Origin of the sequence: Serratia sp. YC16 (assembly GCF_009707615.1) — a bacterium.
Classification (GTDB): domain Bacteria; phylum Pseudomonadota; class Gammaproteobacteria; order Enterobacterales; family Enterobacteriaceae; genus Serratia; species Serratia surfactantfaciens.
This window is the reverse complement of record NZ_WLYN01000002.1, coordinates 395,178-451,366: the sequence shown is the minus strand read 5'-3', so window position 1 is coordinate 451,366 and position 56,189 is coordinate 395,178. Positions and strand designations below refer to the sequence as shown.

General features: G+C 59.2%; 57 protein-coding genes (2 of these 57 cut by a window edge). 27 read left to right on the top strand and 30 right to left on the bottom strand.

From position 1 onward, the window contains the following. The 5 genes from GKN89_RS09565 to ltaE all read left to right on the top strand — a co-directional run. Window positions 1–156, top strand: partial view of a lysine exporter LysO family protein gene (locus GKN89_RS09565; RefSeq protein WP_019454565.1) — the 3' end only. 741 nt of this gene lie to the left of the window's left edge; the window shows 156 of its 897 coding nt (coding positions 742–897); its start codon lies beyond the left edge, outside the window; it ends in the stop codon at window positions 154–156. Between the two features lie 180 nt (window positions 157–336). Further along, on the top strand, window positions 337–1,986 hold the full coding sequence (gene hcp / locus GKN89_RS09560; protein ID WP_154746858.1) for a hydroxylamine reductase: 1,650 nt from the start codon (window positions 337–339) through the stop codon (window positions 1,984–1,986). 55 nt (window positions 1,987–2,041) lie between these two features. Further along, window positions 2,042–3,043, top strand: a complete 1,002-nt coding sequence (gene hcr, locus GKN89_RS09555; protein WP_025159682.1) for an NADH oxidoreductase — start codon at window positions 2,042–2,044, stop codon at window positions 3,041–3,043. Window positions 3,044–3,242: 199 nt separating this feature from the next. Then, on the top strand, window positions 3,243–4,964 hold the full coding sequence (gene poxB, locus GKN89_RS09550) for a ubiquinone-dependent pyruvate dehydrogenase (protein ID WP_154746857.1): 1,722 nt from the start codon (window positions 3,243–3,245) through the stop codon (window positions 4,962–4,964). Window positions 4,965–5,039: 75 nt separating this feature from the next. Beyond that, a complete protein-coding gene (ltaE, locus tag GKN89_RS09545) occupies window positions 5,040–6,056 on the top strand; it encodes a low-specificity L-threonine aldolase (protein WP_154746856.1) in 1,017 nt (338 codons plus the stop codon). A 28-nt stretch (window positions 6,057–6,084) separates the two neighbouring features. On the opposite strand, the gene GKN89_RS09540 is transcribed toward ltaE, so the two are convergent. Further along, window positions 6,085–6,432 (bottom strand): DUF1294 domain-containing protein, encoded by a 348-nt coding sequence (locus GKN89_RS09540; protein ID WP_019454570.1) that lies wholly within the window; start codon window positions 6,430–6,432, stop codon window positions 6,085–6,087. 150 nt (window positions 6,433–6,582) lie between these two features. Between GKN89_RS09540 and GKN89_RS09535 the strand changes: the two genes are divergently transcribed. Then, window positions 6,583–8,022, top strand: a complete 1,440-nt coding sequence (locus GKN89_RS09535) for a DUF2867 domain-containing protein (RefSeq protein ID WP_154746855.1) — start codon at window positions 6,583–6,585, stop codon at window positions 8,020–8,022. 158 nt (window positions 8,023–8,180) lie between these two features. Beyond that, the gene (locus GKN89_RS09530; protein WP_004928393.1) at window positions 8,181–9,191 is read left to right on the top strand and encodes an NAD(P)-dependent oxidoreductase; all 1,011 of its coding nucleotides are present in this window, start codon (window positions 8,181–8,183) and stop codon (window positions 9,189–9,191) included. Here GKN89_RS09530 and GKN89_RS09525 read toward each other — a convergent pair whose 3' ends face one another. After that, window positions 9,192–10,028 (bottom strand): N-acetylmuramoyl-L-alanine amidase, encoded by an 837-nt coding sequence (locus GKN89_RS09525; RefSeq protein WP_211130024.1) that lies wholly within the window; start codon window positions 10,026–10,028, stop codon window positions 9,192–9,194. Window positions 10,029–10,215: 187 nt separating this feature from the next. Between GKN89_RS09525 and GKN89_RS09520 the strand changes: the two genes are divergently transcribed. Continuing rightward, window positions 10,216–11,742 carry a DUF3300 domain-containing protein gene (locus tag GKN89_RS09520; RefSeq protein WP_063919111.1) on the top strand — a complete coding sequence of 509 codons (1,527 nt, stop codon included), beginning with the start codon at window positions 10,216–10,218 and terminating at the stop codon, window positions 11,740–11,742. A 49-nt stretch (window positions 11,743–11,791) separates the two neighbouring features. On the opposite strand, the gene GKN89_RS09515 is transcribed toward GKN89_RS09520, so the two are convergent. Further along, the gene (locus GKN89_RS09515; protein ID WP_004928400.1) at window positions 11,792–12,115 is read right to left on the bottom strand and encodes a heavy metal-binding domain-containing protein; all 324 of its coding nucleotides are present in this window, start codon (window positions 12,113–12,115) and stop codon (window positions 11,792–11,794) included. Window positions 12,116–12,274: 159 nt separating this feature from the next. Here GKN89_RS09515 and GKN89_RS09510 point away from each other — a divergent pair, with 159 nt between their 5' ends. The 6 genes from GKN89_RS09510 to artJ (GKN89_RS09485) all read left to right on the top strand — a co-directional run bounded on the left by GKN89_RS09510 (window position 12,275) and on the right by artJ (GKN89_RS09485) (window position 16,901). Further along, window positions 12,275–12,817: a lipoprotein gene (locus GKN89_RS09510; RefSeq protein WP_019454574.1), complete on the top strand. Its 543-nt coding sequence runs from the start codon at window positions 12,275–12,277 to the stop codon at window positions 12,815–12,817. 263 nt (window positions 12,818–13,080) lie between these two features. Continuing rightward, entirely contained in the window at window positions 13,081–13,809 is a 729-nt protein-coding gene (artP, locus tag GKN89_RS09505; RefSeq protein ID WP_139285539.1) for an arginine ABC transporter ATP-binding protein ArtP, read from the top strand. A 32-nt stretch (window positions 13,810–13,841) separates the two neighbouring features. After that, window positions 13,842–14,573, top strand: coding sequence for an arginine ABC transporter substrate-binding protein (gene artJ, locus GKN89_RS09500; protein ID WP_004928409.1), 732 nt, complete (start codon window positions 13,842–13,844; stop codon window positions 14,571–14,573). 9 nt (window positions 14,574–14,582) lie between these two features. After that, the gene (gene artQ / locus GKN89_RS09495) at window positions 14,583–15,299 is read left to right on the top strand and encodes an arginine ABC transporter permease ArtQ (protein WP_025159684.1); all 717 of its coding nucleotides are present in this window, start codon (window positions 14,583–14,585) and stop codon (window positions 15,297–15,299) included. After that, window positions 15,299–15,967, top strand: a complete 669-nt coding sequence (gene artM / locus GKN89_RS09490) for an arginine ABC transporter permease ArtM (RefSeq protein WP_019454577.1) — start codon at window positions 15,299–15,301, stop codon at window positions 15,965–15,967. The genes artQ and artM overlap by 1 nt, the downstream gene beginning before the upstream one ends. A 199-nt stretch (window positions 15,968–16,166) precedes the next feature. Then, window positions 16,167–16,901, top strand: coding sequence for an arginine ABC transporter substrate-binding protein (artJ, locus tag GKN89_RS09485; protein ID WP_015377297.1), 735 nt, complete (start codon window positions 16,167–16,169; stop codon window positions 16,899–16,901). Window positions 16,902–16,932: 31 nt separating this feature from the next. Here artJ (GKN89_RS09485) and rlmC read toward each other — a convergent pair whose 3' ends face one another. The 9 genes from rlmC to GKN89_RS09440 all read right to left on the bottom strand — a co-directional run bounded on the left by rlmC (window position 16,933) and on the right by GKN89_RS09440 (window position 25,207). Beyond that, window positions 16,933–18,063 (bottom strand): 23S rRNA (uracil(747)-C(5))-methyltransferase RlmC, encoded by a 1,131-nt coding sequence (rlmC, locus tag GKN89_RS09480; RefSeq protein WP_154746854.1) that lies wholly within the window; start codon window positions 18,061–18,063, stop codon window positions 16,933–16,935. Window positions 18,064–18,132: 69 nt separating this feature from the next. After that, window positions 18,133–18,612, bottom strand: a complete 480-nt coding sequence (locus GKN89_RS09475; protein ID WP_025159686.1) for a YbjO family protein — start codon at window positions 18,610–18,612, stop codon at window positions 18,133–18,135. A gap of 104 nt (window positions 18,613–18,716) precedes the next feature. After that, complete coding sequence (gene potI, locus GKN89_RS09470) at window positions 18,717–19,562, bottom strand: putrescine ABC transporter permease PotI (protein WP_019454580.1); 846 nt, start codon at window positions 19,560–19,562, stop codon at window positions 18,717–18,719. Beyond that, window positions 19,559–20,521, bottom strand: coding sequence for a putrescine ABC transporter permease PotH (potH, locus tag GKN89_RS09465; protein WP_019454581.1), 963 nt, complete (start codon window positions 20,519–20,521; stop codon window positions 19,559–19,561). The genes potI and potH overlap by 4 nt, the downstream gene beginning before the upstream one ends. Before the next feature lie 24 nt (window positions 20,522–20,545). Then, window positions 20,546–21,679 (bottom strand): putrescine ABC transporter ATP-binding subunit PotG, encoded by a 1,134-nt coding sequence (gene potG / locus GKN89_RS09460; protein WP_019454582.1) that lies wholly within the window; start codon window positions 21,677–21,679, stop codon window positions 20,546–20,548. Window positions 21,680–21,801: 122 nt separating this feature from the next. Continuing rightward, the gene (potF, locus tag GKN89_RS09455) at window positions 21,802–22,911 is read right to left on the bottom strand and encodes a spermidine/putrescine ABC transporter substrate-binding protein PotF (protein WP_019454583.1); all 1,110 of its coding nucleotides are present in this window, start codon (window positions 22,909–22,911) and stop codon (window positions 21,802–21,804) included. A 407-nt stretch (window positions 22,912–23,318) separates the two neighbouring features. After that, entirely contained in the window at window positions 23,319–23,798 is a 480-nt protein-coding gene (locus tag GKN89_RS09450; protein ID WP_019454584.1) for a YbjN domain-containing protein, read from the bottom strand. Between the two features lie 135 nt (window positions 23,799–23,933). Continuing rightward, entirely contained in the window at window positions 23,934–24,836 is a 903-nt protein-coding gene (gene rimK, locus GKN89_RS09445; RefSeq protein ID WP_063919107.1) for a 30S ribosomal protein S6--L-glutamate ligase, read from the bottom strand. Between the two features lie 56 nt (window positions 24,837–24,892). Continuing rightward, on the bottom strand, window positions 24,893–25,207 hold the full coding sequence (locus GKN89_RS09440; protein WP_074054628.1) for a YbjC family protein: 315 nt from the start codon (window positions 25,205–25,207) through the stop codon (window positions 24,893–24,895). Between the two features lie 231 nt (window positions 25,208–25,438). Between GKN89_RS09440 and GKN89_RS09435 the strand changes: the two genes are divergently transcribed. Further along, the gene (locus tag GKN89_RS09435) at window positions 25,439–25,702 is read left to right on the top strand and encodes a GrxA family glutaredoxin (RefSeq protein WP_004938676.1); all 264 of its coding nucleotides are present in this window, start codon (window positions 25,439–25,441) and stop codon (window positions 25,700–25,702) included. Between the two features lie 39 nt (window positions 25,703–25,741). On the opposite strand, the gene GKN89_RS09430 is transcribed toward GKN89_RS09435, so the two are convergent. Continuing rightward, window positions 25,742–26,131, bottom strand: a complete 390-nt coding sequence (locus GKN89_RS09430) for an inner membrane protein YbjM (RefSeq protein WP_074054629.1) — start codon at window positions 26,129–26,131, stop codon at window positions 25,742–25,744. A gap of 294 nt (window positions 26,132–26,425) precedes the next feature. Between GKN89_RS09430 and GKN89_RS09425 the strand changes: the two genes are divergently transcribed. Continuing rightward, window positions 26,426–28,114 (top strand): aspartate:alanine antiporter, encoded by a 1,689-nt coding sequence (locus GKN89_RS09425; RefSeq protein WP_004938680.1) that lies wholly within the window; start codon window positions 26,426–26,428, stop codon window positions 28,112–28,114. Window positions 28,115–28,202: 88 nt separating this feature from the next. Here the strand turns inward: GKN89_RS09425 and GKN89_RS24465 are convergent, their stop codons facing one another. The 6 genes from GKN89_RS24465 to GKN89_RS09400 form a co-directional block, all read right to left on the bottom strand. Beyond that, window positions 28,203–28,337, bottom strand: coding sequence for a hypothetical protein (locus tag GKN89_RS24465; protein ID WP_255428167.1), 135 nt, complete (start codon window positions 28,335–28,337; stop codon window positions 28,203–28,205). A gap of 191 nt (window positions 28,338–28,528) precedes the next feature. Further along, complete coding sequence (locus tag GKN89_RS09420; protein ID WP_025159688.1) at window positions 28,529–29,302, bottom strand: ankyrin repeat domain-containing protein; 774 nt, start codon at window positions 29,300–29,302, stop codon at window positions 28,529–28,531. A gap of 52 nt (window positions 29,303–29,354) precedes the next feature. Then, a complete protein-coding gene (locus GKN89_RS09415) occupies window positions 29,355–30,098 on the bottom strand; it encodes an ankyrin repeat domain-containing protein (RefSeq protein ID WP_019454590.1) in 744 nt (247 codons plus the stop codon). Then, a complete protein-coding gene (locus tag GKN89_RS09410; protein ID WP_154746853.1) occupies window positions 30,095–31,570 on the bottom strand; it encodes a phospholipase in 1,476 nt (491 codons plus the stop codon). Before GKN89_RS09410 ends, GKN89_RS09415 begins: the two co-directional genes overlap by 4 nt. Window positions 31,571–31,993: 423 nt before the next feature. Next, window positions 31,994–32,506 carry a serine protease inhibitor ecotin gene (gene eco / locus GKN89_RS09405; protein ID WP_004938683.1) on the bottom strand — a complete coding sequence of 171 codons (513 nt, stop codon included), beginning with the start codon at window positions 32,504–32,506 and terminating at the stop codon, window positions 31,994–31,996. A 141-nt stretch (window positions 32,507–32,647) separates the two neighbouring features. Continuing rightward, window positions 32,648–33,493 (bottom strand): 5'-methylthioadenosine/S-adenosylhomocysteine nucleosidase, encoded by an 846-nt coding sequence (locus tag GKN89_RS09400; protein ID WP_154747060.1) that lies wholly within the window; start codon window positions 33,491–33,493, stop codon window positions 32,648–32,650. A 145-nt stretch (window positions 33,494–33,638) separates the two neighbouring features. Between GKN89_RS09400 and GKN89_RS09395 the strand changes: the two genes are divergently transcribed. Together GKN89_RS09395 and ybjG are read left to right on the top strand one after the other, a co-directional pair. Next, window positions 33,639–34,373, top strand: coding sequence for a phosphatase PAP2 family protein (locus GKN89_RS09395; protein ID WP_197667417.1), 735 nt, complete (start codon window positions 33,639–33,641; stop codon window positions 34,371–34,373). A 5-nt stretch (window positions 34,374–34,378) separates the two neighbouring features. After that, complete coding sequence (ybjG, locus tag GKN89_RS09390; protein WP_025159691.1) at window positions 34,379–34,984, top strand: undecaprenyl-diphosphate phosphatase; 606 nt, start codon at window positions 34,379–34,381, stop codon at window positions 34,982–34,984. Window positions 34,985–35,023: 39 nt separating this feature from the next. On the opposite strand, the gene GKN89_RS09385 is transcribed toward ybjG, so the two are convergent. Next, the gene (locus tag GKN89_RS09385) at window positions 35,024–35,860 is read right to left on the bottom strand and encodes a hypothetical protein (protein WP_019454595.1); all 837 of its coding nucleotides are present in this window, start codon (window positions 35,858–35,860) and stop codon (window positions 35,024–35,026) included. A 216-nt stretch (window positions 35,861–36,076) separates the two neighbouring features. Between GKN89_RS09385 and deoC the strand changes: the two genes are divergently transcribed. The 4 genes from deoC (at window position 36,077) to GKN89_RS09365 (ending at window position 41,414) form a co-directional block, all read left to right on the top strand. Beyond that, a complete protein-coding gene (gene deoC / locus GKN89_RS09380) occupies window positions 36,077–36,757 on the top strand; it encodes a deoxyribose-phosphate aldolase (RefSeq protein WP_019454596.1) in 681 nt (226 codons plus the stop codon). 152 nt (window positions 36,758–36,909) lie between these two features. Continuing rightward, window positions 36,910–37,674, top strand: a complete 765-nt coding sequence (gene deoR / locus GKN89_RS09375) for a DNA-binding transcriptional repressor DeoR (protein WP_019454597.1) — start codon at window positions 36,910–36,912, stop codon at window positions 37,672–37,674. Between the two features lie 980 nt (window positions 37,675–38,654). Then, a complete protein-coding gene (locus tag GKN89_RS09370; RefSeq protein ID WP_004938697.1) occupies window positions 38,655–39,953 on the top strand; it encodes an HAAAP family serine/threonine permease in 1,299 nt (432 codons plus the stop codon). Window positions 39,954–40,046: 93 nt separating this feature from the next. Continuing rightward, entirely contained in the window at window positions 40,047–41,414 is a 1,368-nt protein-coding gene (locus tag GKN89_RS09365; RefSeq protein ID WP_004938700.1) for an L-serine ammonia-lyase, read from the top strand. A 55-nt stretch (window positions 41,415–41,469) separates the two neighbouring features. Here the strand turns inward: GKN89_RS09365 and GKN89_RS09360 are convergent, their stop codons facing one another. From GKN89_RS09360 to GKN89_RS09320, 9 genes are all read right to left on the bottom strand, one after another. Then, window positions 41,470–42,135 carry a helix-turn-helix transcriptional regulator gene (locus GKN89_RS09360; protein ID WP_063919098.1) on the bottom strand — a complete coding sequence of 222 codons (666 nt, stop codon included), beginning with the start codon at window positions 42,133–42,135 and terminating at the stop codon, window positions 41,470–41,472. Beyond that, complete coding sequence (locus GKN89_RS09355) at window positions 42,132–43,523, bottom strand: FKBP-type peptidyl-prolyl cis-trans isomerase N-terminal domain-containing protein (protein ID WP_154746851.1); 1,392 nt, start codon at window positions 43,521–43,523, stop codon at window positions 42,132–42,134. Before GKN89_RS09355 ends, GKN89_RS09360 begins: the two co-directional genes overlap by 4 nt. Continuing rightward, complete coding sequence (locus tag GKN89_RS09350; RefSeq protein WP_019454600.1) at window positions 43,520–43,942, bottom strand: hypothetical protein; 423 nt, start codon at window positions 43,940–43,942, stop codon at window positions 43,520–43,522. Before GKN89_RS09350 ends, GKN89_RS09355 begins: the two co-directional genes overlap by 4 nt. A gap of 24 nt (window positions 43,943–43,966) precedes the next feature. Then, complete coding sequence (locus tag GKN89_RS09345) at window positions 43,967–44,521, bottom strand: fimbrial protein (RefSeq protein WP_154746850.1); 555 nt, start codon at window positions 44,519–44,521, stop codon at window positions 43,967–43,969. A 50-nt stretch (window positions 44,522–44,571) separates the two neighbouring features. Continuing rightward, window positions 44,572–45,210 carry a fimbrial protein gene (locus GKN89_RS09340; RefSeq protein ID WP_019454602.1) on the bottom strand — a complete coding sequence of 213 codons (639 nt, stop codon included), beginning with the start codon at window positions 45,208–45,210 and terminating at the stop codon, window positions 44,572–44,574. Window positions 45,211–45,284: 74 nt separating this feature from the next. Then, window positions 45,285–46,049: a fimbria/pilus periplasmic chaperone gene (locus GKN89_RS09335; protein WP_154746849.1), complete on the bottom strand. Its 765-nt coding sequence runs from the start codon at window positions 46,047–46,049 to the stop codon at window positions 45,285–45,287. Between the two features lie 81 nt (window positions 46,050–46,130). Next, window positions 46,131–48,665, bottom strand: a complete 2,535-nt coding sequence (locus GKN89_RS09330; protein WP_154746848.1) for an outer membrane usher protein — start codon at window positions 48,663–48,665, stop codon at window positions 46,131–46,133. A gap of 46 nt (window positions 48,666–48,711) precedes the next feature. Beyond that, window positions 48,712–49,248 carry a fimbrial protein gene (locus tag GKN89_RS09325; protein ID WP_019454605.1) on the bottom strand — a complete coding sequence of 179 codons (537 nt, stop codon included), beginning with the start codon at window positions 49,246–49,248 and terminating at the stop codon, window positions 48,712–48,714. 78 nt (window positions 49,249–49,326) lie between these two features. Beyond that, window positions 49,327–49,848 (bottom strand): fimbrial protein, encoded by a 522-nt coding sequence (locus GKN89_RS09320; RefSeq protein WP_019454606.1) that lies wholly within the window; start codon window positions 49,846–49,848, stop codon window positions 49,327–49,329. 665 nt (window positions 49,849–50,513) lie between these two features. Here GKN89_RS09320 and GKN89_RS09315 point away from each other — a divergent pair. From GKN89_RS09315 to GKN89_RS09305, 3 genes are all read left to right on the top strand, one after another. Continuing rightward, window positions 50,514–50,843, top strand: coding sequence for a hypothetical protein (locus GKN89_RS09315; protein WP_019454607.1), 330 nt, complete (start codon window positions 50,514–50,516; stop codon window positions 50,841–50,843). A 227-nt stretch (window positions 50,844–51,070) separates the two neighbouring features. Then, the gene (locus GKN89_RS09310) at window positions 51,071–51,895 is read left to right on the top strand and encodes a fimbrial protein (protein ID WP_019454608.1); all 825 of its coding nucleotides are present in this window, start codon (window positions 51,071–51,073) and stop codon (window positions 51,893–51,895) included. A gap of 19 nt (window positions 51,896–51,914) precedes the next feature. After that, the gene (locus tag GKN89_RS09305) at window positions 51,915–52,406 is read left to right on the top strand and encodes a fimbrial protein (protein WP_230328961.1); all 492 of its coding nucleotides are present in this window, start codon (window positions 51,915–51,917) and stop codon (window positions 52,404–52,406) included. A 101-nt stretch (window positions 52,407–52,507) separates the two neighbouring features. Here GKN89_RS09305 and GKN89_RS09300 read toward each other — a convergent pair whose 3' ends face one another. Then, entirely contained in the window at window positions 52,508–53,713 is a 1,206-nt protein-coding gene (locus tag GKN89_RS09300) for a serine hydrolase (protein WP_074054639.1), read from the bottom strand. Window positions 53,714–54,179: 466 nt separating this feature from the next. On the opposite strand from GKN89_RS09300, the gene GKN89_RS09295 reads away from it, so the two are divergent. Both GKN89_RS09295 and GKN89_RS09290 read left to right on the top strand, forming a co-directional pair. After that, on the top strand, window positions 54,180–55,547 hold the full coding sequence (locus tag GKN89_RS09295) for a cystathionine beta-synthase (protein WP_154746846.1): 1,368 nt from the start codon (window positions 54,180–54,182) through the stop codon (window positions 55,545–55,547). Window positions 55,548–55,559: 12 nt separating this feature from the next. After that, a protein-coding gene (locus tag GKN89_RS09290; RefSeq protein ID WP_019454612.1) for a PLP-dependent aspartate aminotransferase family protein crosses the window boundary here: on the top strand, window positions 55,560–56,189 show its 5' portion. It continues 516 nt past the right edge of the window; 630 of the gene's 1,146 nt are visible here — the first part of the coding sequence; its start codon is at window positions 55,560–55,562; the stop codon falls past the right edge of the window.

Sequence of the window (56,189 nt, the reverse complement as noted above, 5' to 3'; positions counted from 1 at the left end):
CGCTCCACCGCCCTCGGCCTGTGCGGCGCCACCTCGATGGACTTCACCCTGCCGGTGCTGCAGCGCAGCGGCGGGCTGGACATGGTGCCGCCCGCCATCGTGCACGGCTTCCTGCTGAGCCTGCTGGCACCGGTGCTGATCGCTCTGTTCTCCTGATCCTTTCCCCGGGGGGCCGACCGGCCCCCAATAGGTAATAATTCCCATCCGCACGGCAAAATTGCGCTAAATCAAACTTGCCCGCACTAGTCGCACAAAAGCCTTTTGCAACCCCAATCGCCGATCTATGCTTTTAAACAAGCATTATAAATGCAACTTTAAAAATAAAAGGAAGCGACTATGTTCTGTGTGCAATGTGAACAAACCATTCGTACCCCGGCAGGCAACGGCTGCTCGTATGCTCAGGGCATGTGCGGCAAAACAGCGGAAACCTCCGATCTGCAGGATCTGCTGGTGGCGGCGCTGCAGGGTCTCTCCGCCTGGGCGCTGCAGGCGCGTTCTCTGGGCATCGTCGACCACGAGATCGACAGCTTCGCCCCACGCGCCTTCTTCTCCACCCTGACCAACGTCAACTTCGACTCCCAGCGCATCATCGGCTACGCGCGGGAAACCCTGCTGCTGCGCGACTCGCTGGCCGCCCGTTGCCGGCTGCTGGACGCCGGCGTGCGCGTCGATCATCCGATGGCGGCGCTGCAGCTGGCCGGTGACGATATGCCTGCGTTGCTGCAACAGGCGGCGCAGTTTGCCCTCAATAGCGACAAGGCCGAGGTAGGCGACGACGTACACGGCTTGCGCATGCTTTGCCTGTATGGCCTGAAAGGCGCAGCGGCCTATATGGAACACGCGCACGTGCTTGGCCAGTTCGACGAGCAACTCTATGCCGACTACCACGCCTTTATGGCCTGGCTCGGCACCCGGCCGCGCGACGTCGACACCCTGCTGAACAACGCCATGGGCATCGGCAAGATGAACTTCAACGTGATGGCGATCCTCGATCGCGGTGAAACCCAGGCCTACGGCGATCCGCAGCCTAGCGCGGTCAACGTGCGCCCGGTAGCCGGGAAAGCCATTCTGATTTCCGGCCACGATCTGAAAGATCTGCGCATGCTGCTCGAGCAAACCGAAGGGCAAAACGTCAACGTCTACACCCACGGTGAAATGCTGCCGGCGCACGGCTATCCGGAACTGAAAAAATTCAAGCACCTGGTGGGCAACTACGGCAGCGGCTGGCAGAACCAGCAGACCGAGTTCGCCAAATTCCCCGGCCCGATCGTGATGACCTCCAACTGCATCATCGATCCTAACGTCGGCAATTACGGCGACCGCATCTGGACCCGCAGCATCGTCGGTTGGCCGGGCGTCAACCATCTGGAAGGCGACGACTTCGGCGCCGTGATCCGCCAGGCGCAAGGCATGAACGGCTTCCCTTATACCGAGATTGAGCATCTGATCACCGTCGGCTTCGGTCGCCAGACGCTGCTTAACGCCGCCGACACGGTAATCGACCTGGTGTCGCAAAAGAAACTGCGCCACGTCTTCCTGGTCGGCGGCTGCGACGGCAGCCGCGACGAACGCAGCTACTTCACCGACTTCGCCCGCAGCGTGCCGCAAGACTGCCTGATCATGACGCTGGCCTGCGGCAAGTACCGCTTCAACAAGCTGGACTTCGGCACGCTGGAGGGGTTGCCGCGCCTGCTGGACGTCGGCCAGTGCAACGACGCTTACTCCGCCATCATGCTGGCGGTCAAGCTGGCCGACACCCTCGGCTGCAGCGTCAACGAGCTGCCGCTCAGCCTGGTGCTGTCGTGGTTTGAACAGAAGGCGATCGTCATTCTGCTGACGCTGCTGTCGCTGGGGGTGAAAAACATCGTCACCGGCCCGACCGCGCCGGGCTTCCTGACCGATAACCTGATGGCGATCCTCAACGAGAAATTCGGCCTGCGTCCGATCACCACCGTCGAGCAGGATATCGCCGCGCTGCTCGCCTGATGCCGTTACGTTATGGGGCCGCTTGCGCCGGCCCCTTTGCTTTTTGAGGTGCCCGATGACTCAACCCACTCCGCTTTGCCCGAACCGCATGCAGGTGCATTCCATCCAGCGTGAAACCGCCGACGTCTGGACGCTGAACCTGATCTGCGACGTTTTCTACCCTTACCAGGCCGGCCAGTTTGCGCTGGTCAGCATCCGTAACAGCGAGGAGACGCTGCGCGCTTATACGCTCTCCTCCTCGCCCGGCCAGAGCCGCTTTCTCAGCATCAGCGTGCGCTGCCTGCCGGACGGCGTCGGATCGCGCTGGCTGACGCAAGAGGTCAAGCCCGGCAACACCCTGTGGCTGTCCGACGCGCAGGGCGAATTCAGCTGCGAGCGCCACCCGGCCGATCGTTACCTGATGCTGGCCGCCGGCTGCGGCGTGACGCCGATCGTCTCGATGTGCCGCTGGCTGACCGCTAACCGCCCGGCCTGCGATATCGCCGTGATCTTTAACGTGCGCACTCCCGCCGACACGATCTTCGCCGATCAATGGCGCGCGCTGTGCGCCGCCCATCCGCAGCTGCGCCTGACGCTGATGGCCGAGCAGGATCTGCAACCCGGCTACCTCAGCGGCCGCATCAATGAACAGGCGCTGCGGCAGGCGGCGCCGGATATCGCCGAACGCACGGTGATGACCTGCGGCCCCGCGCCCTATATGGACCAGGTGGAGCAGCTGTGCCGTCAGCTCGGCGTGCCGGCCGAGCGCTTCCATAAAGAGCAGTTCCACACGCCGGCGGCGCAGAGCGACGCGGCTGAAGGGCTGACGCTGCGCGCCGCCCGCCCGCTGCGCGAGTTCCGCGTGCCGGTCGGCAGCACGCTGCTGGCGGCGATGGAGGCCAACGCCCTGCCGGTCAACGCCGCCTGCCGCGCCGGGGTGTGCGGCTCGTGCAAAACCCGTATCCTCGAGGGCGACTACACCACCACCAGCACCATGACGCTGAGCGCGGAAGAGGTAGCGCAGGGCTACGTGCTGGCCTGCAGTTGCCAGCTGCAGGGCGACGTCACGCTGGCGTGATCCCCTGGCCCCATCGCCGCGATGGGGCATTTATCGGCAAGTTCCCCCATCCCCGCCCGGTTACACTTTCCTCCGTCCTACGCTCTTTACCCTTCCTGACCGCATCTCGTCCAACGCCGGTAAGCTATGCTTGCAGTTGTTCTGCTGACACTCACCGGATCGAGTACACATTGTTTTTCAAACCATGTTTGGGGGAACCATGAAGCAAACCGTAGCCACACTGATCGCCAAAACGCTGGACCAAGCCGGCGTAAAACGCATTTGGGGCGTGACCGGCGATTCGCTCAACGGCCTTAGCGATAGCCTGCACCGCATGGGCACCATCGAATGGCTGGGCACCCGCCATGAAGAGGTGGCCGCCTTCGCCGCCGGCGCCGAAGCCCAGCTCACCGGCCAGTTGGCGGTGTGCGCCGGTTCCTGCGGCCCCGGCAACCTGCACCTGATCAACGGCCTGTTCGACTGCCACCGCAACCATGTGCCGGTGCTGGCGATCGCCGCGCATATCCCTTCCAGCGAAATCGGCAGCGGCTACTTCCAGGAAACGCATCCGCAGGAGCTGTTCCGCGAATGCAGCCACTATTGCGAACTGGTTTCCAACCCGGAACAGCTGCCGCGCGTGCTGGAGATCGCCATGCGCAAGGCGATCCTCAACCGCGGCGTCTCGGTGGTGGTCTTGCCGGGCGACGTGGCGCTGCGCATGGCGCCGGAAGACACGCCCCTGACCTGGCATACCCCGGCGCTGCCGCTGGTGCAGCCGCCGATGAGCGAGCTGAACAAGCTGGCGGAAACGCTGAATAAGGCGAAGAACATCACCCTGATGTGCGGCAGCGGCTGTGCCGGCGCGCACGATGAAGTGGTTAAGCTGGCCGAACTGCTGCAGGCGCCGGTAGTGCATGCGCTGCGCGGCAAAGAACATATCGAATGGGATAACCCCTACAGCGTCGGCATGACCGGGCTGATCGGCTTTTCCTCCGGCTACCACGCCATGATGAACGCCGACACGCTGGTGCTGCTCGGCACCCAGTTCCCCTATCGCGCGTTCTACCCCACCAACGCCAACATCATTCAGATCGACATCAACCCCGGCAGCATCGGCGCGCACTGCCCGGTCAATATGGCGCTGGTGGGCGACATCCACACCACGCTCACCGCCCTGCTACCGCAGCTGGAGCAGAAGCGCGACCGGGCGTTCCTCGACAAGGCGCTGGAGCACTACCGCAACGCGCGCCAGGATCTCGACGGGCTGGCGACCGCCAACGACGACCAACCGATCCACCCGCAGTATCTGGCGCAGCAGCTCAGCCACTACGCCAGCGAGGACGCCATCTTCACCTGCGACGTCGGCACGCCGACGGTATGGGCCGCGCGCTACGTGAAAATGAACGGCAAGCGTCGCCTGCTCGGTTCGTTCAACCACGGTTCGATGGCCAACGCCATGCCGCAGGCGATCGGCGCCCAGGCCACCGCGCCGGATAAACAGGTGATCGCCATGTGCGGCGACGGCGGTTTCACCATGCTGATGGGGGACTTCCTGTCGCTGGCGCAGCTCAAGCTGCCGGTGAAGATCGTGGTGTTCAACAACAGTGTGTTGGGGTTCGTGGCGATGGAGATGAAGGCCGGCGGCTACCTGACCGACGGTACCGATCTGCATAACCCGGACTTTGCGGCAATCGCCAACGCCGCCGGCATCAAGGGTATCCGCGTGGAAAAAGCCTCGGAACTGGATGGCGCGCTGCAGGAGATGTTGGCGCATCCCGGCCCGGCGCTGCTGGACGTGGTCACCGCCAAGCAAGAGTTGGCGATGCCGCCGCAGATCAAGTTCGAACAGGCGAAAGGCTTCAGCCTGTACATGCTGCGCGCCATCATCAACGGCCGCGGCGATGAAGTGGTCGAGCTGGCGAAAACCAACTGGCTGCGCTAAGCAAGCTGCCCCGATAAAATAAAGGGTATATGATGCCATGTACCCTTTTCCTCTCCCTTACATTCCAGGAACCCTATGCTTATCGATCTACGCAGCGACACCGTTACCCGCCCCAGCGCCGCCATGCGCCAGGCGATGGCTCAGGCAGAGGTCGGCGACGACGTCTACGGCGATGACCCGACGGTCAACGCACTGGAGGCCGAGGCGGTGCGCCTGTCAGGCAAAGAAGCGGCGCTGTTTCTGCCCAGCGGCACCCAGGCCAATCTGGTGGCGCTGCTGAGCCACTGCCAGCGCGGCGACGAGTATCTGGTCGGCCAGCAGGCGCACAACTATAAATACGAAGCCGGCGGCGCGGCGGTGCTGGGCAGCATCCAGCCGCAGCCGATCGAGGCCGACGCGGACGGCACGCTGCCGCTGGACAAGCTCGCCGCCGCCATTAAACCCGACGACATCCACTTCGCCCGCACCCGGCTGCTGAGCCTGGAAAACACCATCAGCGGCAGAGTCTTGCCGCAGGCCTACCTGCAGCAGGCGTGGCAGTTTACCCGCGAGCGCCAGCTGGCGCTGCATATCGACGGCGCGCGCATCTTCAACGCCGCCGTAGCGCTGAACCTGCCGCTGAAAGAGATCGTACAATACTGCGACACCTTCACCATTTGCCTGTCGAAGGGATTAGGCGCGCCGGTCGGATCGCTGCTGTGCGGCAGCGAAGCCTTCATTCAACGCGCGCTGCGCTGGCGCAAAATGACCGGCGGCGGGCTGCGTCAGGCCGGCATTCTGGCGGCGGCCGGTCTTTACGCCTTGGAGCATAACGTCGCGCGGCTGCGCGAAGACCATGACAACGCGGCCTGGCTGGAGCAACAGCTGCGGCAGATCGGCGTGGAGATCGCCGAACCCGGCGCGCAGACCAACGTGCTGTATCTGCGCCAATCTCCTGAGCTGGCGGCCAAATTCGGCCCGTGGATGCGCGAACGCGGCGTGCTGATCAGCAGCGGCCCGCTGACGCGCATTCTGACCCACCTCGACGTCAGCCGCCAGGACCTGCAGCGGGTGGTCGAGCTGTGGCGGGAGTTCCTGCAGCAGCACGCCTGATCCTTCGGGGCGCACGGCGCGCCCCGCATCAGAAAATCCAGCGGCCGTAAACCCAGTACCACAGCCCCAGCACCGCCGCCAGGTTGAGCGCCACGCTGAGAATAAACCAGGTTTTAAACGGCTGTTTCTGGGTCTTGTGGCGAAACAGCTGCTGCGCCGCCAGTGCGCCCAACCACCCGCCCAGCGCGCCGAACAGCAACAGCGTCGCCTCCGGCACCCGCCGCCACCCCTTGCGCGCCGCCAGCTTATCGCCGCCATAGATCAGAAACGTCAGCAGATTGGCCGACAGCAGCCACATCCACACCGGATGCGGCGAGAACAGGCTGGCGATCAGCGCCAGGCCCAGCAGGGCGTAACAAATCACATTGAGTTTCATGGCATCCGGTTTTTCATTCGATAAGGGGCGCGTAGTGTGAACCTGCGCTACGGCGGATGCAACCGGCTTATACCCATACAGAAAGTGCATTTAAACCCTGAATTTGGCATCCTGTCGTTCTGCGACTCTTTCACCGCACAAGGCGGCACGATGACACCCCAACGCGTACTGGTTCTTGGAGCCAGTGGCTATATAGGCCAGAACCTGATCCCGCACCTGATCGAACAAGGGCACCAGATTACCGCCGCCGCGCGGCGCATCGAGTGGCTGCAGGAGCAGAACTGGCCACAGGTCAACTGCCTGTATGCCGATCTGTACCGCCCGGAAACCCTGAGCGCGGCGCTGTGGGAGATAGATACGCTGTACTATCTGGTGCACGCGATGGGCGACGGCGACGACTTTATCGAAAAGGAACGCCAGGCGGCGGAAAATCTGCGCGACGCACTGCGCAATGCCTGCGTCAAGCAGGTGATCTTCCTTGGCGCGCTGCAGCCGAACGACGACAGTTCGCCGCACCTGGCGGCACGCCGCCTGACCGGCGAGATCCTGCGCCAAAGCGGCGTACCGGTCACCGAGCTGCGCGCCGGCATCATCGTTGGCCCCGGCTCGGCGGCGTTCGAAGTGATGCGCGATATGGTCTATAACCTGCCGGTGCTGACGCCGCCGCGCTGGGTGCGTTCGAAATCGTCGCCGGTGGCGCTGGAGAACCTGCTGGTTTATCTGGCCGATCTGCTGGCGCATCCGGCGCAGGAACACCGCATCTTCGACGTCGCCGGGCCGGAATACCTCAGCTATCAGGACATGTTCAAACGCTTTATCGCCATCAGCGGCAAACGGCGCTGGCTGATCCCGATCCCCTTGCCGACGCGGCTGATTTCGGTGTGGTTCATCAGCCTGATCACCTCGGTGCCGACGCCGATCGCCCGCGCGCTGATCCAGGGACTGAAGCACGATCTGCCCGCCGATGGCCGGCCATTGCAGGCCCTGATCCCACAACGGCTGCACACCTTTGATCAGGCGGTCACCACCACGCTGCAGCGCGAGCTGGAAGTGGTCGACTCCGCCGACTGGGGCTACGATCCGGCGGCGCAGGCGCGCTGGCGCCCCGGCTACGGCTACTACCCCAAACAGGCCGGTTGCTCGCTGGATACCGCCGCCTCCAGCCAGGCCCTGTGGCAAACGGTGCAGCAGCTGGGAGGAGAAGAAGGCTATTTCTACGCCAATATCCTGTGGCGGATCCGCGCGCGCATGGACGACATGATCGGCAACGGCGTGGTCTATGGCCGCCCGGCGAGCGCGGCCCTGGCGCTGGGCGACGAAATCGACGGCTGGAAAGTGATTACCCTGAAGCCGCTGCGGCAGCTGGCGCTGCTGTTTGGCATGAAGGCGCCCGGCCTGGGGCGGCTAAGCTTCACCATCACCGATCACGGCGATCGCCGCACGCTGGACGTGCGTGCCTGGTGGCACCCGGCCGGCTTCAGCGGGCTGCTGTATTGGTTCGCCATGATGCCCGCGCATCTGTTTATTTTTCGCGGCATGGCGAAACGCATCGCCGAGCTTGCCGAGGGCCTGGACCGCCAACGCCGCTGAACGGCGCTCATTTGTCGATCAACCGCACAGTTTGCCGCTGTGCTTCGGGGCTTTCCGATTGCATAGCGCACGAAATCACGGAAGAATGGCATCTTATTTGCTGGGAGCGCCGCAAGCGCCCGCCGGTCTTCCGATTTTGGGTGAGAATAGAGTCCGTTATGAAGGTATTGGTCACCGGTGCAACCAGTGGATTAGGCCGTAACGCCGTTGAATATCTGCGCCGCCAGGGCATCAAAGTGCGCGCCACCGGTCGCAACCAGGCGATGGGCGGCCTGCTGGAAAAAATGGGCGCGGAGTTCATTCATGCCGATCTCACCAACCTGATCTCTTCGCAGGCCAAGGCGATGTTGGCGGACGTCGACGTGCTGTGGCACTGCTCCAGCTTTACCTCGCCCTGGGGCACCGAAGAAGCCTTCGAACTGGCTAACGTGCGCGCCACTCGCCGCCTTGGTGAATGGGCGGCAGCCTACGGCGTAGCGCAGTTCATTCACATCTCTTCCCCGGCGATCTATTTCGATTACCACCATCACCGCAACGTGACCGAAGATTTCCGCCCGCAGCGCTACGCCAATGAGTTCGCGCGCAGCAAGGCCGCCGGCGAGCAGGTGATCCAGCAACTGGCGTTGTCCAATCCACAAACCCATTTCACCATTCTGCGCCCGCAGGGGTTGTTCGGGCCGCACGACAAGGTGATGCTGCCGCGGCTGCTGCAGATGATCAAACGCTACGGCAACCTGCTGCTGCCGCGCGGCGGCGCGGCGATGGTGGACATGACCTATCTGGAGAATGCGGTGCACGCCATGTGGCTGGCGACGTTAAAAGAAGATACGCCGTCCGGCCGCGCCTACAACATCACCAACCAGCAGCCGCGCCCGCTGCGCACCGTGGTGCAGCAGCTGATCGACGATCTGGGCATGAAATGCCGCATTCGCTCCGTGCCCTATCCGATGCTCGACATGATGGCGCGCGGCATGGAGCGTCTGGGCAGCAAAAGCGAAAAGGAGCCGGTGCTGACCCACTACGGCGTCGCCAAACTCAACTTCGACCTCACGCTCGATACCACCCGTGCGCAACAAGAGCTGGGCTATCAGCCGATCGTCTCGCTGGAAGAGGGCATCGCGCGCACCGCCCGCTGGCTGAAAGATCACGGCAAACTGCACGGCCTGTAATCAACGCCACGCGCCATACTTCAACAGCAGCGCATCGATAATCGCTTCACTCTCTGCATCCGGCTCACCGCGAACATCGTCGGGCCGGAAATGCATCTGAAACGCCGCCAACACATTGCGCTGCTGCCGCTCATCCCATGACGAATCAACCGCGTAGCCGTAACGCGCCAGCCTATCGAGCAGCGGCGCCATCGGCACCGGCGCATGGCGATCGCGCCCCGCCAGCAAACGCTGCACGTCTCGTTCGTCCGGCCAGGCGCCGATGCCGGCCTGCGCCAATTGCCGCCAGGGGAACAGCGGGCCGGGATCCTGTTTGCGCTGCGGTGCGATGTCGCTGTGCCCCACCACGTCCTGCGGCTGGATACCATAGCGTTGGATGATGTCGCGGCTCAGCGGGATCAGCACGGCGATCTGCTCCGCCGTATAAGGCTGCCAATGGGTGAACAGCATGCTGCGGGTGAACCCCTTGTTGACGATTTCGATGCCGATCGAGGTGTCGTTGAGGCTGCTGCGGCCGCGCCAGGCGCTGGCGCCGGCATGCCAGGCGCGCATCGCTTCCGGCACCAGCCGGTACACCGTCGGTTTGCCGTGTTCGCGCTGCGGATGCGCCGGCAACAGGTAGTGCGCGCTGACGTGTTCGTCGGTCAGCGTTTTCAGCGATGAATGGAAGTCTTCCGCCGTGTAGTGCATCACCAAAAAACGAATGCGCTGATCGGCGCCCTGCGCCTGGTGCAGCGTCTCGAGCTGGTAAGCGCCGCGATCGACGAGCGTGTCCTGCTGCGGATTTTGGCACCCCGCCAACAGCGCGGCGGCGATGATCCCTGGCCAAATTTTCACTTATCCTCCTGATTTGTGTCCGTGAAAGGTGTAACGCGACGCGATTAACCTGTATCCAATCATCACGCTAATCGAGAAATAATGACAGAAAGCGCCGATGTGCAAGCGAGTGTTTCTCCCAACTGGCGAGCTCTCACGCCCATGATAGTCTCAAAGTATCATCTACGCTGAAAGAGCGGAGTCGAACATGTTCACACCACGCTATCTGTCCTGGTTGCTCTGTGCCGCCATGCTGCCGCTCAGCGGCTGCGATCAGCAAAAAGTCGCCGGCGCGATGGGTGGGGGCACTCCGCCCCCTGCCGCTCCCGCCGCCAGTGCCAGTGCGCCGGCCTATACGCCACTGACCGCAGACCAGCTGTACCAGTTGGTCAGCCCGGTGGCGCTGTTCCCCGACAAGCTGCTGGCGCAAGTGTTGGCCGGCGCGGGCTATCCTGACCAAATCAGCGCTGCGGATGCCTGGCTGGCGCAAAACCGCGGGCTGCAACCGGCGGCGCTCAGCTCGGCGGCGGATGCTCAACCCTGGGATCCCAGCGTGCGCGGCCTGGTGCAATTCCCCGACGTGCTCGATCAGATGGCGAAAAACATCCCCTGGACCACCGCTCTGGGCAGCGCCTACCTCAACGATCCTACGGACGTGATGAACGCCATTCAGGTGATGCGTCAACGAGCGGCCAGCCAGGGCACGTTGAAAAACACCCCACAGCAGCGCATCGTCGTAGCGCCGACGACCCGTTACGTTGAGCAGCAGTCCTATCGCCAGAGCGTGGTGGCGGCGCCGGGCGAAACCATCGTCATCGAGCCCAGCCAACCGGATACGGTTTACGTTCCGCATTACGATCCCTGGGAGGCCTACGGCACGCCGATCCAAGCTTATCCAAGCTATCAATATCAGCCTTCAGGTTACAGCGGCGGCGATATGCTGGCAGCCGGCGTGATCAGCTTCGGCGTTGGCATCGCGGTCGCCTCTTTGCTCAACCAACACAATAGCGGCTGGCACAACTGGGATATGCGCTGGGACGATCGGCGCCAGCCGGTGGTCTACCGCAATGCGCCCTACGTGTCGCATTCCACCACCGTGGTGAATCGCGTCACCAACATCAACCAATATAACAACGTGAACAATGTGAATCGCAGCACCACCAGCACGGTGAACAACTACAATACCACCGCCGCGCCGACGCCGCGTTTCAGCCAACCGGTGCCTAACGCTGCGCCGCAACAGCCGCGCGTCGCGCCTGCGGCCCACGCGCCGATGACCATGCCGAACTTTGCGCATACTCAGCCGGTGGCTGCCGCCCCACACGTGCAACAACCGGTCAACGCGCCCCATGTGCAGCAACCGATGAGCATGCCGACGTTCACGCATGCCGCGCCGGCAGCGCCTCACGCGCAGCAACCGATGGCCGTGCATTCAGCGCCGGTACAGACGCATCCGATGCAGACCGCCGCGCCAGTGCATCAATCCACCGTGCGGCCACAGGTTCAGGCGGCGCCGCACGTCGTGCAGCCGGTAGTGCGTGAGCCGGCCGCAACGCTGCATCCGGCGGTGGTTCGCCCAGCGCCGGTGCCGCAAGAGCGCGTCATGCCGCATCCGGCACCGGCGCCGCAGGTTCATCAGCCGACCGTTCAACAGATGCCGCATCGCCAGGAATCTGCACCGGTAAAGCCGCAGGAACATCGCCCGATCGTCGAGCCGCCGCATAAAGAGGGATAAACCAACGGGATGTCGCCCCGGCGCAACGGCCGGGGCGCGGAGAATGGCGTTAGCGACTGACTTTCACCGCGGTGCCGCTGACGGTCACCATCAGCATGCTGCCGTCTTTGCCAACGGTTTCATAATCGATATCAATACCCACCACCGCGTTGGCGCCCAGCTCTTTCGCCTGATCTTCCAGCTCTTCGAACGCGATCAGGCGCGCCTTGCGCAGCTCTTTCTCATACGCGCCCGAACGGCCGCCGACGATGTCGCGCACGCCGGCGAAAAAATCACGGAAAATGTTGGCGCCGAGAATCGCTTCACCGGTGACGACGCCGCAGTATTCGGTAATGGTGAACCCTTCCAGGGTCGGGGTAGTTGAAAGCTGCATCAGAATTCCTTGTTTGATTAATTCAACGTATCTATGACCAGAAGATTGGCGTTATGTTCGCTTAATCAATGGCACGCAGTACGAATGCAAGGCCAAAAAACGCATTTATACTGTAAGCTATCGGTCTTCATGGTAGAGACTTTCACATAAGGTAATAAGATGAAAACAAAAACGATTGCGGCTGTTTTACCCTTAGCGCTGTTGCTGAGTGCCTGTACCACGGTGGAACCGGCATACAAGGATATCGGCACCCGCAGCGGCAGCTGTGTGGAAGGCGGCCCGGATACGGTCGCACAAAAGTTCTATGACCTGCGCATCCAGCAGGGCACCGGCCTGCCGGACAGCAACCGCCTGGCGCAGCTGCAACCTTATCTGAGCAAAGTGCTGTATCAGGATCTGGTCAGCGCCGGCCAGAATCCGGGTAAACATCAGATAACCGGCGATCTATTCTCCGGCAATGCACAGGGGCCGAGCAGCGCATCCGTCGCCAGCGCCTCGACCATTCCTAACACCGATGCGAAGAATATCCCGCTGCGCGTTGACCTGAGCTACCAGAAAGACGCCAACAGCACCGTGAACTGGCAAGACGAAGTGCTGATGGTGCGCGAAGGCACCTGCTGGGTGGTTGATGATATTCGCTACCTGAATGTTCCCGCGCACGCCACCAACGGCAGCGTGCGTCAGGTGCTGGAAAACCAGTAACCCGCCTTCCCCGGCCGACGCGGGCTTGCCGCGTCGGTCACCCGTCCCCCGCGTCTTCCGCTCAAATTTCGTCCAAGAGAAAAAATTTCGCTACCGATCTCACAGCCTGCGCCACAAATCCCCTCCCTCGGCTTGAGTCGCGGTATCTTGTGCTAATCTTTTACTGTCCCGCCGCACACTCATAAATTTTAACGCACAAAGATTGCATAAGTATTCTGTGGAAGTTAACATTTGCGGCATCAATGTCTATTCAATTCTGGCGCATGAGTATTCAACTTAACGGTATCAATTGCTATTACGGCGCTCACCAGGCGCTGTTTGACATCACGCTGGATTGTCCAGCCGGGGAAACCCTGGTGCTGCTTGGCCCAAGCGGCGCCGGGAAAAGTTCATTGCTGCGGGTGCTGAACCTGCTGGAAATGCCGCGTTCGGGCCAATTGCAGATCGCCGGCAACCAATTCGATTTCAGGCAGGCGCCGGGCGAGAAAGCCATTCGCGAACTGCGTCAAAATGTCGGCATGGTGTTCCAGCAATACAACCTGTGGCCTCACCTCACCGTGGTCCAGAACCTGATCGAAGCGCCTTGCCGCGTGCTGGGGCTGACCAAGGCTCAGGCGATGGAGCGCGCCGACAAGCTGCTCAAGCGTCTGCGCCTGACCGACTTCGCCGATCGCTTCCCGCTGCACCTTTCCGGCGGCCAGCAGCAGCGCGTGGCGATCGCCCGCGCCCTGATGATGGAACCGCAGGTGCTGCTGTTCGATGAACCGACCGCGGCGCTGGATCCGGAAATCACCGCCCAGATCGTCAGCATCATTCGCGAACTGGCCGGCACCGGCATCACTCAGGTGATCGTCACCCACGAAGTGGAAGTGGCGCGCAAAACCGCCAGCCGCGTGGTGTACATGGAAAACGGCCACGTAGTGGAGCAAGGCGACAGCAGCCACTTCACGCAGCCGCGGACCACCGAGTTTGCTAATTACTTATCACACTAACAATTAACTTGCTGTAATTTGGGGAGTTTGCGATGAAAAAACTAATAATCGCCGCCGTTTTGGCTGGCATCAGCGTTTCCGCCTCCGCAGCCGAAACTATCCGTTTCGCTACCGAAGCCTCCTATCCTCCGTTTGAATTTATTGACGCCGGCAACAAGATTCAGGGTTTTGATGTCGATCTGGCCAACGCGCTGTGCAAAGAAATGCAGGCCGAGTGCACCTTCACCAACCAGGCGTTCGACAGCCTGATCCCGAGCCTGAAGTTCAAGCGTTTCGATGCGGTGATGGCCGGTATGGACATTACGCCGGAGCGTGAGAAGCAGGTGCTGTTCACCAAGCCTTACTACGATAACTCGGCGCTGTTCATCGCGCAGAAAGGCAAAATCGCCGACGTGGCGGCGCTGAAAGGCAAAAAAGTGGGGGTGCAAAACGGCACCACCCACCAGAAATACCTGACCGACAAGCACCCGGAAATCACCACCGTGCCTTACGACAGCTACCAGAACGCCATTTTGGATCTGAAGAACGGCCGCGTTGATGCGGTGTTCGGCGATACGGCAGTGGTCAACGAGTGGCTGAAGCAGAATGACGCGCTAGCGGCAGTGGGCGCTAAAGTGACCGACAAAGATTACTTCGGCACCGGCCTTGGCATCGCGGTGCGCCAGAAGAACACCGATCTGCAGGGCAAGTTCAACGCCGCTCTGGACAAGATCAAGCAGGATGGGACCTATGAAACCATCTACAAAAAATGGTTCCAGCAGTAATACGCCCAAATGAATGAATTACAACCTTTAGCAAGCGCCGCCGGCATGACCGTCGGCCTTGCCGTTTGCGCCCTGATCCTCGGGCTGATTCTGGCGATGCTGTTCGCCGTATGGGAATCGTCCCGCTGGAAAGCGGTCAGCTGGCTCGGCACCGCCTGGGTGACCGTGTTGCGCGGCCTGCCGGAAATCCTGGTGGTGCTGTTTATCTATTTCGGCTCGTCGCAGCTGCTGCTGATGCTCTCCGACGGCTTTACCCTCAACCTCGGTCTGTTCCAGCTGCCGATTCAGTTGGCGATCGACAATTTCGAAGTCAGCCCGTTCCTGTGCGGGGTGATCGCTCTGGCCCTGCTCTATTCCGCCTACGCCTCGCAGACGCTGCGCGGCGCGCTCAAAGCGGTACCGCAGGGGCAATGGGAATCCGGCCAGGCGCTGGGGCTCGGTAAGGCGGCGATCTTCTTCCGCCTGATCATGCCGCAGATGTGGCGCCACGCCCTGCCCGGCCTCGGCAATCAGTGGCTGGTGCTGCTGAAAGACACCGCGCTGGTGTCACTGATCAGCGTGAACGATCTGATGCTGCAAACCAAGAGCATCGCCACCCGCACCCAGGAGCCTTTTACCTGGTATGTGATCGCGGCGGCCATCTACCTGCTGGTGACGCTGTTCAGCCAATACGTCATCAAACGCATTGAGCTGCGCGCCACGCGCTTTGAGCGGGGGCCGGTCTGATGTTTGAATACTTGCCGGAAATCCTCAAGGGGTTGCACACCAGCCTGACACTGACCGTCGCCGCGTTGATCGTCGCGCTGGCGCTGTCGCTGCTGCTGACGGTGATCCTGACGCTGAAAACGCCGATCCTGACGCCGCTGGTCAAAGCCTATGTAACGCTGTTCACCGGCACGCCGCTGCTGGTGCAGATCTTCCTGATCTACTACGGCCCCGGGCAGTTTCCGGCGATCCGCGACTACCCGTGGCTGTGGAACTTGCTGTCGCAGCCCTGGCTGTGCGCGATGATTGCGCTGGCGCTGAATAGCGCGGCCTATACCACGCAGCTGTTCTACGGCGCGGTGCGCGCCATTCCCGCCGGGCAGTGGCAGTCGTGCGAGGCGCTGGGCATGTCGCGCCGGCAGACCTTGCGCATTCTGTTGCCGTTCGCCTTCAAACGCGCGCTGTCGTCTTACTCCAACGAAGTGGTGCTGGTGTTCAAAAGCACCTCGCTGGCTTACACCATCACGCTGATGGAAGTGATGGGCTACAGTCAGCTGATGTACGGCCGCACCTACGACGTGATGGTGTTCGGCGCCGCCGGCTTGGTGTACCTGTGCGTCAACGGCCTGCTGACGCTGCTGATGCGCCTGGTGGAACGCCGCGCGCTGGCGTTTGAGCGCCGTAACTGAGGCCACCTCCCCCCCTAAGCCCCGCTACTGAGCGGGGCTTTTTTTATCCCCATGGCAATATTTAATCATTTATATTGCATTTTAATTCACTCAATGGCAGGGTTATCAGCAGACGCACATGTAAAAACCTCTGGCGATTACCAGTAAAAACAAACGATAGCGAATAATCACTTTCAGGATCCAGACAGGAGCTATACGCATGAAAAAACTGCTGCTTGCCGCGACGATGTTGGCCGGGATGACCTTTAACGCCACCGCGGCCGAAACCATCCGCTTCGCCGCCTCCGCCACCTACCCGCCGTTCGAATCGCTGGACGCCAATAACCAGATCGTCGGTTTCGATATCGATCTGGCCAACGCGTTGTGCAAACAGATGCAGGCGCAGTGCACCTTCACCAACCAGGCGTTCGACAGCCTGATCGCCGCGCTGAAATTCAAGAAATACGATGCGGTGATTTCCGGCATGGATATCACGCCGGAGCGCAGCAAACAGGTCGCCTTCACCCAGCCTTACTACGCCAACTCGGCGATCGTGATCGCGCAAAAAGGCAAGTTCAGCTCGCTGGCGGATCTGAAAGGCAAAAAGCTCGGCATGGAAAACGGCACCACCCACCAGAAATACATGCAGGACAAGCACCCGGAGATTAACACCGTCTCTTACGACAGCTACCAGAACGCCATTCTGGAGCTGAAAAACGGCCGCATCGACGGCGTGTTCGGCGACACCGCCGTGGTGAACGAGTGGCTGAAAACCAATCCGCAGCTGGCGCCGGTCGGCGAACACATCACCGATGCGCAGTACTTCGGCACCGGTCTCGGCATCGCGGTGCGCCCGGACAACCAGGCGCTGCTGGCCAAGCTGAACGCCGCGCTGGACGCCATCAAGGCCGACGGCACCTATAAGGCCATCAACGACAAGTGGTTCCCGCAGTAAGCATAAGGCCCGGTTAGCCGGGCCTTATGTTTTATAAACGCCGCACCAGCAGCGTCAGCACTTCGTAGTGCGCGGTATGCGGGAACATGTCGAACAGCTGCACCCGTTCGATGCGGTAGCCCGGCAACATCTCGATATCTTTCGCCATGCTCTCGGCGTTGCAGCTGGAATAGAGAATATATTCCGGCGCCATCCGGCTCAAATAATCGCACAGTGCCTGGCCGATGCCGCGCCGCGGCGGGTTGACCAGCACCAGCTGCGGCACCTGGCCTTCGGCGGTGGCGAAGCGGGTGGAATCGAGGGCCTGAAAATCAACGTGCTGCAACCCCAACCGCTGCGCCGATTGGCGCGCGCAGGCGATCGCTTCCGCGCTGATTTCGATGCCGGTCAGGCGCGTTTGCGGCTGCGCGCAGTGCAAGCCGAAACCGCCGACGCCGCAAAACAGATCCCACATGCTGTCGATGCCCAGTGCGCGCACCCAGTCGCGGGCGGTGGCATAGAGCTCGGCGGCCACCTGCGGGTTGGTCTGGAAGAAACTTTGCGGACGGATGAACAGCGGCACCTGATTGAACTGTTCCTCCAGCGCCTGCTGTTCGGTCAGCGCAATCTCGCGCTCCCCTTCCATGATCGCCATATGCACCGGCTGAATATTGGCGGAGATCACCTTGAGCTGCGGCAACTGCTGCTGCAGCCACGGCAGCGCGGCGCGCAGCTGCGCCAGTTTGGTTTCCGAGCGCAACACGAAGCGCAGCATCACGCCGCCGTCTAACGTGCTTTCGGTCAACAACAGGTATTTCAGCTCGCCGCGTTTACGCGCCACGTTATACGGCGTCAGGCCCGCCCGGGCGATAAAGCTTTTCAGTATCGCAAACATCGGCGCAAAGCCGGCGGGGTACAGCGGGCAGTCGCTCAGATCGACCGGCGTGCCGTCGCGGTGCAGCATGCCGAGCAGCGGGCGCTCTACGCTGCCGCTGACCACCATCTTGGCCTTATTGCGAAATGCGCTCAGCTCCCCCGCCGCCGGCTGCAGCCACTGCGCGACGTCGCGCCCGGCCAGCAGCGATTGCAGGTGATGCTGTTTGTCGGCCAGTTGCTGCGGATAGGGCTTTTCCAGCCACTGACAGGAACGGCAGGTGCCCGCCGTATACAAAGCGCAATGCATGAAGGTTACCGTGAAGTTCAGGATGACGAATTAAGGGCGCAGAGTTTACCACTCTGCGCGCCTAAAATCTCACTTGCGCGCGGCGAAGAAGCGGCGGCTGGCGGCAGGAACGAACAGCAGCGCCAGGATCACCACGTCGGGGATTTTTTGCAGGATCAGAACGTGCAGGATTTGGCCGCTGGTTTCCCCTTCCACGGTGAATACCTCGGGGAAGACGCTGCCGATGGTGGCCAACAACAGGTAAAGCACCACGATGCACTGGCAGGCCACATAAGCCCAGCGCCCCCAGTTGCGACCGCGCATCACCGCAAAACCGCAGCTGATTTGCAGGCACAGCAGCATCAGACCGGCCAGAAAGATAAAGGTGGAATCCCACGCCTGCGCGCTGGTGTTGACGAACTCCTGCGCGCCATCGACACCCAGTTCGCCCAACAACAGCACCACGCTGATGCACTTGATCGCGACCATGGCGGTACCCGCCACCATCACCGGCACCGGCGCATCTGCAGTCGATCTCATTCCCTGCCCGCTTTTCAGCATGTCTGACATATCCGTGTTCCGCTACGACGCGCCACCAATACAGGTGGCGCATGTAAAGTCAGGTAGTTAGTTGCAATACTTATTGATTGCAAAAATAGCAGGTTTGTTACGATTCAGCTACGGGCCGCCCGCTGCAATTCGCGCGATCGTTGTTTTTCCGAGCGCGCCATAAACCACCAGGCGATCAGGCCGATAATGCCCACCACCAGCAGGATCAAACTGGCCAACGCGTTAATTTCCGGGTTCACCCCCATGCGCACGCTGGAGAACACCAGCATCGGCAGCGTGGTGGCGCCCGGGCCGGAGACGAAGCTGGCGATCACCAGGTCATCCAGCGACAGGGTGAACGCCAGCATCCAGCCGGAGATCAGCGCCGGCGCGATCATCGGCAAGGTGATGACGAAGAACACCTTCAGCGGCGTCGCCCCCAGATCCATCGCCGCCTCTTCAATTGAACGATCCACCTCGCGCAAGCGCGAGCTGATGACCACCGCTACGTAAGCGGTACAGAAGGTGACATGCGCCAGCCAGATGGTGAACATGCCGCGTTCCGACGGCCAACCGAAAGCGTGCCCCATCGCCACGAACAGCAGCAGCAGCGACAGGCCGGTGATCACGTCCGGCATGACCAGCGGCGCGGTCAGCATAAACGCGAAGCCGGTTGAACCGCGAAAGCGGCCGAAACGCACCATCACCACGGCGGCGATAGCGCCCAATACCACCGCAGCGGTGGCGGAAGCGGCGGCGATGGTCAGGCTAAGCCCCACCGCGCTAATCATCGCCGAATCGTGGAACAGTTCGGTATACCAGCGCGTGGACCAGCCGGCCCACACCGTCACCAGCTTGGAGCTGTTAAAAGAGTAGATCACCAACATCAGCATCGGCGCATACAGGAAGGTAAAGCCGATCGTCAGGATGGCGATGCGCCACGGTGAACGCACTACCGGCAAGTTGTTCATTCCTGCCCCCCCATTTCCTTGTTCTGATGCTTGTGGAACCACAAAATTGGCACGATCAGCAGCACCAGCATGACGGTGGCGACCGCCGAGGCCACCGGCCAGTCGCGGTTATTGAAGAACTCCTGCCACAGCACGCGGCCGATCATGATGCTGTCTGGCCCGCCGAGCAGTTCCGGGATCACGAACTCGCCCACCGCCGGAATGAACACCAGCATCGAACCGGCGATGATGCCGCCGCGCGTCAGCGGCACGATCACGCTGAAGAAGGTTTTCAGCGGCCGGGCGCCCAGATCCAGCGATGCCTCTACCAGCGAGTAATCCAGCCGGATCAACGCCGTGTAGATCGGCAACACCATAAACGGCAGGTAGGAATAGACAATGCCGATATACACCGCCAGATTGGTGTGCAGGATCACCAGCGGCTGATCGATCACCCCTAACCACATCAGGAAGTTATTCAGCGTGCCGTTGTTTTTCAGAATGCCCATCCAGGCGTAAACGCGGATCAGGAACGAGGTCCAGGAAGGCAGGATCACCAGCAGCAGCAGAATATTGCGGGTCGAGGCCTTGCTGTGGGCCACCGCCCAGGCCAGCGGATAGCCGATGATCAGGCAGCACAGCGTCGAGACCGCCGCCACGCGCAGCGACTGCAGGTAGGCGTCGATATACAGCGGATCGTCGGTCAGCTGCAGGTAGTTGGCGAAGTTAAGCGCGATGTTCAGCTTGCCGTCCGCCCAGCTCAGCAGCTCGGTGTAGGGCGGCACCGCCAGCGCCAGATCCGCCAGGCTGATCTTGAACACGATCAGGAACGGCAGCATAAACAGCAGCGTCAGCCATAAATACGGCAGTGCGATCACCAGCTTGCGGCCGTGGGCCATCAGCAGGCGGTGGAACAGCGCCTTGAGGCCGCCGGGCGTTTTGGCCGGCGGTTCCGGCGTGCGTTCAGAAAGCAGGGTCATACGGGTTACTCCTCACCGGCTCCACTACACCGTCAACACTACGCAGCTGTCGGTTTCCCAACACAAACGCACTTCATCGCCCCAGGTAGGCATCCCTTTGCGAAAACGGTGGCCGTTTTGCAGCTGGGCGCTGATGATCTGGCCGCTGTGCAATTTCACGTGGTAGATGGACAGATCGCCCAGGTAAGAAATGTGCGCCACTTCCCCCACTGCGAAGTTGCAGCCGTCTTCCGGCACCTGTTCGCACAGCAGGATCTTTTCCGGCCGCAGCGCCACCTGGATCGGCACGCCGTCCACCACCGAAGCGTCCGGATCGACCTTGATCGCATGGCGCAACCCGGGGCTTTGCAGGATCAGCGCGTCGTCGTGGCGCTCCAGCAGCACACAGTCGAAGACGTTGACCGAGCCGATGAATTCGGCGCTGAAGCGGCTGTTCGGATGCTCGTAGATCTCTTCCGGCTCACCGATCTGCACGAACTTGCCGCGGTTCATGATGGCGATGCGCCCCGCCATGGTCATCGCCTCCTCCTGATCGTGGGTTACCATCACGCAGGTCACGCCGACGCGCTCCAGAATGTCGGTCACTTCCAGCTGCATGCGATCGCGCAGCTTCTTGTCCAATGCGCCCATCGGCTCATCCAGCAACAGCAGCTTCGGCCGCTTGGCCAGGCTGCGCGCCAGCGCCACCCGCTGCCGCTGGCCGCCGGAAAGCTGGTGCGGCTTGCGTTTGGCGTACTCTTGCATGTGTACCAGCGCCAGCATTTCCGCCACCCGCTCGGCGATCTCCGCCCGCGGCATTTTGTCCTGCTTCAGGCCGAAGGCGATGTTCTGCTCCACCGTCATGTGCGGGAACAGCGCATAGGATTGGAACATCATGTTGATCGGCCGCTGGTACGGCGGCACATGCGACATATCCTGCCCGTCGAGCACGATCTGCCCTTCCGACGGCTGCTCAAAGCCGGCCAGCATGCGCAGCAAAGTGGACTTGCCGCAGCCGGACGGGCCGAGCAACGCAAAGATCTCGCCTTTATAGATGGTGAGGCTGACGTCTTCGACCGCGTTCTGCCCGTCGAACGTTTTGGTGAGGTTACGAATTTCCAGCAGAGGGGTGAAAACCTTCTGCGACTTGGTTTGAGGACGAGGAATGGCGTCGTTCAATCGGGGTGCTCTCCGGCGTAAAGCGCTACAACACCACGGCGCGCGCCGTGGCCCAAAACGGCGATGCAGGCGGGGGGTGCCCGCCTGCCGGTTTACCGATATTCAGGGGATATCCCCCATCATCACTTCCCGCTTTTAACTTTAGTCCATGCGCGGGTAATGACACGATCCAGCTTCGGCGACTGCACGTTGAGCGTGAACAGCTTGGCGCGGATGTCGGCCGGCGGATAGACGTTCGGGTTATCGCGCACTTCGGCGCTCACCAGCGGCGTCGCGTCCTTCACGGCGTTGGCGTAGTAAACATGGTTGCTGATGTCCGCCATCACGTCCGGTTTCAGCAGGAAGTTCAGGAACTGATAGGCGGCGTCCTTGTTCTTGGCGTCCGCCGGCATGGCGAACATGTCAAAATAGGTCAATGCGCCCTCTTTCGGGATTGCGTAGGCGACGTTCACGCCGTTTTTCGCCTCTTTGGCACGGTTGGCCGCCTGCATCACGTCGCCGGACCAGCCAATGGCCACGCAGATGTCGCCGTTCGCCAGATCGTTGATGTACTGCGAAGAGTGGAAATAGCGAATGTTAGGCCGCAGCTTCAGCAGCAGATCGTTGGCCGCGCCGGTGTAGTCCGCCGCGTTGGTGCTGTTGGGATCCTTGCCCAGGTAATGCAGCACCGTGGCGTAGACCTCGCTCGGCGCATCGAGGAAGGAAACGCCGCAGCTCTTGAGCTTCTCGAGGTTTTCCGGCTTGAAGATCAGATCCCAACTGTTGACCGGCGCGTCTTTGCCCAGCGCCGCTTTCACCTTATCGACGTTATAGCCGATGCCGGTGGTCACCATCATGTACGGAATACCGTATTTGTTGTCTTTGTCGTTATGCGCCACCAGCTTCAGCATCTCGGGATCGAGATTTTTGTAGTTGGGGATCTTGCTCTTGTCGAGCGGCTCGAAGATGCCGGCCTGCGACTGACGCTCGAGGAAGTTGGATGAAGGGACGACCAAATCGTAACCGGTGCTGCCCGCCATGAGTTTGCCTTCCAACACTTCGTTGGAGTCAAAGACGTCGTACACCACCTTGATACCGGTTTCCTTTTGGAATTTGGCCAGGGTATCCGGCGCGATATAGTCGGACCAGTTATACACGTGCAGCGTTTTCTCTTCGGCTGACGCCGTGACGGACGCGGCCATCAGCAGGCCGGCAACCACACCCGATAACCACTTTTTACGTTGGGTGACCATCCGTAACTTCCTCCAAAACAGGGTGAATCATAGAATTGAACTTGTATCTGCAGCGATACAAAACCTTTCCTGATTGAGCGCAATCGTTGCAACCGCGAACTGAATGGCTATGCATATGATTGCATACGCCTTTTTGCACTGCCCTGCTCGCGTGGTCACAAGGGAAATCGCAAGCCCTTAGCAGAATCAGCAGCATAGCCGCTGCGGCCTGAACCCGCCAGCCCCTGGAGGAAAAAACGCCTTTTATCGATTTTTTATGCAGTTTTTCTCTATGTGATACGCCATTAGCGGCGTAAACGGCGAGAAAGATCGGGCGGCAAAGGCCAAAGTGCAGAATATCTTATTGCGGAGGGAAATAACGGCAGCATGCCGCCGGAAACAGCGGCATGCTTAATGTACGGCGAGGATCAGTGCAGCATCGGCTGGCGCACGGCGCCAGCGGGGATCTCTTCTTCGTCTCCCATAAACAGCAGATCGTTCGCCCGTGCTTCGAGGATCACCATCGAGACCTGCTCTTCGCCCTGCTGCATGAAGTGGGTGAACTGCTCGTAGGTGACGCCGACCGCCACGCTCAGCGACTGGCAGACGATCAGCTTCGGCAGGTTGTCGTCCTGAATGTCGACAAACGCCTTGATAGTGAGCGAACTGGCGTTGATCTGGCTCAGATCCGCCACCAGCGGGATCAGCGCGGTCGGCTTCACCTCGGCCAACGCGGAGAACAGAATGACGTTGTCCACCAGATCAATCTTGGCGTCGAACACGCCGTCGAAGTTCTGCATGTGCGGCAGGTGCAGCGCCTGGCAGGAATCGCACTCAAAGAAAGAAATGCCCGACTGATCCAGCCAGCGCCGCAACAGCGCCAAATCGGGGACAATGAGTGAATCCATATAGCCAGCCTCACAATATTCAAAACGTGAAAAGGCGCATAGCTTACGGAATATTCACCCGATACGCCACGATCAATGCGGCTTAATTCACTATTTCAGATATTGCACGGCGGGAAAAGCGCGCCGCTCACCCCGTCAACCGCCCGATTTCAGGCGGAATCCCGGCCGACCGCGCTGCTCGATGTAGTCGATCATCATGCCGGCGATGTCCAGCCCGGTGGTGGTTTCTACCCCTTCCAGCCCCGGTGAAGCATTGACCTCCATCACCAGCGGGCCGCGCTCGGCGCGCAGGATATCCACCCCGGCGACGTCCAGCCCCAACGTGCTCGCCGCTTTGACCGCGATCGCCCGCTCCCTGGCGGTGATGGTCACTTTGCGCGCGGTGCCGCCGCGGTGCAGGTTGGAACGAAATTCGCCCGGCTTGGCCTGGCGCTCAATGGCGGCCACCACCCGGCCGCCCACCACCAGGCAGCGCACGTCGCGCCCCTGCGCCTCGCGCACGTACTCCTGCACCAGAATGTGGGCATTCAGCCCGCGAAAGGCGTCGATCACGCTTTCCGCCGCCTGCCGGGTTTCCGCCAGCACCACCCCGATGCCCTGCGTGCCTTCCACCAGCTTGACCACCAGCGGCGCGCCGCCGACCAGCTCAATGAGATCGCCGGTATCGTCCGGTGAATGGGCGAAGCCGGTGATCGGCAGATCGATGCCCTGCCGCGCCAGCAACTGCAGCGAGCGCAATTTGTCGCGGGCGCGGGTAATGGCTACGGATTCGTTTAACGGATAGCTGCCGAGCAGCTCGAACTGGCGCAGCACTGCGGTGCCGTAAAAGGTGATGGCGGAGCCGATGCGCGGGATCACCGCGTCATAGCGTTCCAGCTGGCGGCCGCGGTAGTGGATGGTCGGCGCCGCCGGATTGATGTTCATATAACAGGAGAGCGGATCGATGATATCGATGCTGTGCCCGCGATCTTCCGCCGCTTCACGCAGCCGCTTGCATGAGTACAGCGTTCCGTCGCGAGAAAGAATGGCAATTTTCACTCGTCACTCCAAAAAGGCCAACGCCTGCCCCGCAGGCGGGTTAGCGGCCGCGGCGTTCAGGCGCGCGGATCGCTGTCCTGATGTTTTTTCGATGCGTCCGTATCATGCGGCCTGCGGCGATCGTTTTCCGGCGGCAGGCCGCCGCGCATCAGTGGCCCGAAGCCCTGCACCACGCGCCATACCAGAAACGCCGCCGCCGGCACCATCAGCGCCACGCCGAGGAAAATCATGCCGACCGCCGCCTGCTGCGACGCCAGCCAGCCCGGCAACTGCAGGTGGCCATGAATGCTGAGGTAGGCCAGCACCAACATCACGATGCCCAGCCCTTCCAACACCAGCACCGGACGCGGTAAGTCTCCGAATGAACGCATATTTTTCTTCTCCAGAAGGTCTGCCCCCAGTGTAGTGAATTCCCGTCAACGGCGACAGCCCCGGTGGACTAATTGGTTACATGAATCAGATTAACAGGTAATTCCTGCTTTTTTTTCATGGCTTCAACGGGCATAGTAGGCGCCATCTGATGCGGGTAATGACTTTTTCGGTGACGGGATGTCGTTGCGATCGCGAATAATTTATTGAAAATCCAATCTAAGGAGCGTTGCATGTTTGCAGTAATCTTCGGGCGTCCTGGCTGTCCTTATTGTGTCCGCGCTAAAGAGCTGGCGGAAAAACTGACTGAAGAACGCGACGATTTCAACTTCCGTTACGTTGACATCCACGCGGAAGGCATCACTAAGGCCGATCTGGAAAAAACCGTCGGCAAACCGGTTGAAACCGTGCCGCAGATCTTCCTGGATGAGAAGCACATCGGCGGTTGCACCGATTTCGAAGCTTACGCGAAAGAACACCTGAACCTGTTCCAGTAAGTTCTTGAACGACGAAAAAGGCGCTTAACGCGCCTTTTTTTATTGCCGCTGCCGCCGGTGCAGCTGTTGCAGCGCCTGCAACAGACCGAGGGCGAACAGCATCAGCATCGCGCCAAACACGCACCAGAACACCGCGCTGGTGGCGTAAGCCAGCTCCTGCCAGAACGAAGAGGACGGCGTCAGCCAGAAGTGGCGGATCACCAGGCACAGTGGCAATGCATACAGCGCGCCCAGCAGCGGGCAAAGCAGCCGCTTGCGGCTCGACAGATAGCTGGCGATCGCACCGGGGACAACGAACAGCAGCAGGCCGGTTTCGCCGTGGTGCTCATGATCCGTGCTGCCGAACAGGCCGGTTTGCTGGCCGAGAAACACCAGGCTGAACAACAGAAAACAGCTGAGAATGCCCAGCCAATATCTATAACTCGTCATGCGAATTCTCCCCCGCCCAATTACTGCATCAATAGAAATCAGTCCGGTCACCCGTGCGGTGACGCTGAACCGAATTTTTTCCTTGGTCAAAAGAGAGTTAAATGCGCACGGCGGCGCAGGAAATCAGCTTTCTGTGCTGGCTGTCATCGGTCATAGCGTCTAGAATGAACGCCGCCGAACGATGGTTCGCTTCGCCTTACGCTGGTGGTGATTTATGACGTCGTTTTAAGGCTGAATTTATCTCTTATAGTTATCTATATCAAGCACTTACTGGTAAACAATAAGTTATCCTCCGTGAACATAAACGTCGCTAGTTTGTTAAACGGTAACTACATTCTGTTACTGTTCGTGGTACTCGCACTGGGGCTGTGCCTCGGTAAACTCCGTCTGGGCTCCGTCCAACTCGGTAATTCCATTGGCGTTTTGGTGGTTTCGCTGCTGCTCGGCCAGCAACACTTCGCCATTAACACCGAGGCGCTGAATCTCGGCTTCATGCTGTTTATTTTCTGCGTCGGCGTGGAAGCCGGGCCCAACTTTTTCTCGATTTTCTTCCGCGACGGTAAAAATTACCTGATGCTGGCGCTGGTGATGGTCGGCTCGGCGATGGTGATCGCCATCGGTCTCGGCAAGCTATTCCACTGGGACATCGGCCTGACCGCCGGCATGTTGGCCGGATCGATGACCTCGACCCCAGTGCTGGTGGGCGCCGGCGATACGCTGCGCAACACCATCGTCAACGGCCCGGCGCTGCTGGCGGCGCAGGATCATCTGAGCCTCGGCTATGCCCTCACCTACCTGATCGGTCTGGTCAGCCTGATCTTCGGCGCGCGTTATCTGCCGAAGCTGCAGCACCAGGATCTGTCCACCTCCGCCCAACAGATCGCCCGCGAGCGCGGCCTGGACACAGACAGCCAACGCAAGGTCTACCTGCCGGTGATCCGCGCCTACCGCGTCGGCCCCGAGCTGGTGGCCTGGGCCGACGGCAAGAACCTGCGCGAGCTGGGCATCTATCGCCAGACCGGCTGCTACATCGAACGCATCCGCCGCAACGGCATTCTGGCCAACCCGGACGGCGACGCGGTGCTGCAGGTGGGCGATGAGATTTCGCTGGTCGGCTACCCGGACGCCCACGCGCGGCTGGACCCGAGCTTCCGCAACGGCAAGGAAGTGTTCGATCGCGATCTGCTCGACATGCGCATCGTCACCGAAGAGATCGTGGTGAAGAACAGCAACGCGGTGAACAAGCGCCTGAGCCAGCTGAAGCTGACCGACCACGGCTGCTTCCTCAACCGCGTGATCCGCAGCCAGATCGAAATGCCGATCGATGACAGCATCGTGCTCAACAAAGGCGACGTACTGCAGGTGAGCGGCGACGCGCGCCGGGTGAAGAGCGTGGCGGAGAAGATTGGCTTTATCTCGATCCACAGCCAGGTGACCGACCTGCTGGCGTTCTGCGCCTTCTTCATCATCGGCCTGCTGATCGGCCAGATCACCATTCAGTTCAGCAACTTCTCGTTCGGCATCGGCAACGCCGCCGGCCTGCTGATGTCCGGCATCATGCTCGGCTTCCTGCGCGCCAACCACCCGACCTTCGGCTACATTCCGCAGGGCGCGCTGAACATGGTGAAAGAGTTCGGCCTGATGGTGTTTATGGCGGGCGTGGGCCTGAGCGCCGGCGCGGGCATCGGCCACAGCCTGGGCGCGGTCGGCGGCCAGATGCTGATCGCCGGGCTGATCGTCAGCCTGGTGCCGGTGATTATCTGCTTCTTGTTCGGCGCCTACGTACTGCGCATGAATCGCGCCCTGCTGTTTGGCGCCATCATGGGTGCCCGCACCTGCGCGCCGGCGATGGAAATTATCAGCGATACCGCGCGCAGCAACATCCCGGCGTTGGGCTACGCCGGCACCTACGCCATCGCTAACGTGCTGTTAACGCTGGCGGGTTCACTCATCGTGGTGCTATGGCCGGGCATACTCGGCTGATCGATTAGCGGGAGAGATGGATCGGCGATAAAAATATTTTGATTTTTTTGTCGCCGGCCAGAACTTTCGTTTGGGGCCGCAGTCTGAATTAGTGCCACTGCTTTTCTTTGATGTCCCCATTTTGTGGAGCCCGATAATCCCGCCTTTTAGGTTCAAGATTATCGGGTTTTTTGTTGCCTGAAACAGCCCACATACCTGCTGTCGCTGCCTCGTCGTCAGGCATAAAGCATCCTGCCTCTGGGTGTCGCTTACGCCAGCATCCATTTTGATGTGCAGGTTTCAACATAGAAACGCTGCTTGTGGGTTCGCCACTGTTCAAAGAGATGGCGTCACAAACGATACTTAACAACAGCGCTCTCGTCGCTGTCGGCTACCTAGTGGGTTGATCTTAGCATCCCGCCACTTCGGGTTTGCCTATTGACTGACAGGAGCAGGCGGCCATTTCCCACCACGCTTAATTAGCTCGTCTTTGATGCGCTCAAGAGACGCTTTCGCCTCGCTGCCGTCCTGACTTCTATTAATCATCCGTTGCAGTTGATTGCCCATCGTCCAACCCGAGTTGCCTCTTATATCGCTATCGGCGCCTTTTTCTAATAGAAGAATGACGTGGTCATAGGAGTGATAATCTAAAGCATCGATGAGTAACGTATCACCCAGTGAATTTCTTATATTTATATCAGCGCCATGCTCCAACATGACCTCTAATGTCTCTGTGTTTTTTGCAAAGATGCTATTAAATATAATGGGTTGATTATGAACCTTATCCCTAGCATTTGGAGAAAGTCCGCCCTCTAACATAGCCTGTATCCAGATGCCTTTATCCGCTTTCATAACAAATTCAGCTGGGCTACCTGGCGTGTTGGGTTGAGGCTGTAAAGGATCTGCGCCGGCCTTTACCAAATCAGTGATAATTTTAAGCCTTTCAGGTGTGGTTTTGTCATAGATGGCATTGTTTATTGCCCAGAACAATAAGGTCATTTCTTCCTTAGAAGGACGATTTAAGATCTCTTTGTTTACTGATGACAACAGTTTATCCAACTGCGGCCTATCACCATCATAAATGGCTTTGGCGATGTCCAGCAGCGTTCCTTCAAAGTAATCCTGTGGTTGTAGATCCATATCTTGTTTGCATCCCTGCATCACAAAAATCGACAGCACCACGGTGATAATCAGAATAATGTGCTTCATGCCCATACCCACCCACGTCAAACCCCTGTCATTTCACCCAACTGAGAGTCGACTAATTCACAATATTTATCTTCTCTTTAATTTTAATTAATTTTTTTATATAAGAATTATTTTTGTCTCCCTTGGCTATTTCCGCAGAAATCAAAGAAAGGAAGCTATCATTAAAATCATCTTTGGCTAATGGGTTAGCTCCATGAGCCAAAAGAACCTCAATGTGTTCTGGGCAACTATTATACAACGCATTAATTAATGGCGTTCTGTTCATAGCGCCTTTGATATTAACATCAGCTTTGTAAGCTATTAGGGCACTCAATGTCTCTGTGTTAACAGCTTGAAAACTTTTGAAAATTATTGGCTGATTGTTTATTTCATCCCTTGCATTAGGCGATAGTCCGCCTTCAAGCATAGCCTGTATCCAGACGCCTTTATCCGCTTTCATGACATACTCAGCGGGGCTACTTCTCCCTTCCGGCCTTGGCTGCAATGGGTCTGCTCCCGCCTTGACCAGATCCGTAATGATCTTGAGCCGCTCTGGCGTGTTCTTGTCAAAGATAGCGTTATTGATCGCCCAGAATAGCAACGTCATATCCGCCTTAGCCGGCCGATTTAACGTTTCTTTGCTTACCGTCGGTAAAACCTTGTCCAGCTTTTGCCTGTCACCCTCGTAGATGATGGTGGCGATGTCCAGCTGCGTCCCTTCAAAGTAATCTTGTGGTTGTAGATCCATACCTTGTTTGCACCCCTGCATGATGAGCGTAGACACTACCATCGTGATAATGAGTATGATTTTTTTCATATTCTTCCCTTGATTGTGGCAATGTCATCGTCTTTTTCATTTTCAATGCATTGTATCGCTTGGTCTATACCGTGCTTATCCAGCAGTGAACCTGTTCCACCGGGAAGCGTGTGTTTTACTCCCACTGCGTCAGGCGCCAACATGGACAGCCGTTCTTTCGCCATCACCGCAGGCGGATAAAATTTGAGGTCTTTGGCATCCTCCCACAAATCAACCTCCTGCAGCTTGGTCAACAGTTCCCCTTTTACGCGATACGCCTGAATATTATCGGCGCTGCCTATTATCGAGCCGCCGTATTTTTTTACGGTTCCCGCATTCAGGCCTGCTGCATTAAACGTCCATGCGGGTTTACCGCTGGCCATAGAGGCCGCAGATGCCATGCCTCCACCCAGCGAATGACCAGATATCCCAACATCGCCTTTAATTGTTTTACCGATATTAACCGCTTTTTTGTAGTATTCCGAATTAAACCCCAACCCCTGAGCGCCGTTATTTGACCAGTCACTCAGGTTTTTAATCCCTGACAAATCGCCGTTCAATAACGCTTTCTGGGCAGCCTTGCTTATTCCCTCCGGAAACTCGGGCGCACGCGATCCGCGGAACACTACCGTCGGATTCATCGCTTTACCAAAGACCCTCTCATCTGGCTGATAAACCCGAGCCAGAAAGCCCGGTGTATCCTCATCGTCATAGAGCATATCTTTGCTTAAACCGAGTTTACCCAGCGCCCCATCATTGTTACTGATATCCTTCCAGCCTTCGGGGATATCGATCGTGTCCTTGAGCGGGTTAGTGGTCTTGTAAACATTCTCAGCCAGTTTCGCCTTTTCGACGGCAACGTTGTTCTCCGCCAGGCGCTGTGCCGCCATGCGCGCATCCGGATAAATGCTGCGGTTGCCTCGCCCTATCAGATACTGGCGTTCTTGCCAGCGTTCTGCCTTGGTCATCGGACGGATAGCCTGCACCGTGGCGGCAACGGTTGCCATTGCGGTCGCGATGGCTTGTTGCAGCGGGGGATTGCGGGTCGTATTCTGCCTCGCCGGTAGCACCGTCGGTTTTGCCCGGTGGCCATAGCGGCTGACCATTTCTTCATAGCGGGCTATCACGCGCCCGGTAGGATAAAAGGCGGGAAGAGAGCTGCCTGGATAGCGCTGTAATCGGCCTTCCGCATCGACGTAAAAGGCATATTTCGTCGGCGTCCAGGCGCCCATTCCCTCATCAATCGCCAGTAAGCCGCCCCGGTTGATATCATCGAGAACGCTGCGCTTCACCGCCGCATCCTCACGATAACCGGTGACGCCAATACCGGATTGAGTATTGCGGGTAATCGGATACCGGCTGCTTATCGATATGCCGGCCGCGCCGCCGAACAGATAATGCCGTTCCAGCTCATGTCGCGCTGCTGTCGGGTTGAGTATCCGGCAAAAGCTTTCCGGCGCCGAGTGTTCAGAGGAGAAATGAATCAGTTTCATACGGTGCCTGCCCACTCGCAGGGTTCCGTAGCCGGCACCGGCGCCCCCTCATTGCGCAACTCGGCAGGTGTGCAGTTGTTACAGTGCTCGTCGAGCGTTAGCAAACGATAACGCATTGGATATCCTTATCTTCTGTGTCACTCCTGAATAGGGTATGGGCAAAATTATCACAATTCAGTAAAGATTTCTTTGCTCTATTTCTATACGCACGCATCCTCTCCCATCCGTGCAGCGGCGTGCTTCCAGCGCCCTTGTGAAGAGGTATTCACTTGCGTATTTAGTTGTCAGGTCGCGGCTAAAAACCACGTCCGAAAGCAATCAGTCGAGTGTCAACGATGCGGGAATGATAAGGAGACAGGAAGGAGAAAGGCTCCGCCAACCGGGGATGGTTAGCGGAGCGGCGTCAGCGGCGTCAGGCGGCGGTTATTTCTGCTCGGCCTGGCTTACGGTGTCTTCCGCTTTCCAGATGCGGTATTTCACTTCCGCGTCTTTCGGCGCATACACCACGATCGGCAGGCGGCTGTTGTAGCGCTGCATCGCGGCGTCGCCCAGGTTAGCGGCGATGAATTTCTTGGTCTTGGTGTTATCCGGGCAGGCCATCATGGTCGAGGCCGGCTCGGAAAGCTTCTCCAGCACCAGGTAGTCGTAGCCCCAGCCAGACAACGTTTTGGTCTCCAGGGTGCCGCCAATCATATGGCGGTTGCAGTCCACTTCCAGCGTCTTGCCGATCAGCAGCTCGACCTTATAGTTCTCTTCGTGCTCTTGCTTCGGCAGGTAGATCACCTGGCGGTTCATGCCTTTCTCGGCTTTCGGGTAAGGCGCGACCTTTTCCAGCGGCTGTTTGCTGATATCCGCATCATCGCCAGAGGTAGCCGCCATGGCGCTGGCGGAAACGGCCATCAGCAGGCCGGAAAATACAACGGATGCCTTGTTCATGTTTATCCCTACACTTTTTGTCAAATAATCCGCCTATAAACTAATACACTACCGCCAAGCTCGCCACAGGTTTAATCTTCTTTACAATAGGCGATAAATAGTGACAATCGCCTGGTATCGTCGATTATCTGGAGCAATGGCTCAGTGTGTCTTCAGTTGGGCGATATAGGCCTTCACCACCTGATAGACGTAATCCTGGCACGCCAGCCCGGTTTGCGGATCGTATTTGCCCTGATTGGTGATGTTGTTGGACAACACGCGAATGCCGACGAACGGCACCTTGAACTCGGCGGCTATCTGCGCAGCGGAGGCGGTCTCCATCTCTTCGACCGACGTCCGGTAGCTGTCATGGAAATAGCGAATGCGATCCAGCTCGCTGTTCCACACGTCGGCCGAACCGATCACCCCTTCCACTACTTTGCCCTGTCGGTAATCGCTCTTAACGCTTTGCGCAATCGCCAGCAGTTTGGGGTCGGCGGGAAACTGACGCAGGCTGTGCGCCTTTTGGTCCTCACCGGCGCTGCCCTTGGAAGCCAACAGATCCATCGGCTGCCACTGCCGCGAGTCGCTGCCTTCCCCCAACGCCTTGACCGGCGTTTTGAACGCCCCAAGATTGACCGAATATTTGCCCAGCACGATGTCATACACCTTAAGGGCCGGATCGTGACCGCCGGCAGTGCCCTGGTTGATGATCGCCACCGGATGGAACTGCGTGGCGGCGATCGCCGTGGCCGCCGCCGCATTGGACATGCCCTTCAGGGTCTCCGACACCACCACCGGGTAGCCGTCTACGGTGCCGTGCCAAAAGCGCCAGCCGCCGATCTGCTCCTCACGCGGGTTCTCCAGCCGCTGGGCGAAACGTTCCGCTTCCACTGGCATTGCGCCCTGCACCACGATCGGCCCGGTGGCCGCAGGTTGGCCAAAGCTCAGCGGAGAAAAGGCCGCACCGGCGGCCGCCAACAGTAAGACACGCGCTTTATTCTTCATCACCACACTCTCATCCTGAAAAAGCAAACGATTACCTTAGCCGAAGGCGGTAGCGTCGGATAGGGTTTTCTTACCGGCGGACTAAGGTTTTCTTAAGACAGAATTATTACAGTGGCGTCATTCAATCCTGTCACCGAGCCTGCGCGTGAATCCAGAATCGTCATTAAATCAATCCTCAACGGCACCGCAAATTAAGACAACCGCCCTTTACTCCCTGCCGACATCCTTTTACCGTTGGCAGGCTTTTGGCCTGCTGCTCAGCGGCCTGGTGTTCCTGTGGCTCTCCCGCAACGAACAGCTGGACTGGGCGATCAGCAACTATTGGTTCGATGCCGCCAGCGGGCATTTCCCGTGGCAAAACAATTATTGGCTGGATCTGATCAACCACCGTCTGTTGAAGCAGATTGTGATTGTTGGGGCGGTGCTGACGCTGTTTTGGGGTATCTATCGCCGCAGCGCGCGCCTGATCGTGACCATGCTGCTTATCGGCATCGGTCCTCTGGTGGTGGGTATTCTCAAGGCCACCAGCGCGCACTCCTGCCCGTGGGATCTGATCGAATACGGCGGTAAGGCGATGTCCTTCCCGCTGTTTGGCGCGCAGCCGGCGCTGCCAGGCCCCGGCCGCTGTTTCCCCGGCGGGCACGCCTCGAGCGGTTTCGCGATCATGGCGTTGTTTTTCCTGTTTTATCCGCAACGTCCGCGCCTGGCATGGTGGTGCTGGTGCGGCGGCATTGCGCTCGGCATGTTGATGGGCTTTGGCCAGATCATGCGCGGCGCACATTTTCTTACCCATAACCTGTGGGCAGGTTGGTGGGTTTGGTTAAGCCAGTTGGCTATTTATTGGACGGTTAGCGGCTATTGGCGCCGCAAGACGAGGTAACGGTTATGGAACAGTTGAACCATTTTCTTTTCGCCTGGATCAATGCGACCCCGGCGTCTCCTGAATGGATGATCGATTTCGCCACCTTTTTGGCGCGCGACCTGATCATCATCGTGCCGCTGCTGATCGTCGGCCTGTGGCTGTGGGGGCCGCAAAGCCAGCTGGTATCGCAACGCCAGGTGGTGGCGAAAACCACTATCGCGCTGCTGTTCGCCATGCTCGCCGCCGCCACCATCGGTGCGCTGCTGCCGCATGAGCGTCCGTTCGTCGCCGGCGTCGGCTATACCTTCCTGCCGCACGCACCGGACAGCTCGTTCCCGAGCGATCACGGCACCGCCATCTTTACCTTTGCGCTGGCGTTCCTGTTCTGGCACCGCGTCTGGTCCGGCGTGCTGCTGATGATCGTCGCCGCCGGCATCGCCTGGTCGCGCGTTTACCTCGGCGTGCACTGGCCGCTGGATATGGTCGGCGGTTTCCTGCTCGGCATGGTCGGCTGCTTGTTTGCCCAACTGGTGTGGAATCTGTTCGGCGATGTCATCGCCGACAAGCTGTCGCGCCTGTATCGTTTCCTGTTCGCCTTCGCCATTCGCCGCGGCTGGGTAAAAGAGTAATCGCACAACATGACAGGGGTATTACTGCCCCTGTCTCTTTCACACCACGCCGGTGGTCACGCAGAACGCCCGCGTTTTTCCCGCTCCCAGCATCACCCCCGCCTCTCCTTCCGGCGCATTCGGGCGACAGTTCGCCGGCTGGATAAAGGAGAGCAACTGCCGGTTGCCCTGAACGGCGATGCGTCGAAGACCATAGTTGAATTGCCCGGTGGCGAAGCGCGTCACATAGCGCCGGCCTTGCGGCGCCAGCATGAAGAACTCGGCCTGATCCACGTAGCGCGACAGATCGTCGGAGCACAGCAGCTCCCGCCCGAGCGCATCGCCCAACAGAGCCGGCGTCGGCAGATTCTGGCGGAACACCGCATCGGGAATGCAATCGTAATTGAGGCGGCACACATACTGCAGCGGCTGCGGCCGATCGGCCAGGTTGGTGACCTGCATCTCAATGGTGAACTGCGCACTCTGCGCCGCTAAACGCAACGCCGGGCTAATGCGCCAGCATGCGCCCGGCCGCTCCCCCTCGCCGCGCAGCGTCAGCTCGTCGCCCGCCAGCTGCAGCCACACGCGTTGCATCTGGAGCGGCGCACCGTCCTGATGAGGCCAGGCGGGGCAGAACGCGGCGGTATCATCGCGTTTTCTTCCACCGCCCCGCACGCTGCGCCGGCCCGACTTCAGCGAGTAGCCGTCAAACTCGGCGTCCCAGATCGCCAGGCCTTGATAGGGCAAGACCGTCAGCGCGCCACGGCGATTCGCCAATGTCAGCGTCGGCCCACGAGCAGTACAGCGTTGCGCGCTCACCGCGAAGTCCGCATTGCGGAACAGTTCCTGCCGCTGTGTTCCGAAAGCTTCAGGAGCCAGATCGATATTGATCTTCATCTTTTTTCCCTCAACGTTTCGCCCGCTCAGACCGCGAGCACACCTGAAATGTTATTTTAATAACAAACAACCCGCCTTTAAGTTATACGCATAACAGCCTGATAGCGACGATCGGGTCGACATTTTTGAAACATCGCTAGGTTTATCGACATCGGAATGTTATTATTTTCACATGTTTCATCCAGCTTACTGTCTTAACCTCACTAAGGAATCGCGATGACCACCGAAAACATCGATTACGCCAGCTACGTTGACCACACCCTGCTGGCAATGGACGCTACCGAACTGCAGATCGCCAAACTGTGCGAAGAAGCGCAGCAGCACAACTTCTATGCGGTATGCGTCAACTCCGGCTACGTGCCGCTGGCAGCCCAGCTGCTGCAAGAAAGCACCGTAAAAGTCTGCTCGGTGATCGGTTTCCCGCTGGGTGCCGGCCTGACCGTCGCCAAAGCCTTTGAAGCCAAAGCGGCGATCGCCGCCGGCGCACAAGAGATCGACATGGTGATCAACGTCGGCTGGCTGAAGAGCGGCCTGCTGGACGAAGTGAAAGCCGACATCGCCGCCGTGCGCGAGGTTTGCGCGGCGATCCCGTTGAAGGTAATATTGGAGACTTGCCTGCTCAGCGATGCGCAGATCGTCCAGGTTTGTGAAATGTGTCGCGAACTCGATGTGGCCTTCGTTAAAACCTCCACCGGCTTCAGCACCGGCGGCGCTCGGGAAGAGCACGTCAAACTGATGCGCGAGACTGTGGGCAGCGAAATGGGCGTGAAAGCCTCCGGCGCCGTGCGCGATCGCGCTACCGCCGAGAAGATGATCAAAGCCGGCGCCACGCGTATCGGCACCAGCTCCGGCGTCGCCATCGTCTCCGGCGCTCAGGCGGCGGCAGGCAGCTACTGATCGTCGGCGCGCCTTGACGGGCGCAGCCTATACCATTCGATGCGGGACAATACGGGCGGCTGACGCGGCCCGATATTGGCCCGCATTGTTGTGTTCAACGCCGGAAACGGCGGCACGCCTTTTACCTCTACAACCTGTGGGAAGACGGATCTATGGAAACGCGGCGCGAAGAACGTATCAACCGGCTAGTTCAGGCGTTAAAACGCGCTGACAAGATCCACCTGAAAGAAGCCGCCGTGCTGCTGGGGGTCTCGGAGATGACCATTCGCCGCGATCTGAGCGCCGAGCCGGCCGCAGTGGTGCTGCTGGGCGGTTACGTGGTGGCCGATCCGCGCAGCAACGGCGTAACCAACTACTTCGTTTCCGATCAAAAAGCCAAACAGGTGACGGAAAAGCGACGCATCGGCCTGCTGGCGGCGCCGCTGATCAATGAAAACGACACGGTGTTTTTCGACTGCGGCACCACCACCCCGGCGATCATCGACGCCATTGCTGACGAACTGACTTTCACCGCCGTGTGCCATTCGCTGAACACCTTCCTGGCGCTGCAGGACAAACCGAACTGCAAGGTGATCCTGTGCGGCGGCGAGTTCAAACCGAACAACTACATCTTTTCCAGCGTCGGCGGTCGCAACGAGTTCGATCACATCTGCCCGAACATCGCCTTTATCTCCGCCGCTGGCCTCAGCCTGCAGCACGGCGCCACCTGCTTCAACTTCGACGAACTGGAGATGAAACATCGCGCCATGGCGATGGCGCAGCAAAAGATCCTGGTGGCGGATCACAGCAAGTTCGGCAAAACCAAACCGGCCTGCATCGGCCCATTGACGCAGTTCGATCGGGTGATCACCGATCGCCAACCGGACGCCGACTTCATGGCGTTCTTCAACGATAACGCCATCGCTGCCCGCTATTAACACGCCTTCAGCGCCGCCAATGCCGGCGGCGCACCGCTGAAACACACCCTTTTCCCCGCCCGAAAATGAACAAATAATGCGCAACCGATTCGCGTTTTTCGCTTATCCGCACGCAACATCAGGTTAATAAAATGCAACAGGTCACCCGAGTGATTATTTTCTGGCAGGCTAAACCCGCCGTCGGTTGGGTGAATTAACGACTATTTATGGCTTTTATATGATAAATAACGCCAAAGGCCGGATTGTTTAATTAAACAGCGGTTTAAGCGATTGCAGCAAATATCGCCAATAGCTGTTAGTTATCTGTTATTTATATGATGAATGGTTACGCATTTTTATCCGCTAACCACGTAAGTAATTTCCCTTCGTTATTAGCGGTGATTTTCAAATAAAAACATTTAAAAACAAAAATATAGACAATATTTTACTTAAAAACACAATGTGATCTGCGTCACTAAAACTGCTTAATCCGGGTTTTTCGCTAGATCCAAAACCACGCATAAAATATATTGCTCGGCTTGCTGCTGAGCACAGCGCTTTATACGGCCAATTATTGTACAAACCGCATAATCGCAGAAATTTTTATGAGAGCGTTCTCAGCACAAAATCTTACACAAATGTGCAACAAATGCGCGAAAAATCGATTAAAAAGCGGATAACTGCACATATTGCGCATTTGAGAGCAGGATCACGGTTGTTTCTACTGTAAATCGTTATCTTGCCGCCAACAAAAATCGACAGGCAAAGACCTGTCGGCAGCGGTAACGACTTTTATCACCCCGTGACGGTGAAAAGTCTTTAGTGAATTACCCGGCGCTGTGCCTTGGTAATGAACGCAATAAACAACCAGGGGGACGCCAAAACATCCCCGCAAGCAACACCTGATTCTTACCGCAAGCGTTGCCTGAATAGGACGTTTGACGGTTTAACCTTAAGTTTTGCCTTTTAATTTTAAATTCGTGTTCACTTCGGAGATATTTATGGACACTACACAGACCGGCACAATTGCCTCTGCGGCCTCGGGCTCCAGCAGTACCTGGCGTAAAACGGATACCATGTGGATGTTGGGCCTGTACGGCACCGCCATCGGCGCAGGCGTTCTGTTCTTGCCAATCAACGCCGGCATCGGCGGTTTGATTCCTCTTATCATCATGGCCATCATCGCTTTCCCGATGACTTTCTTTGCCCACCGCGGCCTGTGCCGTTTCGTGCTGTCCGGCAAAAATCCTGGTGAAGACATCACCGCCGTGGTGGAAGAGCACTTCGGCATCACCGCCGGTAAACTGATTACCCTGCTGTACTTCTTCGCCATCTACCCTATTCTGCTGGTTTACAGCGTGGCGATCACCAACACCGTCGACAGCTTCATCACCCACCAGTTGGGCATGACCTCGCCGCCGCGCGCCATCCTGTCGCTGATTCTGATCGTCGGCCTGATGACCATCGTGCGCTTCGGCGAGCAAGCCATCGTGAAAACCATGAGCATCCTGGTCTTCCCGTTTGTCGCGGTGCTGATGCTGCTGGCCGTCTATCTTATCCCTAACTGGACCGGCGCCATCTTCGAAAACGTGTCGCTGTCCGGCAGCGGTACCGGCATGGGTCACGGCCTGATCATGACCCTGTGGCTGGCGATCCCGGTAATGGTGTTCTCCTTCAACCACTCGCCGATCATCTCCGCCTTCGCCGTCGCCAAACGCGAAGAGTACGGCGCAGACGCCGAGAAGAAATGCTCACGCATTCTGGCTTACGCGCACATCATGATGGTGCTGACCGTGATGTTCTTCGTGTTCAGCTGCGTGCTGAGCCTGACGCCGGAAAACCTGGCGGAAGCCAAGGCGCAGAACATCTCGATTCTGTCTTACCTGGCTAACCACTTTAACAACCCGATGATCGAGTACATCGCGCCGGTTATCGCCTTCGTCGCCATCACCAAATCGTTCCTGGGCCACTACCTGGGCGCCCGTGAAGGCTTCAACGGCCTGGTCGCCAAATCGATGAAGAGCCGCGGCAAAACTGTCAGCACCGCCAAGCTGAACCGCATGACCGCCATCTTCATGCTGGTGACCACCTGGATCGTCGCTACTTTGAACCCAAGCATCCTGGGCATGATCGAAACCCTGGGCGGCCCAATCATCGCCATGCTGCTGTTCCTGATGCCGATGTACGCCATCCGTAAAGTGCCTGCCATGCGCAAGTACAGCGGCCACATCAGCAACGTGTTCGTGGTTGTGATGGGTTTGATCGCCATCTCTGCAATCGTGTTCAGCCTGCTCGGCTAATCACGTCCGGCCGGCGCCGCTGCGCGCCGGCCCTCCCGCACTGCCCCCATTTCCCGTATTAACCGCCTGAAACCTGAAGAAGGAGGCGAGACCATGGTCAGCGTTTTCGATATTTTCAAAATTGGCATCGGCCCATCCAGCTCCCACACCGTCGGCCCGATGAAGGCCGGCAAACAGTTCGTCGACGATCTGATCGCCCACCAACAGCTGCAGGACACCACCCGCGTGGTGGTCGACGTGTACGGTTCGCTGTCGTTGACCGGCAAAGGTCACCACACCGACATCGCCATCATTATGGGCCTGGCCGGCAACCTGCCGCACGATGTGGACATCGACAGCATTCCGGGCTTTATCCGCGACGTCGAACAACGCGGCCGCCTGCCGTTGGCCAACGGCCACCACGAGGTGGATTTCCCGCTGCACGGCGGCATGAACTTCCACAGCGACAATCTGCCGCTGCATGAAAACGGCATGCGCATCCGCGCCTTTGCCGGTGAACGCCTGCTGCACAGCAAAACCTATTACTCGATCGGCGGCGGTTTCATCGTCGACGAAGAACACTTTGGCCAGTCTGCCGAAGGTGCAACGCCGGTGCCCTACCCGTTCAAATCGGCGCACGATCTGCAGCAACATTGTAAAGAGACCGGGCTGTCGTTGTCCGGCCTGGTGATGCAGAACGAGCTGGCGCTGCGCAGCAAGGCGGATATCGACGCGCACTTCGCCGACGTCTGGCAGGTGATGAGCGCCGGTATCGAGCGCGGCATCAATACCGAAGGTCTGCTGCCCGGCCCGATGAAAGTGCCGCGCCGCGCCGCCGCGCTGCGCCGCATTCTGGTGACCGGAGACAAGAACAATATCGACCCGATGAACGTGGTCGATTGGATCAACATGTTCGCGTTGGCGGTCAACGAAGAGAACGCCGCCGGCGGCCGCGTGGTCACCGCCCCGACCAACGGCGCGTGTGGCATCATCCCTGCGGTGCTGGCTTACTACGACAAGTTCATCCGCCCGGTGAACGCCAACTCCTACACCCGCTACTTCCTGGCGTCCGGCGTGATTGGCGCATTGTACAAAATGAACGCCTCGATCTCCGGCGCCGAAGTGGGCTGTCAGGGGGAAGTCGGCGTGGCCTGTTCGATGGCGGCGGCGGGATTGACCGAGCTGCTGGGCGGCAGCCCGGCGCAGGTATGCATCGCGGCGGAGATCGCCATGGAACACCATTTGGGGCTGACCTGCGATCCGCTCGCCGGCCAGGTTCAGGTGCCATGCATTGAACGCAACGCCATTTCCGCCGTCAAGGCGGTCAACGCCGCGCGCATGGCGATGCGCCGCACCAGCGAGCCTCGGGTTTGCCTGGATAAGGTGATCGAAACCATGTACGAGACCGGTAAAGACATGAACGCCAAATACCGTGAAACGTCACAGGGCGGTCTGGCGATCAAGGTCGTGGCCTGCAACTGATCGCGACAGCGAGGCTCTTAACAGCGCCGGCCGACCCGATTTGGCCGGCGCCGTCTCAATGCCGCCCCTTCCCTGCCGCAACGCCCGGCGCTGTGCCGGCTCGAGCCCCCACGGCGCCAGGGCGCGCGCTGTGCCGCAGCCAACCGTAAAGCTCGGCATTACGCCGGAACCCCATCTTGCGCATCACGCTCATCTTGTGGTTGCTGACGGTTTTCACGCTGATGTCCAGCAGCCGTGCGATTTGCGTTACCCCCATTTCCCGCGTCATACAGCGCATGATCTCCTGTTCGCGCAGCGTCAGGCCCCGGTGTTGGCATACGCAGTTCGTGCCACAGCTCAGCCTGCTCGGCCATTTGCGGTGCCGCTCCAGTTCGGCGCTCACCTGATACAGCGCCGATACCAGCGGCATATCGTGGTAGATGATACCGGCCTCCAGCGCGCATCGGTTGCCGACGGTGCGTTTATGCCGTCCTTCCGGCGTTCGCAACGAGAAATACAGCGTTTTTCGCCCCGCAGGCTGCGCCTCCGAGAAGTGACAAAAACAGCTTTGCACGCCGGGAGGAAAATAGCAGAACACCAGATCGGCTTCGTGAACCTGCTGCGCATCCAATAACAGCATGCGCTTGCCGTAAGTGCTGAAATGCAGCGCCAGCGCCTCTTGCCAACCGGCGCTGAAGTAACGATTCTCATCAAATAGCGCGATTTTTATCATCGTGTTCATCCCTGCCCTCCCGCCGTTTCGGCTCCCCGTTTAACCGCCTGGACGCCCTTTGCCGGCGCCTGACTGTTGTCGATACGCAATTCATAAACCATGGTGGCGTTGGGGGGCACTTTCGGCGGATAGCCGGTTTCGCCGTAGGCCAGCGCGGGCGGCACGACCATCGTCAGCGATCCGTGGTTGTGCAGATGACTTATCGCCTCCCGGAACAGCGGCGGATACTCGGAAAGCGGTTGCGACAGCACCTTGCCGCTCAGTTCCATATCCTGGATCACCGTACCGTCGGTCAACGTCTCTTTCACGACCACATCGACCACCGCCGTTGGCGCCAGCGCGCCCTCCCCGGCGTAATCCACCCGATACCAGAAGCCCATCGCCGATGGCTTTACGCCCTTTTGTTGACGGAACTGCGCCAGATAATCTTCATCACGCCGCTGCTGCTCGTTAACGCGTTTCTCGCGCGCGGCCACCGCGGCGGCGTCCGCCTGCGCCGTCAACGCAGTCAGTTCATTCGGCGGCAGCTGTAAACGCCCCGACACGCTATCGATGACGCCCGCCAACAGGCTGTCGCGATCCACCGGTACGCCCCAACCTTGGCGCTCCGTCATTACCCCCTGAATGTCCCGCCCCAGCGCACTGCCCGCCGCATAGGACAAGCGCTTCCTTTCATCCTTCAACTGCTCCGGCGTTATCTCCCATTGCAGCCGCTTACGCAGCGCCAACAGCGCTTCGCGCGTCTGCTGGGTCACCTTCTGCTCTCCGGCCCGCTTCTGCTCACTCGCTTCCAACGCGGCGCGCAAAGCGTGCAGCTCCTCCTGGTGCTCGCGTTGGCGTTGTGCAAGCGTCTGTGCCGATGCCTGTGCCGCAGACTCCAGCTCGGCAGCGCGCCGTTCGGCCTGCGCCGCCGCCGCTTGGGTTTGGGCGGTTTCCTGCGTCGCCTGACGCAGCAGCGCTTCGGCGCGCTGCGCATCGGGTGAGCCGCGCCAGGCGGCGCCCAACCCGGCGATCCACTGCCGAAGCAATGACGTGTCGGGCAGCGTCGCGGTGGATGGCGTCGCTTGCCTCTCCCGCAGCGCAGCGAGTTCCTGACGCAGCATCGTCAGTTCCATTCGCTGGCGCGCCAGCTGTTGATCGCGCACCAATGATTCCTGGCTCAGCGTAAAAGCTTTAGCCGGTGAGGCTGGCTTATTGTTATCCGACGGGCGCTTCGCGGGTTCACGCTTTTTTTGCCCCGATTCGCGTTCGGCCGGCGCCGCTTTTTCTTCGCTCGCCGGTTCGGTGTTCTGCCGTTGATACTGCTCGGCAAACTGCAGCAGCGCCGGCACGCCGTCGTCCGCCTGCGCGACGCCGGTGAATAGCAAAACGGCGCAGCCCAGCAGACGCAGCCTCATTTAACCTGCTCCCCGCGATCCGCCAAGCCACTCAACACCGCCTGATTCACCCCGGCGCACAGATAGCTGACCTTGTAGCGATACAGCGCATCCACCGTCTCCTGCGTGTCGCCGTTTACCCGGGCGCGCAGGCTGGCGTACTGCGAAGCGCCGCTCATCAGGCTGTCGAAGGCCTGCTTATAGCGCTGATACTGTTTCTCGTCGATCGCGCGCAATGCGCCCAGTTGCTGCTGGCACTGCTGCAGCTGCTCGGCCTCACGCTGCTTGCGCAAAGCCTCTTCCGACGGCGCTTGCACAGTCTGATTTTTGGCGTTCACGGCGGGCTTGCCCGACTTTTGGCTTTGACAGGCGGCGGCGCTCAGCGCCAATAGGCACAGCAAACCCAGGCGCAGGGCGCGATTGAGGGGCTTAATCATCATTGCGTTTTTTGTCCTTGTAGACGCTTATTCGTATTCCAACGTAAAAGTGGCCACCGCGCTGAAGGTGCCGCGGCCGATGGACTTCGTTTGGATGGCTTCCGGCTCCCCCTGCACATAGGCCTGCAGCGTAAGCGTGGTGTTGCCGGCATTCAGGCGGAATTTATCGCTGGCGTGATTGAGCGGCAGCGCCTTGCCGCTGCTGTCCTCCAGCCCGATGCCGATCCCCGAGGCCAGGCTGCCGGCATCCAGCGCCAACAGGCCGGGCAGCTTGATGTTCTCGGTGCCGGTAAACGTGATGGCTACCGTATTGCCCAGGCTGAGATCGCACTCGGTCAGGTGCAACGCGAAGGTTTGGCTATGGGTGCGGGTGTTCAGATACAGGTATTTGTCGACGATGGTGCCGAAATCCAGTTGGATATCCTCATCTCCCGGCTGAATGACGCACGGCTCAGCCACCAGCGTACCGTGAAAGCGCATGTTTTCCGCCGCGGCCGCCGGCTGAGCCATCATGCTGGCCGCCATGACCATGCTGGCCCCCAACAGCGCGCTCCGGCGCCGGTTCGTCTCTGTCGCGCGCATAACGCCACTCCCTTTGGTTATGCTTGCGCCGGTCCGGCGCAAGCGGCGTATTAATCGTAATAAAGGCGGAAATCGATCGCCGCGCGGTAGGCGCCGGCGCTCAGCGTCGCCGGGGTGCGTACCGGCGTCACCGTATACGTCAGGGTGTTCTGCCCTGGCGTCAGCAATACCGGTTTGTTACGTGCACCAAGGCGCACCGGCAGGCCACTGGCATCCGCCAGCTGCAACCCCAACCCGGTGACGCCGGCAACCCTGATCAACCCCGGCGCGTCGTCATCCGTCGGTGCGGCAAACGCCACGGATACCGCAGGCTGGCTGCCGCTCCAGGCCAACACCCCGGTCCAGGCGTCACGGCTGCTCGCCGGCGCGCGCAGACAGTCTTTCAGCGTCAACTCGAACGCCACCGGCGTGCCGCGATCGCCCGGGCGCTGGAAGTGCGCCGTTCCCGTCTCCCCCAGCCACACTTCCTGACGAGCGGTGGTCATTTCCAGACTGCAGGCGCTTTCCGTCAAGGCACCGTAAACGTGGAGCGTGCCGTTCGCGCCCTCCACGTCCCAGTTGTCCACCGCGCGGGCCGGCGGCATCAGCATCAGCATCGTGCCCGCCGTCAGCGGTACCATCAGCGCGGCCAACACCGTCAGGCCGATAGTGCGTCGCTGATGACGTTCATAGGCCTTTCCCAACAGCATGGGGATCTTTCGTTGCATGATTCGTTCACTCCGCTGTGTTCATGACTCGGTCTTCCCTGCTTGCGCGCGGCTCGTCATTTGGCGACCGGCACGACCTGGCAGGCACTGCCGGCGCAGCGGAAGTTCAACTGCGGCCGCCCGCCGTAATCGTTGATGTACGCCAGCGACGGACCGTTGCCGAGGCTCGCGGCAGGCACGTTCAGCGGGGCGCTGGCCTTCGGCGCCACCATCAACGGTTCAAAGCCGGCCGCCCCTTTGCCGCCCTTGCCGGCGCTCGCCTCAACGATCGTCACGTAATAAGGGGTCGGGTTATTCACCACATACTTGTCACCCTGCCGGGTCAGCGTCAGCTGCTCCTGCCACGGCGCCGCATTCTTCTTCGGGGCGAGCGCCGCCGGGCGATAAAACATTTTGATGCGGGTCTGCAACGCTATCTGCAGCGTGTTCGGCTTATTGCTGCGCGGCGGGATTTCCCGCAGGTTGAAGTAATACAGCGTCTCCCGGTCCTGCGGCAGCTGACGCGCCGCCGGCAACGATTGGATCTTCACCTGGCTCGGTTTGCCCGGCTCTACCCGTTGCACCGGAGGCAGCACGGTGAAGGGGCTTTGGATCTTGTTGCCGCGATCGTCTTCGATCCATCCCTGCGCCAAATACGGCAACTGTTTGTTCTGGTTACTGATGTTGAGACTGACCGTTTTCAGGTCGCCGTCGAAAATCACACGCGTGCGATCCAGCGCAATAGCCGCCTGAGTGGGCAGGCTGACCACGCCGGCCATCAACGCGGCGGCGAGCGGGCCCACAAGGAAAACGGTTTTTCTGGTCATAGTCAGATTCATCATGTCTTCACGGTTCCAGTCGGCCGGCGGCGGACAAGCCCGCCCCGGCGGTTTAGCGGCGGAGCGCACTCCGCCGGGTGTATGTCAGTTGGCGTCAGCCGCCGGCTTGTTGCCGGCGAGAGGACGGCAAGGCAGCAGCAACGTGTTCATCAGCATTTCGGCCGGCAGCGGCGCCGGCAGCTGGATTTCACACTGCGCCGCGCCGTTCCAGTGCACACTCATGCGCTCGCCGGGGTTGAGGCCGGACAGGTAAACGCTGCCGCCGTCATTGATGATGCCGGTCTCCTGTTTGCGGGCATTCAGCACCGTGGCGCCGAACGGCGGTTCGCTGCCATCCGCCAGTTTGACGATCGCCATCGCCTTCTCGCCGGCAATTACCTCGAACTTGCGGTAGCCGATGGCCCCCTCGGTCAACGTGGCCTGCACCACGGAGCGCGTCGCCTCGACGTTGTCGCTCAGGCTGTTGAGATCGATGCTGGCCTTGTTGCGGTAGTAGCTGTTTACATCCGCCACCACCGCCTTGCCGTAACGGTTGGTCAGCACCGTACTGCCGTAGCCGCGCACCGGTACGCCGGCAACGCCTTCGGTATCGAGCAGCAGGCGCGTGCCGCCCGGCGTATTGACGCGGTGCAGCACCGCCCCTTCCGCCGCCATCGTCAGGCCGCCCTGCGCGCCGATGCCGACGGCGCTGTAGCGACCGGCCTGATAGCTGGCGTTGGCGTTGATCTGCGCCATGTCGCCCTGATGGCTGTAATAACCGCTGGCCGTCGCCCCGCTGCGAGCGGCGCCCGCGCTGATCTGATAGTTGTTGTGTTCATCGACCCGGTTGTAGTAACCGACCCGGTGGGCGTTCTCTTCGCGATCGAGCGTCATGTTGTAACTGAGCGTGCCCGCGCTGCCCCAGGGCAGCGACAGCGACAGATACATCCCGTCGTCGTTGCGCTCGTTGTAGCGATTGCGATAGGCCGACAGCGACACGCTGACGTTCTTGAAATCACCGATGTCGAAGTAGCGCGATACCATCAGGTTGTAGCGATCGTTCGGCGCCCGATCCCAGTAGGTTTGGTGGCTGTAGTTGAGATAGGTACTGAGCCCCAGCTCGCGGAACTGCTTGTTGAAGGTGATGGTGTACATCTCCTTGCTCTTGCCGCTGCGGCCGCCCTCGTAACGCGCATCCAGGTAGTCTCCCATGCTCATGAAGTCTTCCTGGGAGAAGCGGTAACCGGCGAAGGTGACCTGGCTGTCGTATTCATCGAAGTTCTTCGAATAGCTCAGCCGGTACGAACCGCCGGTCAACGTGCCATCCTGCGGCAAACGCGCACGCGACTGCGTGGCGTCGAACGACAGCGCCCCCAGCGCCATCAGATCGCGCCCAATCCCCAGCGACAGCGCGTTGTAATCGCCGCCGGCGATGCCACCGCCGTACAGCGACCAGCCGTTGCTGATCCCCCAGGAGAACTCGCCGGTACCGAACATCGGCCCACGCAGATGGTGCCCCCACTCCGAGGGCTTGCCCGTCGCCAGCTTGTAGCGCACCGTACCCGGCCGCGTCAGATAAGGGATGTTGGCGGTGTTCATCTTGAACTCCTGCACGCTGCCGTCTTGCTCTTCGACGCGCACGTCCAGCTCGCCGGAAACCGCGTCGTTGATGTCCTGAATGCGGAACGGCCCCGCCGCCACCTGCGTTTCATACAGCACGCGCCCCTGCTGGCTGACCACTACCTTGGCGGTGGTCTTCGCCACGCCCGTCACTTCCGGCGCATCGCCGCGCAGGTTGGGCGGCAACATGCTGTCGTCGGATCGCAGACTGACGCCGGTAAAGCGCAAGCTGTCGAAAATGTCGGAGTTCAGGTAATCCTCACCCATCGTCAACCGCGAACGCAGCGCCGGGATCGCCCGGTAGGCGTAATAGCGGCTCCAGTCGAACTGTTTGTCGGTCGGCTCAGATGAGCCGGTCTGATGGTTAAGGTTGGCCTGCCAGTCGGCGCGCAGACGCCAGGCACCCAGGTTGGCGCCGCCGGTGCCGTTGCCGCTCAGGCTGTAACTGCTGCCGCCTTTCTGATGTTTTTGCGTTTGGGCGTTGACGTTATAGTCAAACAGCAGCCCGGGAATACCGTCATCCCAACGCGAAGGCGGATCCCAGTTTTCCGAGCTGTACTCCAGATAGGCCTGAGGAATATTGAGATACAGCGAGGAGCTGGCAAGATCGCCGCGCGCCTCCATGCCAGACAAGCTGGAGGCATCGAGACAGCGGCCGCCGTGCGTCCAGTTCAGCGAGCCCAGCAGCTTTTCTTTCAGCCCCAGTTGGTTGACCAGCTCCGGCGAAAGACAGGCTTCGCTGCCTTTAGGATCGGTCTCGGGCGCCACAAACGTCACCGGCTGTTCCGCCAGATCGTTCTTATTGACGTGCACCACCATGGTATAAACGCCCGGCATGATGTAGCCGCTGCGCGTGAATTGGCTCAGATCGATATTTTTACGATCGTTGATGTCCAATACGTCGGTATTGAATTGAATAACGTCGGCGGCATAAACCAACGCGATGGGATTTCCCAGAGAAAGGGCAACGCAAAGCCCCAAGGCCTGAAGACGAAATAACTTCCCTGCCGGTGAAAGCATAATAAAGTCCTTTCAATAACGAATTAACCGTCAGTACGAGAAAAAATCAAAAATAATCCAGCTTAAAACGCACTGTGGAAAAATACGCTCCCACCTTCAACGGCTGGTGATTCGGCATCAAGGTCATGGAATAATTCAGCACTCGGTTTCCCGGTATTACTCCCTCCATCGGCAAAGGTTTCCCTGGAATAACCACCGTGCCGCTGCTGTCTTTTATCTTTAATGCGATGCCGCGCGCATCGCCCTGTACGCCAAACAGAGCGCCTTCCGCATAACCATCAAACGTGACCTGAAAGAATTTCCAATCAGGCTTGTTTTCCGGCCGTTCCAAAATGCAATTGACCAATTCGATACTGAAAGGTTTGGTCATCCCCTGGCCGTCACGAATGATCTGCCCGAGAGGAATAGTGTCCATATCGATCGTCTGATCGCGGCTGCCGGCGGCAATGGCGCAGGCGGTGTCGATAATGGCGCCGTGCATGTTGACTTTGCCCCACCCCTGCGCGGCGGAAGTTGCATAGCCGGGCGCAAACGCCAACGACGCCAAAAGAACGGCACCCGCTCGATTCCTTGGTAAAAACATCGCGACATTCCTTTGACAGGGAGATTCACCAGGCATGCGGCGCACCCCATGCCTGGTTGATTAAGCCTTCAGACTCACTTACTGATAAGCCAGGGTGAAATCGGCTACGGCAGTGAAGTCGCCCGGAACGATGGCGGCGGAAGCGCCTTCGCCCTGCAGGTAGGCAGCGAAATGCAGGGTGTTGTTGCCGGTGTTCAGGGTTTGCGCGGTCGTTGCCTCACCCAGTTTGATCGGCTGACCACCGTAAGTGATAGCGACGCCGGCGCCGCTGGCGGTGCCCGCGATACCCAGCAGATCCTTGTCGGTAGACGACGCTACGCCGCTGAAGGTGGTTTTAACGGTTTTCAGCGTGGTGATGTCGCACTGCTCCAGTTTGATTTCAAACGGACGCGGGTTGGATTTGCCGCCGTTTTTCAACGCCACGTTGGAAACCTGGCCCAGATCTACGGTCTGATCGATCGACTCAGGCGCAATAGAGCATGGCGCATCAATAATAGAGCCCGTGAAGGTGACCTTACCGTGTCCCTGATCGGCTGCCTGTGCAAAAGAACTTGCGCCAAATGCAATCACTGCAGCCATCATGATTTTGTTAAGTTTCATAGAACCTATATTCCTTATAAGAAAAAATGCATATTCCAATCAAGAAAAAGAGCAACAGGAAACCCGCTCGCGCTTATATGTGCGCAGCCCTGATTCTTTAGCATCTTGCTGGTTGGTTAACTGCCAAAACCCAAGGAAACCGACAATAAACTCGTCGATAACGGCAAGTTCGCAGCAGCCCACTCATTAATGAGATCGCCATTCAAAAATAAACGAAATCACAACAAGCCGAGGCCAATACTTTCTAATCCGCCCTTCTTGTTCGGCGATGAATATTCTGGCAAATGCCTCTCAGCAAAAAAAGGCTTTTTTTGATCAAGGCGAACATTCGCAATTTATTTCCTAATTGAAGTTAATTTACTGTTATTTTTAGGCTCATAGATCGTAAAAGATACTTTTATAGAGCAATATCCTGTTTTTCTCTGATTCCCAAGTAATCAGATCGCAAAGTGGCGCTTTGTGAATATAATAAACCAAAATTTTAGGTTTCAGCGTGACGCCACCCCTGCCTAGGCATAGGTAAAAACGGGGCGGGCAACGCCTTTTTTTTCAATCCTGATAAATAGATAGGAATTTTCTTTGTTCGCGTTTTACCTCGTTGTTGGTAGGCAGCGAAAGTTTGTTTTTTCTTAGGAATACGGCAATCGGAATACAGAGGAAGTGCTATGGAAGCGTTATCTCCGAAACAAAAGGAAATACGGCAATTGCAGCATGATCTGCTGCAAACATTATTCGCACAGTCACCCCGCAAGTGCCCCGTCGCCGGGCTGCCGCCACAGCAGCAATGGCTGTCGACGCGGCAACTGGCCAATGCCGTCAACGTCGGTGTTTACCGGGCTCGGCGGCTGCTGCTGGATCTTGTCGCCCGGCAAAAAGTGATTGTGACGGACGGTTCCATCAACAACTCATTGAGGTGGTATCCCACCGCATTGTTGAGCGGGGATAACGACGACAGATCCAACAGAGATACACCCCATTCTTCTTTAACGGAATAAATATGGCGTAGCCGGCCTGATTGGCAATATTTCATTGCGGAGTAACGCCGCACACTATTTATATATATTGGGATATTATCGTGATAAAAACAGCCCTGCTATTTTTACGCTGCTGCCTGGCATTATCTTTCTTCCTGCTGCTTGGCAACGCCAATGCGTTTACCTGCCGCACGTCCGATGGCGGACTGATTCCCCCTGGGGGGTCGACCACGCCGGTTGACGTCCGGGTGCGCATCGGGCCACAGCTTGCTTATGGCAAAAACGAAATCGTCAACGTCAGCCAGGTCACCTGTAAAAACGACGTCGCGAGTTGGTATGACTATCTCAAAACCGACAGCCCGGCGCTGACGATGAACAGCGCCATTTTTGGCGCCATCGGCAGCGGCACCACCATCAACGGCAGCGATTACAACTCCCCGGTGCCATCAGGCATCAGCGTACTCAGCCTTACCAACCTGCAAACCCAGTCGGTCGCCATCCGGGTCTATATCGTGTTGAACCGTTTCCCAACGCCGGACATCAAGGTGAATAAGGGCGACGTCATCGGCCAAATCAACTTTATTCAGACCAACGATCAGCCTGGCTGCCCACAGTGCGGCGTTTATCGCTGGCGCCTGATCGCCGACAATGACGCTTACTTCGTCACCACCAGCTGCACCATCAACAACGGTCAGCAAATTAACGTCGACTTCGGCCAGATCCGCCAGGACTTTCTGACCCAGAGCGCCAGCGATGCCCAGATAAAACAGGACAAAGCACTCAGCTACCAATGCGACGATCAGAGCGCGACGCAGGATATTCTGATCCGCATGGTCAGCGACGCCAGCGGTTTCTCCAGCGATTTTATCAAGACCAGCAACCCCAACGTCGGCGTGGCCATGGTGTACAACGGCGCGGTGGTAAAGCCCAATAATGCCTTCAGAACGCGTATCGTCAACGGTCTGGGCAACGATACCGTGACCTTTGTGCCGGTGAAGAACAATGTTCCTTACACCAGCATCGCCACCGGCCCGCTGTCGGGTTCGGCCACGCTGATTTTCAGCGCACCTTGAGACGGGAGCCAGGATGAACATGACGAGGAAAAAGAGCTGCGCTCTGCTGTGGGCGCTAAGCCTGATGAGCGCCGCCGCTCAGGCCGCCGACCAGGGTACCAAGGTCAACATCACCGCCACCGTGGTGGCGCCCCCGCCTTGCGTGATCAACGACGGGCGCACCATCGATATCGACTTCGGCAAGGTCGGTATCAAGCGCATCGACGGCACTCGCTATATGCAACGCATCGATTACAGCATCAAATGCGAGTTTCTGGATAACAGCCGCCAGCTGAAAATGAAGATCATGGGCAGCGCGGCGGCCTTCGACGGCAGCGTGTTAACCAGCAGCGTCAATGGCTTGGGCATCAAGCTGTTGGCCAACGGCAAGGCCTTCGCCATCAATACACCGCTGAACATCGATTACACCAATCCACCGACGCTTGATGCGGTGCCGGTAAAAAACAGCGCCGTCTCCCTGGCGGAAGGTGATTTTACCAGCGGCGCCACCATGCTGGTGGACTACTTTTAAACACCCGCATCTCAGAAACTCGCGAAAAAAAAGCCGCAACGTCTCCGTTGCGGCTTGGTCAAGGATCGTGCGCCTGAGGCGCGCTCCTCACATCAGGGTATTTAGCCGAAGATCCCGCCGAACCACTGGCTCAGCTTCATCATCACCATATCCCAGATGCGGCTGAAGAAGTTGCCCTCTTTCACCTCTTGCATCACCACCAGCGGGTGCTGCTCGATGGTTTTTCCGTCCAGCTGGAAGTCGATGGTGCCGACCACCTGATTTTTCGCCAGCGGCGCTTCCAGCGTCGGTTGGGTCAGTTTGTAGCTGGCCTTCAGGTTTTTCATCTGTCCTTTCGGAATGGTGACCGAGGCGTCTTTCGCCACGCCGAGCGGCACTTCGCTGACGTCGCCGAACCATACCTTCTGGGTAACGAACGGTTTATCGGCCTTGATCGGCGTTGCGGTTTCATAGAAGCGGAAGCCCCAGGTCAGCAGCTTTTCGCTTTCGCTGAAGCGCACGCGATCGCTCGGCGCGCCCAGCACGACCGAGATCAGACGCATCGGGCCGTCGGTGGCCGACGCCACCAGGTTGTGACCGGCGCCGCTGGTGTAACCGGTCTTGATACCGTCGACGTTCAGGTTGCTGCTCCACAGCAGGCGGTTGCGGTTAATCTGGCGGATCTTGTTAAAGGTGAACTCTTTCTCTTTATGCAGCGCGTATTCGTCCGGCACGTCGCGGATCAGCGCCTGGCTCAGCAGCGCCATGTCGCGCGCGGTGCTGTACTGCCCTTCCGCATCCAGGCCATGCACCGTCAGGAAGTGGGTATTCTGCAGGCCCAGAGACTTGGCGTAGTTGTTCATCAGGCCGACGAACGAATCCTGGCTGCCTGCCACGTAGTCCGCCAACGCGATGCTGGCGTCGTTGCCCGACTGAATCACGATGCCCTTGTTCAGCTCCAGCACCGGCACCTGATCGCCCGGCTTGATGAACATCAGCGAAGAACCGCGCAGCGCCGGGTTACCGGGCGCCCAGGCGTCTTTGCCGACGGTGACCATGTCTTCCGGCTTGATCTTGCCGGCCTTGATCGCCTGCCCGATCACGTAGCTGGACATGATCTTGGTCAGGCTGGCGGGATCGAGGCGGGTGTCGGAGTTACCTTCGGTCAGCACCTTGCCACTGTTGTAATCCATCAGAATGAAGGCCTTGGCGTCTACCTGCGGCGGCGCCGGCGGCTCGGCCGCGTGCACGGCCGGTGCGGCCAGCAACAGGATGCCTACGCTGAAGGTCAGTTTTTTCAGGGAAGTGGATAAGTTTTTTTTCATCATGACGTCGCCAGAGTGTCCATTCAAACCATTGAAATAGCGTTAACTTTCAAACATGTTCACGTTTTAAGCCAACCAGCGAGAGTGGCCCGGTGCGCGCGTGCCGGCCGCAACCCCCTGCGGCGCCCGTAATGGGTAACGCAACGCACCGAAAATGCCCTTGCTGTGAGTTTATGTGATTTATCTTATTTTTGCAGGGTTTAGCGTGAATTTTCAGCATTTTTACATAACTGTACGCAGGCCCCCGCTTATCGCTCAAAAAAGCGCCATACCGTCTATTTCTCCGCCCACTCACGGCTACACGGCCAAGCATCTGCACCGCTAAACATCTGCGCATCCATACGTCTAAAAAAGATTAATATATTCCATAATGGCATATAGAACCGTTATTTGTTCTTTTTAAAGCGCTTATCCTCAGCGCTATCATCCACACAAAGACTTTTATACCGAATAATCCTGGAGATGAGTCATGGCGATCCCCCATTCCGTCATCGAGATGATTGGCAATACCCCGATGCTGGAACTGACCCAGTTCGATACCGGCCCGTGCCGGCTGTTCGTCAAGCTGGAGAATCAAAACCCCGGCGGTTCGATCAAAGACCGCGTGGCGCTGTCGATGATCGAACAGGCCGAGCGCGACGGCAAACTGCAGCCGGGCGGCACCATCATCGAAGCCACCGCTGGCAATACCGGCCTGGGATTGGCGCTGGTGGCAGCATTGAAAGGCTATAAGCTACTGCTGGTGGTGCCGGACAAGATGAGCCGCGAGAAGATCTTCCACCTGCGCGCGCTGGGCGTGGAAGTGCTGTTGACCCGCTCGGACGTCGGCAAGGGGCATCCGGCTTACTATCAGGATTACGCTAAACGCCTGGCGGAAGAGATCCCCGGCGCTTTTTATATCGACCAGTTCAATAATCCGGCCAACCCGGCGGCCCATACCACCACCACGGCGCCCGAACTGTGGCGACAGATGGATCATGACGTAGACGCCATCGTGGTCGGCGTCGGTTCCGGCGGCACGCTGGGCGGGCTGAGCCGCTATTTCGCCGAAGTATCGCCGCAGACGGAATTCGTGCTGGCCGACCCTGCCGGCTCTATTCTGGCGGACTATCTCGACAACGGCCAAGTCGGCGAAGCGGGCAGTTGGCTGGTGGAAGGCATCGGCGAAGACTTCGTCCCACCGCTCAGCGACTTTAACCAGGTGCGCAACGCTTACCGCATCGGCGACGCCGAAGCCTTCACCACCGCGCGCGACCTGCTGCGCAAGGAAGGCGTGCTGGCAGGATCGTCCACCGGCACCCTGCTGGCCGCCGCATTGCGTTACTGCCGCGCACAGACCGAACCCAAGCGAGTGGTGACCTTCGTCTGCGACAGCGGCAACAAATATCTGTCTAAAATGTATAACGATCACTGGATGCTGGAACAGGGCTTACTGAGCAAGCCGCAGCACGGCGATCTGCGCGATCTGATCGCCTACCGCCACGACGAGGGCGCCGCCGTTTCCGCCGCGCCGGACGACACGCTGGCGATCGTACACGCCCGCATGCGGCTGTACGACATCTCGCAGCTGCCGGTGCTGGAAGGCGATCGGGTGGTCGGTTTGATCGATGAGTGGGATCTGCTGAATGCCGTCCAGGCCGACGCCGCCCACTTCAGCCTGCCGGCCAGCAGCGCGATGACCAAGCGGGTCAATACGCTGCAAAAGGAAGCCGGCTATCAGGAACTGCAGGCCACCTTCAACCATGGCCACGTCGCGGTGGTGCTCGACGGCGAGCGCTTCCTCGGCCTGATTACCCGCACAGACGTGCTTAACGCCTGGCGCCAAAAATTACGTTAATAAGGACCCATTATGGCCAAGTTTGATACGTTGACCGTTCACGCCGGTTACACCCCGGATGCGACCGGCGCAGTGATGCCGGCGATTTACGCCACCTCTACCTACGCCCAACCGGCGCCGGGCGAGCATACCGGCTATGAGTATTCCCGCAGCGCCAACCCGACGCGCACCGCGCTGGAAAGCGCCATCGCCGAACTGGAAGGCGGCAGCCGCGGTTACGCCTTCGCCTCCGGTCTGGCGGCCTGCTCCACGGTGCTGGAGCTGCTCGACAAGGACAGCCACCTGATCGCGGTGGACGACCTGTACGGCGGCACCTATCGCCTGCTGGAAAAGGTGCGCAGCCGCACCGCCGGCCTGCGCGTCACCTACGTGTCACCGGCGGATCTCGCCGGGCTGGAACAGGCGATCGAACCGGATACCAAAATGATCTGGGTGGAAACCCCGACCAACCCATTGCTGAAACTGGCGGATCTGAGCGCCATCGCCGCGATCGCCAAAAAGCATCAACTTATCAGCGTGGCGGACAACACCTTCGCCTCGCCGTATCTGCAACGCCCGCTGGATCTGGGCTTTGACGTGGTGGTGCACTCCGCCACCAAATACCTCAACGGCCACTCCGACGTGGTGGCCGGCGTCGCGGCG

Coding starts and splice junctions, on each gene's coding strand:
- GKN89_RS09360 (WP_063919098.1), bottom strand. CDS start 42,135: ATGAACACGATGATAAAAATCGCGCTATTTGATGAGAATCGTTACTTC.
- artJ (WP_015377297.1), top strand. CDS start 16,167: ATGAAAAAACTGCTGCTTGCCGCGACGATGTTGGCCGGGATGACCTTT.
- GKN89_RS09535 (WP_154746855.1), top strand. CDS start 6,583: ATGACACCCCAACGCGTACTGGTTCTTGGAGCCAGTGGCTATATAGGC.
- GKN89_RS09295 (WP_154746846.1), top strand. CDS start 54,180: ATGGCGATCCCCCATTCCGTCATCGAGATGATTGGCAATACCCCGATG.
- potI (WP_019454580.1), bottom strand. CDS start 19,562: ATGAACAACTTGCCGGTAGTGCGTTCACCGTGGCGCATCGCCATCCTG.
- GKN89_RS09325 (WP_019454605.1), bottom strand. CDS start 49,248: ATGTTTTTACCAAGGAATCGAGCGGGTGCCGTTCTTTTGGCGTCGTTG.
- deoC (WP_019454596.1), top strand. CDS start 36,077: ATGACCACCGAAAACATCGATTACGCCAGCTACGTTGACCACACCCTG.
- GKN89_RS09355 (WP_154746851.1), bottom strand. CDS start 43,523: ATGAGGCTGCGTCTGCTGGGCTGCGCCGTTTTGCTATTCACCGGCGTC.
- GKN89_RS09330 (WP_154746848.1), bottom strand. CDS start 48,665: ATGCTTTCACCGGCAGGGAAGTTATTTCGTCTTCAGGCCTTGGGGCTT.
- artP (WP_139285539.1), top strand. CDS start 13,081: ATGAGTATTCAACTTAACGGTATCAATTGCTATTACGGCGCTCACCAG.
- GKN89_RS09435 (WP_004938676.1), top strand. CDS start 25,439: ATGTTTGCAGTAATCTTCGGGCGTCCTGGCTGTCCTTATTGTGTCCGC.
- rlmC (WP_154746854.1), bottom strand. CDS start 18,063: ATGCATTGCGCTTTGTATACGGCGGGCACCTGCCGTTCCTGTCAGTGG.
- GKN89_RS09520 (WP_063919111.1), top strand. CDS start 10,216: ATGTTCACACCACGCTATCTGTCCTGGTTGCTCTGTGCCGCCATGCTG.
- GKN89_RS09430 (WP_074054629.1), bottom strand. CDS start 26,131: ATGACGAGTTATAGATATTGGCTGGGCATTCTCAGCTGTTTTCTGTTG.
- artJ (WP_004928409.1), top strand. CDS start 13,842: ATGAAAAAACTAATAATCGCCGCCGTTTTGGCTGGCATCAGCGTTTCC.
- GKN89_RS09300 (WP_074054639.1), bottom strand. CDS start 53,713: ATGATGAAAAAAAACTTATCCACTTCCCTGAAAAAACTGACCTTCAGC.
- GKN89_RS09385 (WP_019454595.1), bottom strand. CDS start 35,860: ATGAAGATCAATATCGATCTGGCTCCTGAAGCTTTCGGAACACAGCGG.
- GKN89_RS09440 (WP_074054628.1), bottom strand. CDS start 25,207: ATGCGTTCATTCGGAGACTTACCGCGTCCGGTGCTGGTGTTGGAAGGG.
- GKN89_RS09450 (WP_019454584.1), bottom strand. CDS start 23,798: ATGGATTCACTCATTGTCCCCGATTTGGCGCTGTTGCGGCGCTGGCTG.
- GKN89_RS09350 (WP_019454600.1), bottom strand. CDS start 43,942: ATGATGATTAAGCCCCTCAATCGCGCCCTGCGCCTGGGTTTGCTGTGC.
- GKN89_RS09315 (WP_019454607.1), top strand. CDS start 50,514: ATGGAAGCGTTATCTCCGAAACAAAAGGAAATACGGCAATTGCAGCAT.
- GKN89_RS09400 (WP_154747060.1), bottom strand. CDS start 33,493: ATGAAGAATAAAGCGCGTGTCTTACTGTTGGCGGCCGCCGGTGCGGCC.
- GKN89_RS09370 (WP_004938697.1), top strand. CDS start 38,655: ATGGACACTACACAGACCGGCACAATTGCCTCTGCGGCCTCGGGCTCC.
- ybjG (WP_025159691.1), top strand. CDS start 34,379: ATGGAACAGTTGAACCATTTTCTTTTCGCCTGGATCAATGCGACCCCG.
- potF (WP_019454583.1), bottom strand. CDS start 22,911: ATGGTCACCCAACGTAAAAAGTGGTTATCGGGTGTGGTTGCCGGCCTG.
- GKN89_RS09345 (WP_154746850.1), bottom strand. CDS start 44,521: ATGCGCGCGACAGAGACGAACCGGCGCCGGAGCGCGCTGTTGGGGGCC.
- GKN89_RS09530 (WP_004928393.1), top strand. CDS start 8,181: ATGAAGGTATTGGTCACCGGTGCAACCAGTGGATTAGGCCGTAACGCC.
- GKN89_RS09335 (WP_154746849.1), bottom strand. CDS start 46,049: ATGATGAATCTGACTATGACCAGAAAAACCGTTTTCCTTGTGGGCCCG.
- GKN89_RS24465 (WP_255428167.1), bottom strand. CDS start 28,337: ATGCCTGACGACGAGGCAGCGACAGCAGGTATGTGGGCTGTTTCAGGC.
- artQ (WP_025159684.1), top strand. CDS start 14,583: ATGAATGAATTACAACCTTTAGCAAGCGCCGCCGGCATGACCGTCGGC.
- GKN89_RS09540 (WP_019454570.1), bottom strand. CDS start 6,432: ATGAAACTCAATGTGATTTGTTACGCCCTGCTGGGCCTGGCGCTGATC.
- GKN89_RS09305 (WP_230328961.1), top strand. CDS start 51,915: ATGACGAGGAAAAAGAGCTGCGCTCTGCTGTGGGCGCTAAGCCTGATG.
- GKN89_RS09415 (WP_019454590.1), bottom strand. CDS start 30,098: ATGAAAAAAATCATACTCATTATCACGATGGTAGTGTCTACGCTCATC.
- hcp (WP_154746858.1), top strand. CDS start 337: ATGTTCTGTGTGCAATGTGAACAAACCATTCGTACCCCGGCAGGCAAC.
- eco (WP_004938683.1), bottom strand. CDS start 32,506: ATGAACAAGGCATCCGTTGTATTTTCCGGCCTGCTGATGGCCGTTTCC.
- GKN89_RS09510 (WP_019454574.1), top strand. CDS start 12,275: ATGAAAACAAAAACGATTGCGGCTGTTTTACCCTTAGCGCTGTTGCTG.
- GKN89_RS09410 (WP_154746853.1), bottom strand. CDS start 31,570: ATGAAACTGATTCATTTCTCCTCTGAACACTCGGCGCCGGAAAGCTTT.
- hcr (WP_025159682.1), top strand. CDS start 2,042: ATGACTCAACCCACTCCGCTTTGCCCGAACCGCATGCAGGTGCATTCC.
- GKN89_RS09320 (WP_019454606.1), bottom strand. CDS start 49,848: ATGAAACTTAACAAAATCATGATGGCTGCAGTGATTGCATTTGGCGCA.
- GKN89_RS09475 (WP_025159686.1), bottom strand. CDS start 18,612: ATGTCAGACATGCTGAAAAGCGGGCAGGGAATGAGATCGACTGCAGAT.
- GKN89_RS09420 (WP_025159688.1), bottom strand. CDS start 29,302: ATGAAGCACATTATTCTGATTATCACCGTGGTGCTGTCGATTTTTGTG.
- deoR (WP_019454597.1), top strand. CDS start 36,910: ATGGAAACGCGGCGCGAAGAACGTATCAACCGGCTAGTTCAGGCGTTA.
- GKN89_RS09340 (WP_019454602.1), bottom strand. CDS start 45,210: ATGCTGTTGGGAAAGGCCTATGAACGTCATCAGCGACGCACTATCGGC.
- artM (WP_019454577.1), top strand. CDS start 15,299: ATGTTTGAATACTTGCCGGAAATCCTCAAGGGGTTGCACACCAGCCTG.
- ltaE (WP_154746856.1), top strand. CDS start 5,040: ATGCTTATCGATCTACGCAGCGACACCGTTACCCGCCCCAGCGCCGCC.
- GKN89_RS09365 (WP_004938700.1), top strand. CDS start 40,047: ATGGTCAGCGTTTTCGATATTTTCAAAATTGGCATCGGCCCATCCAGC.
- GKN89_RS09515 (WP_004928400.1), bottom strand. CDS start 12,115: ATGCAGCTTTCAACTACCCCGACCCTGGAAGGGTTCACCATTACCGAA.
- potH (WP_019454581.1), bottom strand. CDS start 20,521: ATGACCCTGCTTTCTGAACGCACGCCGGAACCGCCGGCCAAAACGCCC.
- poxB (WP_154746857.1), top strand. CDS start 3,243: ATGAAGCAAACCGTAGCCACACTGATCGCCAAAACGCTGGACCAAGCC.